The following is a 55,928-nucleotide window of genomic DNA, read 5'->3' as shown; positions in this document are numbered from 1 at the left end:
CGAAACCGTGCTGGCCACGCTCAAGCTCGAAGGCAGCAGCGGCAAGGCGTTGCGTCAGTGCATCGCAGCGGTGCGCCGTGGTGGCACGGTCAGTGTGCCGGGGGTGTATACCGGGTTTATCCACGGCTTCCTGTTTGGTGATGCTTTCGACAAGGGGCTGATTTTCAAGATGGGCCAGACCCATGTGCAGCGCTATCTGCCCGAACTGCTGGGGTATATCGAAACCGGGCGCCTGCAACCGGACGCGATCATCAGCCATCGGCTGTCACTCGAGCAGGCGGCCGAGGGCTACAAGATCTTTGATAAAAAACAGGAAGACTGCCGCAAGGTCATCCTGACCCCGGGCCGCAGCGATGTGCCGCTGGCCCAGGCGGATGGCACGGCGCCGCTGGTGCCGGCCGTGTAAGCAAGCAGACCTGTGGCGAGATCCCCTCGCCACAGGATCATCGAGCGGGAGAAGATCATGAAAACCATCTGTGTCTGTCTGGGGCTTTGTTCAGTGCTGCTGTTGCAGGGCTGTTTCGAAGGTTCCAATGATGCGCCGAACAAGGACGGCGACAAAAGCAAGGCGTCGCTGCAAATCCAGAAAGACAAGGCGGCCGAGTCGGACAAGTGATCACGCTTGCGGATAAGCGAGCGAAACTCAAATACGCTCGCCACGGTCAACCGGACAGTTCTGTCTTTGGAAGTCTGTCATGTCCATTGCTGAAGCGACTGTTGATTATCTGCGCGAACATTCACTGCTCCTGACCACCGCCGAGTCCTGTACGGCGGGGATGATTGTGACGTTATTGTCCGAGGTGCCAGGCAGTGGTGAATTCATTGAGTGTGGGTACGTGGTGTACTCGCCGCAGGCCAAACAGCGCCTGTTGCGCGTCAACCCGCAGACCATCGAGCGCTTCAACCTGACCAGCGTCGAGGTCGCCCGCGAGATGGTGGTGGGAGCGTTGCATGACAGCACGACGAATGTGGCGGTGGCGACCACCGGCATTCTCGGCCCGGAGGACGTCGACGGTATCCCTGCCGGAACGGTGTGCTTCGCCTGGGCCTTTCAATGCGCAGCCGGGCAGTTTGTCTACTCTCGGCAAATGCGTTTTTCCGGCAGTCGCTGTGAGGTGCAAAACCAGGCCACGGAGTACGCGCTGCAGGGTATACAGCAATTTCACCGTGCGGCACTGCAGGAGGCGAGGAGTCCGGTTGATGACTGACGATGGCGACCACCCTGATCTGCGCAGCCGGGACGTGCCGTTTCGCGAAGACATGCCCTATCAACTCAAGGTCTGGCGCTTCGAGCGCTGCGGCTGGTATGCCTTGGTGTTGCTGATAGTGCTGGCCATGGCGGGACTGTTTTCCAGAGGCCTGATCAGCAGCCGCGACGTACGCTCCGAGGATGGCCACGTCCGGGTGCAGTATGAAATGTTCCACCGTAACGGTTCGACCAACTCAATGCGCATCAGCCTCACAGCGGCGCCGGAAGCGACGGTGGAGCTTGAGCTGGCCGGTGATCTGCTGCAGGGCTTCAACATCGACACTCTGCAACCGGAACCGCTGCGCAGTCGCAGTGCGGCCGATGGCGTGCGCTTCTGGCTGCAGGCCGACAAGCAAGGCCAGGTGAGTCTTTACCTGAGCTTGCGCGGCGACGGCCTGGGCTTGTATCGCAGCCACATCAGTACGCCAGGCTCCGCCGGCGTCACGCTTTCTCAATTCATTTTTCCGTAGGTGACCCATGGACTCGGTACTGCGTGCGGCGGTGATGTACGGGGCTTTGATGGTGCTGTTCAAGATCGCCGGCCGGCGTTCGCTGGCGGACCTGACCACCTTCGATTTCGTCCTGCTGATGATCATCGGCGAGGCCACGCAGCAGGCTTTGCTGGGCGATGATTTCTCCCTGACCAACGCGATGCTGGTGATCGTGACGCTGATCGCCATCGACGTCGGTTTCTCTCTACTCAAACAGCGGTCGGGCTGGGTGTCGCGGCTGATCGACGGCGAACCGACGATCATCGTCGAGAATGGCAAACTGCTGCACCGGCGTTTGCGGCATGCGCGGATGATCGAGGCGGATGTCATGGAAGCCGCGCGTTCCAGTCAGGGTATCGAACGAATTGAGCAGATCAAGTTTGCGATCATTGAGCGCAATGGGAAGATTTCGGTGATTCCCAACGAGACTTGACTAATCACCTGGCAGGCTTAATTGCGGGTGACTTGTTTATAGCCTTCATAAGTCGGAAGGCACTTTTATCCGAGTGCAATTTAAACGTCTCGGTTTCGACTTGTCTTTGCGTGCTTATCAATTGTCTCTGCTATACGCCAGCACACGATCAGTGAAGTGCTGTGCCTTGTCGTGAGGCAGCGCATTAATCCTTTCCAGCTTCAGCAATAGTTCTACAAAATGGTCGGGCGCGTCAGATTTTTTTGCAGCGAGTCGGGTGCTGACTTCGATGATTGTCGCAACCAGTTCGTCCGGGTTGGCAATCGCCTCGGGCTCAATGGAATCGAGCATATTCAGATTGATTTGGCCCACGGGCGGCGCCATGAGAATGAGGCGCTGGAGAAGATCGTTGAAGCGCGGATCGAAAGAAAGCGGCATGTCTGCACCCTGATTTTTTCGAAATATTAAACTTCGGAATCAAGGCAAAGGGCCATAGTTATTGGCTTTTTCTTGTACAGTAGATTTGCTTTTGTACAACTCGAGGTGAATATTATCGATAGAAATAATTTTGGAACGTTAAGAGCAGTGCCCACTTGTTCATTGATTCAGCAAGTTAGAAATAAATAGAACTTTTCCAGTTTTCCACTCGTCGCCCTTGATCAAAAAAATGAAATTTTAGTTCGCGGTATCGATTCAGAACTGTGTGACGCAATTTATAACGAATCTCATCTCACACAACCTGAGGTAATTGTCATGTTCTTACATAACAAGCGACTTCAATACACCGTGCGTGTTGCCGAACCCAATCCGGGACTGGCGAACTTGCTACTCGAACAATTCGGCGGCGCCCAGGGCGAACTGGCGGCAGCCTCGCGCTACTTCACTCAAGCGCTGGCCGAGGATGATCCGGGTCGCAAGGATCTGTTGATGGACATCGCCACCGAGGAGCTGAGTCACCTCGAAATCGTCGGCTCCATCATCGTCATGCTCAACAAGGGCGCCAAAGGCCGAGTTGCCGAAGGCGTGGAAGAAGAGGGCGAGTTGTACCGGGCCATCAACGGGGCCGGCAACGATTCGCACATCACCAGTCTGCTGTACGGTGCCGGCGCGCCGCTGACCAACTCGGCCGGTGTGCCATGGACGGCTGCGTATGTCGATACGATCGGTGAACCCACAGCGGATTTCCGCTCGAACATCGCCGCCGAAGCCCGGGCAAAAATCGTCTACGAACGGCTGATGAACGTCACTGACGATCCCGGCGTCAAGGAAGCGCTGGGCTTCCTGATGACCCGCGAAATTGCGCACCAGTTGTCCTTCGAAAAAGCCCTTCATGCGATCCAGCCAAACTTCCCGCAGGGCAAACAACCCGGCATGCCGGAGTTCACCAACGTGTACTTCAACATGTCCCAAGGAGAGGGCAGCACGCGCGGTCCTTGGAACCAGGGCGATGACTGGGAGTTCGTGGAAAGTCCAGAGCCTGCGGTGGATGGCGGCGACGGCAGCGCCAGCGTTCAGCTCAGTGCCGAGGAAGAGGCGCTGCTGCTGGATATGAAAGCGCGAACCATGTCCGACCCGGACAGCAACCCGATCACTGGCGCCGATCTGGGCGCGGGTGTTCAGGGGCAACCCGACGCGTGATGACCGGGACCGCATGCCGCAACGGCGTGCGGTTTTTCAATCGATAAGATCCGAGGTACCGCACATGAATCAGAACTCCGGGGTTTCCAGCAGCGACCTGGCGCAGTCGCTGTCCAGTCGGTTTACCGCAAGCGTCACGTCGTTTGATCGAACCGCGCAGCAGATCACCGAAACGTTGCGCCAATCCGTGCTCGACTCCAGCGGCAAACGCTCTAACGGACGCTAGGAGGCGACATGTCACTCAGCTCATCGTCGACGCCAACGCCGCAGCGCAACGGGTGGAGCATGGCGTCCAGCGGCGGTTGGCCGGGCGTGTTGTTCTGGGCAACGCTGCTGCTGGTCAGCGGCCTGCTGTTGTTTAGCGGTTACTCCGCGCTGGTCGGCGCAGACAAGGGAAACCTGCGCCTGGCCACCTTGGGTGGCCTGTCAGGATTCGGTGCGACCGCGTTGGGTGCGGTAGTGGCGATTATCCTGCGCGATATCAGCTCACGCACTCAGGACATCATGCTCGGCTTCGCCGCCGGCATGATGCTGGCCGCCAGTTCCTTCTCGCTGATCCTGCCGGGTATCGAGGCCGCGCAAGCGCTGTGTGGCAATCCGTTGCTGGCAGCCTGCGTGGTCGTATGCGGCCTGGCCCTGGGCGTTGGCTTGATGGTCGGTCTTGATCGCTTCGTGCCTCACGAACATCAGCAGATCGGCAGACGCGGGCCCGATGCACAACGCATCAATCGCGTCTGGCTGTTTGTCCTGGCGATCACCCTGCACAACTTGCCGGAGGGCATGGCCATCGGCGTCAGTTTTGCCAATGGCGACATGAAAGTCGGCCTGCCACTGACCACCGCGATTGCCATACAGGACATCCCCGAAGGTCTCGCGGTTGCGCTTGCCTTACGCGTCACCGGGATCTCGGCCTGGCGCGCTGCACTGATCGCGATCGGCTCCGGCTTGATGGAGCCGCTGGGGGCGGTGGTCGGGCTGGGCGTGTCGAGTGGCTTTGCCTTGGGCTATCCGATTGCGCTGGGGCTTGCGGCGGGGGCGATGATTTTTGTGGTGTCGCACGAAGTCATCCCCGAGACCCACCGCAATGGTCACGAGACGCCGGCGACGCTCGGTTTGATGCTGGGCTTCGGCGTGATGATGTTCCTCGATACCGCTTTGGGCTGAACCAATAACACTTCATCCATGAATCGAAAAATGCTTTGAACACCTGCCCGGCAGGGTGAGTCACCTGTAATGAAAGCCACATTGGCGGACACGCTGAACGTCTCGCCCAGAACATTATCCACCCATCAGAAGGAAGTTAGAAATGGCTAGAAAAACTGTTGAAGACCTGTTCATCCATGAGCTGTCCGACGTTTACAGCGCTGAGAAGCAAATCACCAAAGCCTTGCCGCGCCTGGCGCGCGCCGCGACCAATCCGCTGCTTGCCGAAGCCTTCACTTCGCACCTTGAGGAAACCCAGGGCCAGATCGAACGCATCGACCAACTGGTGGAACTGGCCGGGCTGAAACTCAAACGCATGAAGTGTGTAGCCATGGAAGGACTGGTCGAAGAGTCCAAGGAGCTGCTCGACGAAATCGAAAAAGGCGCGGTGCTGGACGCGGCGCTTATCGGTGCGGCGCAGAAAGTCGAGCACTACGAAATCGCCAGCTACGGCACGCTGATCGCGATGGCCAAACACCTGAAACTCGAGGATGCCGTCACCTTGCTGCAAGCCACGCTAGCAGAAGAAAAGGGCGCCGATGAAAAGCTGACGAAGATTGCCGAACAGGGCGGTAATCAGGCAGCGACCCTCGAAAAAAAATGAGGGGTTGAAGCGCTCCATATAAAACGCCACGGCGATTAAGCATGCCGTGGCGTTTCAGAGCAACATGGAGGAAAACATCATGCAAACCGAATATCTGTGGATCGCCGCTGCGGTCCTGCTCCTGCTGTTGGACCTTTGGGCACTCAACAGCGTGATGCGCAGCGACAAGCCGTCCGCGACCAAGGCCGGTTGGGCCGCGCTGATCTTCCTCGTGCCGTTGCTGGGCGTGGTCATCTGGGGCGTGTCGGGGCCGCGCGGCATTACCAAAGGGCCTTCGTCGCCGGAGCACAGCAAGGGCTGATCAGGCCCAGACGATCTGCAAAGGTTGAACAGACTTGATGCCTGTAGGAAGCGAAAAGTCCTGAATGATCAGGGCTTTTGCTTACCTTCGCTGACAGAGCCGTTGGGCCTGCGCATTCCCCGCCCGCCGCACACCGACAAGCTGGCATTGCCGAATACAGTTCGTCGATTGCGGTTTCGGTGATGAAACTTGCCGCGTATCGGCTGTATAAAAGAATCATGCATGAACAGGTTTTTGCGGGAAACTCCGGCAAGAATCCATCTTCCCACCGGCTCCAGGACAGCCCCCGTTATAGAGCACAGCCATCATTACGTCAGACGACTTCAGATTCCGCGCCCACGTCCTTCTGGTCGAACTCGATGCTGCGACCACGCAATTAATGATGTTGGTCGTTGCGGGTGAGATTTCCGGTACGCAGTGGGATGAAGCGCTCTCGCGTCAAAGTCCTGTTTATCTTATAAGGAATGGATTAGCGCTGTAGCGGGCATTTCAATTGATCCCATGCCTGCGCTGGATGGTCGTGCACCGGGGGATCCGCGCGGATCCTGAACCAGCAGAAAAGCGGCGCGGCGGGAAAAGGCGCCGGCGCTGGAATCTTCGTCCAGAACGCCGACAGCGAGCATGGTCACTCGACGATGCAGATCCAGCGATGGTTGTAGCGGTACGGCGCCCGCGTGAAGTGAACATCTGAAACCAGTGTCATTCCACGCTCCTGCAGCGCTTCGGTCAGTTGTACGAGTGTCTCTGCCTGGATAGTCATTGCTGTTACCTCGTCAGATTACTGCGTTCATCTTTCTTGACCGGGTGATCAGGCTGCTAATTTAATTTTTCTACTAGGTTGTTGATGTTGAGAAGGTCTCAGGCCGACAGCTCGGAAAGACGAGCGTTCCTATCAGGACCTTTTGAATAAAGCCGCTCGGATCAGCCATTCGTCCAATGACCGGCACTTGTCGCGATCTGACTCCTCACACGTTTAAGCACGGATTCCCGTGCACCGATCGGAGAGGCATCATGGAAATCGACGAGAATGCACCAGGCAATCAATCGCAACAGGCAGTGACCCGCTCGACTGACAATGAAACAGGTCATGATCCTCGGCCTGAAGATTCGGCGGTACCGCTACCGCCGGATGACGAAGCACCCGTTGATGAAGATATGACGGACGTAGCCGCGACAAACTCTGTATCTGCAGAACACCCGGAAGCCGGGAGTGGCGCAAGTGCCCCGGTGTCTGTGACGACTGGCACAACAGATGTCCAGGACGGCGACGTGAAGGAGCCTCGCGGCATACCCGCCAGCGACCCTGAATCTGGGGCCTGAACGAGTGGATTCCTTTTTGCCCGCCCAGCGCGGGCTTTTTCACTGACGCCGGTTAAGTCTCCCTCTCGCCTCGTCCCAAGCTTTTTTGCCTTCCAGCGTTTTGGCATCCGCGGCATCTCTGGCGTCTTTGTAGCGTTCCATTGCCTCGGGGGAGTCGGCCGCATGGGTTAGCAGTTCGTAAGCGATGACATTGAGTCGATCAGCCTCTTTAAACAGTTCATTACTGCGCCCGGTCGCTGCGTACCAATCGGATATGGTTATGGATCTGGATCTGGATCTGGATTTCATGTGTCCTCCCATTCGTTTGAGCTGCGCTCTATCGACATGTAGAGCGCTTCCTGCGTTGCACTATTTCTCCATTTGCGTCGCTCCGATGTCCTCCCAGGTGACGACAGTAGTGGCCCGCCACCTTACGTCGGTGATTCCAAATCGTTCTGCCATGGGTTTTGTGAACCGCTTGAGAGGAGGGCGTCCGGGTTTGGGTATCGGAGCAATACCCGCGTCGCAGCTCGCCCACTGCCAAGCCTCTGCGTTGTTCATCAGTTTGGTGCGGATGACAAAAGACTTCGGTCTTCCATGGAGCTTGTACTCAATCACAAAAATATCTACCGAACTCACGAGTTACCGCTCCTTTTTGGCTCATGAGATAGTGATTTTTGCTGTTAGAGAAAATTCAAAGAATCGTGTGACAATTCCTAAATTGATGATTTTGCTCACATTCAATGTAATTTTATCTATACGTGAACTATTCGTTTGTAGAGGTTTTAATTTCCATTATGCAAACGGAGTCGAGCGCATGGAGTTATTGCCGCGCCTGCTCGACAAGTTCGACAGGCTGGAATTACTGATCGCAGGACTGATCGGCGCCGTCGTTGCGAGCTGGTGGGGGATCAGATGGTCGATTGAGCGACTAGCAAGGGCGCCTGGCGGCAGATCAGGGGGCTAATGCCTCTGCCTTGCCATTGCTGCTCAAGCGCAGCGGGTTTGCCGCAGGCAGCAGCACGCCCATCCTGCAGTTCGTGACCTGCGCTACACCGGGCTACTTGGAGGCCCATGGCACCCCTCGGCACCCCAACGATCTGGAAAGCGGCCACCAGATGGTGCGTTACTTCTTCGCCGGCACCAACCGCCGCTTGGCCGCGGAGTTCGTCAGGGATGGGGAAAGGCTGAACGTCGACGCCGATTACTTTGTTGCCGTCAACGACTCCAATGCATTGCTGGCTGCGGCATTGGCAGGCCTGGGAGTGCTGCAGACCCTGCGTTTCATGGCACAGCCACATTTCCAGTCCGGCGCATTAGTGCCTCTGCTCGAAGAATGGTCACTGGGGCCCAACCCCATTTACATCGTCTATTCCCCAAACCGTCACCTCAGCGCGCGCGTGCGGGTCTTCGTCGATTGGCTAATCGAATTGTTCGAGTCGAAGGGATTGGGATAAATACCGAATACCGACGTAACACATTCAACGTGGGCGTCAGTTTCTGGCCGAAATCTGTCCATTGAAGACGTCCACATTTTTAGATATGTCGAGGTCGAACCAGTAATGTCAGAAGGGAAGGGGTGCGGAAATGGTCGAATAGATGCGGAAACGATTCATAGAGAGCGGAGCTGATTTCCTGAGTCCCAGAAACGACAAAGCCCTGAATAAACAGAGCTTTTTCGGTAAAAAATATGGCGGAGGCGATGGGATTCCAACTCATGGACCTGTTACAGTCGACGGTTTTCAAGTCCATGTCTAAAACAAGTAATTTCAATGGGTTATGGCCCTAAGTATTCCGCTTTGCTTGTGTGCAAACGTCACTCGGTACGGCCGCTAACGGCAAAAAGCAGACGGTCGTTAACCGTTGCCTCTAACGGTCGGCAGAGTTCGACCAATATCTACCTATGAACAGCGCATACGTTCACATTAATAATGGAGTCATTCCCGAAGTGCAGACGCAGGACCTGCCGAGCAGAATTCGTAGAGATTCGATCGGTCTATCCTTCAAGACTTGACTTCAATTTATCAGGGCGCTGATGTATGAATTCTCTCTGGATCGCACTGGCCATTTTTGGGTGCCTCTTGGCTGCGTCGCTTCTTATGATGCAGTGGTATCCAAAGCTGGCATCCCACCACCGGGATGACGAAACCAACTCCGTAATTCGTTTAGTAGCCAATATTTTTGTGGTTATGACATCGCTGGTCTTTGGCTTGATGATCAACTCTGCCAAAAACACTTTCGAGTCGATTGACGCAAACTTCCATGGTATGCAACCAGCATGATCATTTTTGATCGGACACTGCGGGGCTATGGTGATGTGGCGCAAGACACGCGAAATCGTCTTATCACCTACCTTGAGCGCGCTATCGAGACCCCGTATCGGGGAGACTAGGCTCTGCAGCATCGTAACAGCGAGGCGGCTAAATATCTGGATGATATAGGCAAGTCTTTGGCTCTTATAAAGCCTCCGGACCGATACCATGAAACGATGCTTCAGGATATTCGTCAGCAATATCATTCGCTCATCGAGCAACGTTGGAGGATCGTCGAGCAGTCAGAGGGCGCGATTCCTGGCCCTCTTATTGGGATGCTTGCTGCCTGGTTCACGCTCATTTTCGCCAGTTTCGGATACCGCGCTCCCCGCAATTCGATGGTGATAGGAATGTTCATCATCTCGTCATTCCTCATTGCGGCTTCCGTTTACCTTGTTTTGGACATGGACGTGCCATTTCATGGTCCCATCCAGATATCCGACGAGCCCCTGCGCAGGGCGCTCGCAGTCATGCAGCTCTAGTGGCAACAAACGCGTTGGCGTTCTGAGTCGTGGCCTCGAGGCGGACCAAGCCGAAGTCCGCTTCCGGCCATTAGCGGACACTATATTTGGGGCTACTCGATAGCCTGAAGTGATGCAATGCACTCTTCCCATCTGAGTCGACACGGTGGCACTATGCTTTTACAAAAAAGCGGTCTCACTACTCACAGGTTAGGAGAGCACGGATGCCGAGAAAAACGCTAATTTTTGGTAATGGATTGGGGATGGCTCTAGACCCGCGGCATTTCTCCTTAACAAATGCGATGGCTGATGTTTGGAATGACCCTGTCGCAGTATCTGATGTGCATAAAGATTTAATAAGCCAGTGCATCGGTGGAAATGGCGCTATTCCTCAGCGTGAGGACCAATTAGATCCACTGCACTTAGTGATCTCAGCGTGCAAAACGCTAAATAGTATTAATATGTCACAAAGAATGAATGTGCATTGGCTTTCACAAGAAGGTCAACAATTTCCTGTTGCGGTTGGAAACTACATTCACAAAGTTGCCACCAGGTTACATCTATACAATGGCGAACTACCTCGCTCCTTCTTGGACCCATTGATCGATTTCGTCCGCACAACAAAATCACACATTGCGACCTTGAATTATGACAAGCTGCTCTACGGCGCATTCTTGGATGGGGGCTTAATGGGGAGCTATTTCAACACCTCGTTAGTTGATGGAATGATAAGCGCTGGGTTCAGTTCTGAAGCGCTAGTTCGCCTGTACAATAATAATTTTGGTTACTATTTACATCTGCATGGATCGCCGCTGTTTTTTGATCATCACGGTGTAGCACGAAAAAGAGATAGACACGAACTTAATCCATTGTCTCCAGAAGGATCGGATCACATAGTATTGACGCATGTTAGGCATAAGCGCTCTGCGATTGGAGCCTCTATAGTGCTGTCAACTTACTGGAACTATCTGAATATTAGTCTTGGCGAATCCCAAGAGATAATTATCATCGGATACTCCGGCGATGACAATCATCTCAACGACGTCATTGCAGCACATTCGCAGTCTAAACATCTTGTAATTGTTGAATGGAACGGAATAGGTCAAACCCAGTCGCAACGTCTAGAATATTGGTCGAGCAAGTTTAAGACTAGGAATTTTCATCATTTTTACATGGATAATATTCTTGGGTTTAGCGATTGGAATCGTGCATATTGATCTTCAGAAAAATAGACTGCCCTGACGGGCCTTTGTGAAGCTTTACCAATATCGGTTCCTAAGGCAGTCTAGGGAACTTTAAGTTTACGAACATTTTAAAGGTCGATCATGGGTAAAATCAATCCATTCAAACCTAACAGTCCGGTTAGTAGCGGAATGTTCGCCGGGCGTACTAAAGAGATTCGAGCGCTCGAAAAAGGCCTATACCAAACTAAGAATGGCCACCCATCTAATATATTAATAACTGGCGAACGAGGGATCGGAAAATCATCCCTAATGAACCTGCTCAAACACCTCGCTGTCGGCGATATTCCATCGGAGTTTGGTGGCTTTAACTTTTTGGCTGTGAATGTGGTAATTTCAGAGCGTACGAGCCTGTTAACATTGATCCGATTAATTGAGAGATGCATTAGCCGAGAGTTAGGCAAAATTGAGACCGTCCGCAGTTTTTTGTCGGAGACTTGGTCGTTTGTACAGAGAATCAAAGTAATGGACTCTGGAATAGATAAAGGTGAAATTATCGATGATGCGGATGTCGTCATCGATGACTTTGCATATTCTTTATCTCAGACATGCAACAGAATTTCCAATCCTCAAAAGGGGGAGTTAGCGAAAGACGGGATTGTTTTCATTATCGACGAGGCTGATAACTCTTGCCCCAGCCTGCATATCGGATATTTTTTTAAAGCTGTTACCGAAATGCTCCATCAGCACGGATGTGAACGCGTAATGTTCGTAGTCGCTGGTCTACCAGATGTTGTTGAGAAACTTGCTAGATCACACGAATCTTCCATCAGAATATTTACCCACCTGAATGTAAAAGAGCTAAGTTTCTCTGATACGAAATATGTACTGGATAGAGGTCTAGCTGAGGGAAATCGAATTAACTCAGAGCAGACAGCGATGGGCGATTTCGCAAAAGATCATGTCGCTTCCCTATCTGAAGGTTATCCTCACTTTATTCAGCAGTTCGGATACTCTGCTTATGAACATAACACAGATGGCGAAATCTCAGCCGATGATGTTTTGGAGGGAGCATTCAAAGAGGGTGGCGCTCTTGACTCTATAGGCTCGCGCTATTATGCAGCCGATTATCACTCAAAGATAAAATCAGATGAATATCGCCAGGTTCTCGCGATTATGGCGGAGAACATGAGCGACTGGATTAAAAAAAGTGAGATCAGGGAAAAATTCACTGGGGATGATCAAACGCTCACTGACGCTTTGAAAGCGCTTACTACACGGAAAATAATTTTGAAAAATCCTTCAAAAATGGGTGAGTACCGGCTTCAGCAGCGCGGATTTGCATTGTGGATAAAACTATTTGGCTCTCGTCCAAAAAAGTAGACGGAAGTTTATATCCCGCTAATACTAGGTTTCTTAGTGACGCATGACATTTTCATGCGAGCTGGCCTGCGTGCTTGCATTTTGGAGTTTCATTTTGGATCTGCCTCTTCCGTTAAACATTATCGTGAAAGCCGCTTCCTGGGTTTGGCAGCGTATAACCAGGGTGCTGTTGTACAACACCTATGTTGGATCACATCGAAAATGGAGTTCTCGTCATCAACTCGGATCGCGGTGGAAGCCGTTAGGGGATTACCTGGAGTATTCCTTAAGATTGGCGCAGCCGACAGATCACAAACCCCAGATATCTAAGCTTGCCTTGAGATCAACTGGTCAGAGACTGTCAAATGTGGATCTTTATTTCGAGGCCCGTGGCGCTGGCATCCGTTATCAGGACAAAATTTCCGTCTGTGATGTTGACCGAACACCAATGATCTGGAACTTGATAAATATTCCGGTTTTGGATTTCATTGGAGGAATCCGAGAGGAAATATCATTCTCTGTCGAAGAGATCGAATTGCGTCAATGTGTTGTAAGGCTTTCGAGCGGAGAAGTTCTCCCACCTTGTAATACTATGCGTTCATACCTATCCCAAAGTTGGATCTTAAATGATGAGTGGATGTATCAGTGGGGGCACTGGTGGAATTGTAATGCGATAAAATTCGCTAAGGGAGAAATCGCCTTGTATTGGCGTTTATGCTTTGGGTTTACCAGAAAGCGAGTGTATTCGCCTTACGCTACGGGTCAACGCCGCACACCAGTCACACAGATACTTCTTCGAGGTATTGGGCGAGTCATGGCACTATCCCCGCTTGTGACAGCTCAGTTCTGGTTGGCTATTTGGTCAGGGCTATTTGTGATAGATCGCGATGATAGGCTCAGCTTCAGGTGGGGAGCAGGCAAGAAAGATGAAGTCGACGCTGCTTGACTGTCTTGGCGAACTCCTTTTGAGGGAAGCCGCTTAAAGCGGTTTGCTTGTTGCCGCTGACCCCAGCACAGACAGTAATCGGCCAAAAGTGGACGCCCATAACAGGTCAACTGTCGGCCAAAAGCGGTCATTCGCGCCCGAATAGGGTGCTTATAGCATGCCTTCGATCCTCGACATGATTCTCTCATAAACCCGTAATTTAATCTCAGAAGTCGCTACACTATTTTCTGTATGAAAAGCCAAATTTGGGTAGGAATATAAAGTGGTTTATTGCCAACTGAGGGGGACGACACAATGGCCGACGGTTTTTCGCTAATAGACTTGAAAGGTATTTCAGAGCCACTAACAAAACTGATAGAGTCAGTTTCCAAAGGAATAGGTGTATTATACGAACCAACAGGGAAAGTCAGAAACGCTAAGGCGGAAGCGAAAGCCATGCTAATACTAGCAAAGGCTGGAGAAAAAGTTGACACAGTGACTCTCAGAGCACTAGAGCGTGTAAACCATCAAGAGATAAGACGACAGAACAACATTGATGCCATCGTTAAGGGAGCTGTCGAATACTTACCCGGCGAAGTTTCATCGGAAGAAGTTGATGAAGACTGGGTTGTTAACTTTTTCAATCTCGGGCAGGACATTGGAAATGCCCAAATGCAAAAAATCTGGTCTAGACTATTAGCAGGAGAAGTTGCTCAGCCCGGTAGTTTTAAATCCCGCACAGTTCAGGCTGTTAAATCTTTAAGTGTAGATGATGCCAATTTATTTACATTGCTATGCGAGTATTCATTTGTCACTGATGGAGAAGAACGAGTTTTTCCAGTATTTTCTCACGAGTTTTTTAATTATGTTCGAGCTAATGGATTAAGCACCAAAGCTGAGACTCATCTACAAAGTATTGGGCTTTTAAATAGCGGCGTGATTTGGTATGGCGCTACAAGGTCTGAGGATAAAATATATCTTCAGTACTTTTCAGAGGATTACTATACTTCCCCTAAGCCATCGAAAAAAACCGTAAATAAGGTTTTCATGCAGGCATTCCCCTTCACTGAAATAGGAAGAGAACTCGCAAATATTGCAGGAGGCCGGCCAAATAAAGAATATATTAATCTACTGCGCAGGGATGGATGTATCTATCCTGTAGAGGAAAACTAAACTTAGTCTGTATGTGTGGTTGACTCGCACAATTGCCCAGACATGTCTTGGGCTCACCTAAACACGGTTAGTCCGATTCGACAGGCGGCTAAATCAACCCTTGATGTAGCCGCCACAATTTGCAGGCAGCAGCCAATACTTGCTAAATTTTTCCAATCAGCGACCGGTAATGTCTACAGGCGACTGAACGAACTTAATCATTAAACTATATTTAAGGATGAACTCTAATTACTGAGCACGTTCCAAAGGATGGATAGTATAGGAGTCGACATTTGACTCCAATCGAAACAGCTTTTCCCCGTGAGATTGATATAACATAAGATATTTGTCGCCAACTTTAGAGATTAGCCTCAACGATTGTGGCTTTCCGTAATCAGGACCTTTAGTCATCAGCGGGAAACTTTTTTCCGGATTTTCCAGAGAGCGACTAGCGTCAACGCTCCCTAGAGTAGCGGCTGATCCATAGACTACAACCAGAGAACCTACCAGCCAGGCAATACCCGAAGTAAGATGTGGCGCGTTATTGCGCTTTACTGCTACAAAAACGTGCGAGACATATATGCCGAACGAAATCAAGAACGCGTAATAAATAACTTTCGACAAGGCATTTAGTAAATTAAAACTCCAAAAAAAGCTCGCCACCGTAACAACTACCAACAACACGATAGATAAATAGAGCAATCCTTTCTTCACTGAATGATATGAGGTGTCATTAAGAAACAACTCTAGAGAAGACAAGGTCGCTGCAAGTATCGGAAGAGTAACAGGAAGGGAATAGGAAATGGTTTCCTGAATGGTTAGATGAGAGTGTACCCAACCACAACCCAGCCCGTCGAAATATGCGGAAGAGTACTTTCGCCCTAAGAGATAAAGTAATGGCGCAGCAATGGTTGCAAGCTGGGCTATTGCTGAAATCGATTCGACTTTATCATCTTGTTTAATTTTTATATTATCCATTTTTTTCTCGTGAATTTAGCCTGCAGACACTATCTTATAGCCGCTATTCTGCATACCCACTCTACACCTACCGTATTTCATCAAGCGTCCGCTTTTGGCCGGTAGCGGTCGCTTGCCGATGTCCGCTTCTGGCCGGTAGCGGTCGTTAGCCAACGTCCGTTTCTGACCGATTGCTGCCCGCAAAGACGATGTTAGGACTGCCGTATCCGCATAATTGCATCTGTGATCGCTTTTGCATTTGTATCTAAGGTCTCCATAGCCATCACAGCGTTATCTGCAACCACTGCCACTCCATTGGCTGCAAGCCAAACGGCGATCTCCTCGATTGCCGCCGCCAGTGCATGCTGGTTGTGCAGGAGCAATGTCAGGGCGTCCGCAGTGGCGATATTGGAAGCCGAGCTACTTGGCATGCTGTCCATCCTGGAAATTTGAGGTTTGCAAAGCCTAGCTCATGCGGCGGCTGGAAAATGGTTTAGATACGCATCATCGGAGCCTGCAGCGGCTTTCGCCCCAAAGCGGACGTCGAGGGCGAGCTTCTGAGAATGGTCGCTAGACGATTTACGCGGCAAAAGTAAGCACTCTTGCCTCTTGAGTCTCTGCTATGAACGCATTGACCTGCTCTTGCGGATGCGGGGAAAGTTTTGGGTATTCATCTGCAAGATATTCGATGACAGTATCTTCTTCCCAAGGGCCGAGCGAAGTCATGTAGTCAGGGTACTGATTTTGAATTTCTTCCCATGATTGGTATGGATGCTTGGAGAGCAACACGACTGTTCGGGTGTAAATAATATGAATCTGCACGAATCTATTTCCGTATGTTGACGTCTGGGACACCGCCAGACGAGTGTAAATCCTTTTCAAGATTGCCTTCCTGTTGGCAGCTTCTGCCTGAAGAAAAGTGTTGGGGCTGGACGTCCGCTTCTGGCCGAACGCCGACGTTGCCAAGGTGTCCCGATGAATTTCGATAGTCGCTAGGGGGCTGGAGTTCTAATCTCTCCTTTACCGCCATATTCAGTAAACACAACCCCCCTGATTTTCCTGAAGAAAATCGGTGGTTTGTGGTTTTTGGCGCCCGGCCATATGGAACTCAGATGGGACTGGGGCGCTATTTTGGTGCGGAAGATGGGACTATGAGTGTGTATCTCGGGCCCTCACTGCGGGCGCATGAGCTAGGCTTTGCGAATACCTCATTTCCAGGATGGATCGCATGCCTGATAACTCTGCCTCCAACATTGCCACTGCTGATGCGCTGACGTTGCTACTGCATAACCAGCATGCTCTCTGTGCAGCGATCGAAGAGATCACTCAGTGGATCTCGGGGAATGGCGCAGACGATGTTGCCGACAACGCCGTCGTGGCCCTGGAAACACTGGATAGAAATACACAAGCATTAACAGATGCGATCCTGCGAATACGGCAGTCTTAGGGGGCGCCCCGCTAGGCAGCAATTGGCCAAAAACAGTCAGTGGACGCCCTGGTGGCGGAACAGTAGCTTGTCACTGGAAATGCTCGACGAGAGATCTCGTTGCTATATTGCGTTTTTCTTCGATCCACCCCGCGTTTTTCGCGAGCACTTAATAATTCACAAGAGCTTACTTAACGACAGTGTATTCAATGCGACAGCCTGTCGCCAAAAAATAGTTCGGCACAATAGAGGAGTTAGCGAAGATGACACGGAAAATCCCGGCCGAACCATCAGAAGAGCAGTTCCACCGGATAGTGTTCTCGATATGGGACTTTCAACAGGCTCTCTCCGCGATAACCTTCCTCGAAGAGGAGTGCGATTTAACGCAAAAGTATTCGAGAGTGGAGCTTCGCCGGTTCAAATGCTACGAGACGCAGTCTATCATTTCGTTTGCTCGGCCTTTCGTCGCATCTAGGTCGGGCATACAGCTGAGTGCCAAAAGGGTCGGTGTCAACCTCACCACGGAAGAAAGGAGGCACAGTAATGAAATTCTTCTCCTGAGGAATAAGATAGTTGCTCATTCAGACACAGAAGAGATGCACTACAAGGTCCAGACACTTGAATTTGGTGGGCCAAATTCTATTAAAGCACCTGTGTTCATCTTTGACGAAGGTCTACTGCTCAACGAAAAGCAAAGGAGGGATTTTGAATCTCTTCTTCGCAAGCTGATTCACGGACTCCATGAGTTTGCCTTCCAGTTGTGCGAATCTAACCCTGATCGCTTTGAGTTTTATAAGGTTCCCATTTCGGGGCTGAACCAAGATGTCTAGTTCACGCCGGTCCAAGAAACGCGCTGCAGGCGATAGCGCCGCGTAGTTAAGTTTTGTCGTCACATTTCAATGAGTTTATGAAATGAGCAGCAATTTCGCGTGGGCGGCAGCGGCGTCCGCTGGGTGCCGGTGCGCTCACGACGTGAGTCGCGACGCACCTGGGTAGCCTGACCGCCGTAGGGCGTTTCGCTGAAGGGGTGGGCTTGAGTGGATTCAGTGTCGAGCTGCAACCGGTCACAGCTTCAAGGCCATATCTACAGACCTGCGTCCTATCCGGCAGCCGGCATATCGCAAGCTTGCAGGACTAAAGCTGATACCAATTTTGATACCATCAACTGCTAGAAGGCGTATTCTAATGCGATCTCGTGCGCGCTAACTGATTGATTTAATTGCGCTTTTTGCCGCATCGCGATGCATCTAAGATCGCATCGTGATGTTAGCTGTGGAGATCAATTGCTTTACCTATCAATGGGTTGCGAGCCGCACATTTGGCGCTTGGGCCATTTCTGGGGCATTTTGGAGCGTTTTCTTCCCTACCCGGTCAGTGTTGGCGGTAGCCAGCAGGCGAGGGGTGAGAGCAGCAACCGGACACGGCGTCCAGGCTGTTGGGCATTAAAGGCGGGATTCATGCCAGACATTGCGCGCATTGTCGCATAAGTCATGCGGCAGTTGTATGGCGGACGCTGACGAACCGGCAGACTGCCTGCATCGGGAAGCGTCAAATGCGCGTTCATGCAGCGGTCTATCGAATTCATGAGTGTCGATGCGGGCTTCCAACAATCATGGGAGGAACTAAAACGCCTGATATCGTCTACATTTCATCAAGGAATTTCTGATGAGAGGACGGTCATGTTTAAAAAACGCTTACTGGTTGCGTCTGTTACTTGTCTGGCCTTGGCGGTGAGCTCTGTAACGGCACTGGCCGATCCGGGAAATGGCAATGGTAACGGCAAAGGGAACGGCAAGGGCGGCCCGCAGAACAGTCAGGGACATGGCAACCAAGGGGGCAAAAACAAAGGATCCAGTTCGGGCAACTGGGACCATGCACCCGTGGTCGATCGAAGCGGTGTGCTGAGCGTACTCAACGGTTACCGGGACTACTGGAGCCCGGGTCCGGCGTTGCCTCCCGGTATTCAAAAGAATCTGGCGCGCGGCAAACCGCTGCCGCCGGGCATCGCCAAAAAACTGGATGGACGTCTGGCGGGGCGACTGCCTCATTACGACGGATATGAGTGGCAGCAGGCGGGCACCGATTTGATCCTGGTGGCGATTGCGAGCGGGCTCATCTACGAAGTGCTGAATGGCGCTTTCGATTAGTTTGATGGCAGGTCAATGAAACTGACTTTTGAATCCGTTCGCCTAAAGTAAAAGCAATACATTCTCACCCACTTTATATATGAGGCGATTGGCTTCCGCTGATCGCTTGTGGGTGAACCAGATCTAAATGAATGCATCTCAGATGACAGTAAAACCAACCCCAGTGGATGCCGTCATGCGTTTTAAAAAGAAAAATCTGGTTGCCGTTATGTCCTGCGTAATGATGTTTGCGGCTGCGCCATTACTGCCTGCTCAACTGTCCATCATGGCCTCTGCCCACGCCAAGGATGGTGGTGGTGGTGGTGGTGGTGGTGGTGGTGGTGGTGGTGGTGGTGGTGGTGGTGGTGGTGGTGGTGGTGGCGCCGGTGGCGCTGGCGGGGGAGGCAGTCACGGCGGCGGTGCCGGCAGCGCTGGCCATAGCGGCGACAGTGCCGGGCACTCAGGCAGCGTCTCCAGCAAAGGCCGCGCTGAAGGCCAGGAAACGGATCATGACGGCAGGGCCGTACGGGATCATGGCGTCAGTGGTCAACATATTGGACGCGACCACAATACCAACCGTGGGCACGGCGTGGCCACTTCAGGTGTAGCGCATTCGAAGGACACCAAGGGGTTGTCGAAAGCCACGGCGATCTCCGCGACGACGCCAGGCGATCACAATACCAAGGGATTGAGCAAGGCGAGCCTTTCCACCGATAAATAAGCCCTTACTCGTAACCCGTCAGGTCTCATGCTCGGTTGAGCTCCAAACCTGGCGGGTTTCGCTTCACCCTTTCAAACTCATTTCTCATGGCCCGCGGACCATTTTCAAGTCAGGTGCGAATTGCATCGTGCTTGGTACGCAGCGGCTGAAGCGTACACGTCAAAGCTCAGCGCAACCGCTGCGGCGCTTCCCGGAAAAACCTCTGTTTTGCTCTGCGTCAGCACTCATGCGCCTGCACGAGCGTACTGTCGCGCCTGCCGTTTGCCAGATTCAGCCGACAGTTTTTCACAGATCAGGTTCACCCTTGGTTACAAAGTATGGCTAAAATGCCATCCGATTACCCAATAGCCGCTCACGGCACGGGCTCAAGGAAGTGCCACCGGGACAGTATTTGTATTCATGCCACTGCATCAGACCCTGGGCCTTTGGCCGGCAGGCGCGCAGTTTGTTCACTTTAGACGTGTGACGATTTCCGTGAAACTCATCATTGCCGCTATTTATGTCATTTCCATTGCATACGTTCACCTTCGTGGTCGTGTGCGTCACAAACTGGGCCGTCAGTTGAGCGACCACTCGACGTTTCTGGCGCCGATCAACTGCTTTCTGTACCTGTTTTCAAAGAAACCAAACAAGCCCTATCTCGATCCTTCCGAGTTTCCCGACCTGAGCCCGTTGCAGGCGCATTGGGAAGAAATTCGCCAGGAAGGGCAGGACCTGCTGCGTGCCGGTGAGATCAAGCGCTCGAATCAGTACGACGATGTGGGTTTCAACTCATTCTTCAAAAGTGGCTGGAAGCGTTTCTACCTCAAGTGGTACGGCGAGAGTCATCCGTCGGCGATGAAACTGTGCCCGCGCACTACCGAACTGGTGCAGAGCATCGGTTCGATCAAGGCCGCGATGTTTGCCGAACTGCCACCGGGTTCGAAACTGGTTCGTCACCGTGACCCGTATGCGGGCTCCTATCGCTACCACTTGGGCCTGGATACGCCGAACGATGCGGGTTGCTACATCAACGTCGACGGTGAAAGCTACCACTGGCGCGACGGTGAAGCGGTGATGTTCGATGAGACTTACATCCACTACGCCGAAAACACCACCGACAAAAACCGCATCATCCTGTTCTGCGACATCGAGCGTCCGATGAAATATCGCTGGGCGGCCGCGTTCAACAGATGGTTCAGTCGCACCGTGATGTCCGCTGCTGGTGCGCCGAACGATGCCGGCGACCGCACTGGCGGGATCAACCGTCTGTTTACCAAGATCTACAAAGTGCGACTGCGTGGCAAAGAGCTGAAAAAGCGCAATCGCGCGCGTTACTACCTGGAAAAATGGGCGATCTTTGGCGGTTTGCTGGCGATCTTCATTCTGATCTGACTGGTGTGTCGCACCTGTTTGTCATTGCCGAAGACTGGTGTCCACAGGGGCATTGCAAACCGTGGGCGCCAGCCTGCTGGCGATGACTGTCTCAAAAGCAACCTGTCAGTTACCTGACAGGCGTTGAATATTCATTCCCCAGAGGCTTTTTTGGTTTTCCTTGCCGGCGTGGACTTCGTGGGTTTCTCCGGTTTAGCCTTGGACTTGGCCGGCGCTTTCCCACCCAGACTGCGTTTAAGCAGCTCGGTCAAGTCGATCACATCCGCAGACTTGCGCTCCTCTTCGCCACCCACGGTTTCGACATCTTCGATCTTGCCTTCGTGGGCCTTTTTCTCGACCAGGGCCATGATCTTGTCCTCAAACTCGTCCTTGTAGTCCTCCGGGCTCCAGTCGCCGCTCATGTCCTGTACCAGACGTTTAGCCATGTCCAACTCGCCCTTGGCCAGTTGCGGCTTGGTCACCTCGCTGCCCAGTTCCAGTTCGTCGAGGCCGCGCACCTCCTGCGGCCAGCGCAGTTTCACCAGCACCAGCGCCGATTCCAGCGGCATCAGCGCCGCCAGATATTGGCGAGTGTGCAGGACGACGCGGGCGAGGGCGACCTTGTTGGTTTTGCTCAATGTTTCGCGCAGCAGGGCATAGACCTTGCCGCCGCGTTTGTCCGGGGCCAGGTAATAAGGCGTGTCGATGTTCTGCAGTGGAATCTGCTCGGCATCGACGAAGGAGAAAATGTCGATGGTCTGCGTGGACACCGGGTGCGCCGAGCGGATTTCTTCCTCGCTGAGCACCACATAGCGGCCCTTCTCATAGGCCACACCTTTGACGATGTGCTCTTTGGTGACTTCCTTGCCAGTGACCTTGTTTACCCGTTTATAACCCACCGGATCCATGCTGCGGCTGTCGAGCCAGTCAAAGTCGACGCCGTGCGAAGACGTTGCCGACACCAGCGCAACGGGGATATGCACCAGTCCGAAACTGATTGCGCCTTTCCAGATTGCCCGAGCCATGGTGAGTCCTCCGCGAATGATGTTCAGGTGACCTGCAGCCGGCGGCGAAAGTTTCCAGCGTTTGCCGGAGACAGCAGTGCTGTCGGTCAAGCCGTGTTACATCTTGTTTAAGGGCGATGGGTTAACAAATCCGAACCCGGGGCGTAGCGTGGACTCGAAGGCTCTATCACCTGTGCATCGAGAGGCCATCCCATGAACCGAATATTGCCCGGCATCATCGTTCTGCTCCTTGGGGCAGGTCTTGCGCATGCCGAGGTCACGGCACCGTCCGCGCCGTTGTTGCTGGCACAAAGTCCCACCGGCAACAGCAACAATCCCTACAACAGCCCGATTCGCCGCGCCAATCCCAACAGCATGCAGGGCACCCAGCCCAGTACGCCGGTGATTCGCGGGCCGAATACAGTGCCGGTGCCCAGCACGCCCACCGTTGGCAATGGCGGCATCGGCAATGGTCAGCAGCAACGCTCGGTACCGAGTACACCACCCAGATTCATTCCCAACCCACCGCCGCGTGATGGAGACAGCAACCGTTGAACATCAGGCCTGAGCGCCTGTCAGCCTTCGAAACGAACAAAAGGAATCGTGCATGTTGCGTAAAACCTTTCTAGCCACGCTGTGCGCCGGCACGTTGCTCAGCGCGCCCGCCTTCGCCGCGCCCCCCAAAGCGCTGCAGAGCGAGCAGGGCGCCCTTGAAGTCACCACGATTACTCAAGGCCTGGAGCATCCGTGGGCGCTGGCGTTTCTGCCGGATCGTCAGGGCATGCTGGTAACCGAGCGGCCGGGCAACCTGCGGGTGATTACCGCTGATGGCAAGCGTTCCGAGCCCATCAGCGGCGTGCCCAAGGTCTGGGCCAAGGGCCAGGGTGGCTTGCTCGATGTAGTGCTGTCGCCGGACTTCCGGCAGGACCGATTGGTCTACCTGTCCTACGCCGAGGGCGGTGGCGCCGGAGACAAGGCCGGGACGGTGGTGGGGCGAGGCCGGCTGTCGGACGATTTGAAGACGATCAGCGATTTCAAGGTGGTTTTCCGTCAGGAGCCGAAGCTCTCGACCGGTAACCATTTCGGTTCACGTCTGGTGTTCGACCGCGATGGCTATCTGTTCATCACCCTCGGCGAAAACAATGATCGGCCGACCGCGCAGGATCTCGACAAACTGCAGGGCAAGGTCGTGCGGATTTTCCCCGATGGCAAGGTGCCGGACGACAATCCGTTCGTGGGCCAGTCCGGCGTACGTCCGGAAATCTGGTCCTACGGCCACCGCAACCCGCAGGGCGCGGCGCTCAATCCGTGGAACGGCACACTCTGGGAGAACGAACACGGACCCCGAGGCGGCGATGAGGTGAACATCATCGAGCGCGGCAAAAACTACGGCTGGCCGCTGGCGACCCACGGTATCAACTATTCTCTGCAACCGATTCCCGAAGCCAAGGGCAAAAGTGTCGAAGGTGCGGTTGACCCGCACCACGTCTGGGAGAAGTCGCCGGGTGTTTCCGGCATGGCGTTCTATGACGCTGATCGTTTCAAGCCGTGGCAGCAGAATTTGTTCATCGGCGCGCTGGTCAGTCAGGAGCTGATCCGCTTGCAGTTCGATGGGGACAAAGTGGTGCACGAGGAACGGCTATTGGGCGAGCTTAAACAGCGGATTCGTGATGTGCGGCAGGGGCCGGATGGCTATCTGTACGTGCTGACGGATGAGCAGGACGGTGCGCTGTACAAGATTGGCCTGAAGTGACCTCACTTCAATTTTTCACGGATGTCCTGTGGCGAGGGCGCTTGCTCCCGCTGGGTTGCGCAGCAGCCCCAAGACCTTGTGAGCGCTACGCACTCATGCGGTAGCAAGCTCCCTCGCCACAAAAAAAACCTCTAGGGCCTGACAATAGTTGGCACAGCGCGGGCATACACAACCACCGCCGCCCGTAATTTCCCACGCCCAAAGCGACTCATCTTCTCAAACTCGCCATGGCTGACCGGCACATGCTGGCAGTCCATCGGTTGACGATGCTGGCTGTGGTCGACATCCGGATCGTGCAGATACACAAAGTCTTCATCGCAATCGGTGACCACCACCCAATGCGGTGACTTGGAACGGGTCAGGCGATAGCTGCTGATCAGCACCAGAGGCTGTCCGCCAGCCTGCAGCAGGCGCGGTAAATCCAGATGGTTGCCAATTTTGCGCTCGATATCGGTCTCGTGCATTTGTGCGCTGAACTCCTCATGCACCAGGCGCATGACGTCTTTTTTATGCTCATCGCGCACACCATCGAGAAACAATGGCCCGGCCATGCTGAGCTGTAAACGCACTTGGAAACCTCGACGCCAAGCGGCCAGTGCCAGGCCTTGAGGACTGCAGCCACCATGGCCGGAGGTCATGAACACCGTGGTCGCCTCACGCCAGATCTGCAATTCTTCGCGCCGCTCCAGTGAGCGCGCCGACTGCAATGCGCCCATGGCCATCAATAGACAGGCCGGGCCACAAGTGAAATCGGTGGTTTGCGGGTAATAGGGCACCTTGATGTTGCGCGAATCACGGTGCTGAACAATGCGCTTTTCCAGGCGCAGCGCATCGGCATGGTCTTCGTAGTAATCGTGAATCAGCGCAAAGCGCCGATAGCCGTTGCGCTCGTAAAGCGCGATGGCGCCGGGGTTGTCGATTCGCACCTCAAGACGCAGGTACGCGCAGTCATGCTCGACGGCACAGGCCTCGATACGTTGCAGCAATTGTTTTCCCAGCCCAGTACCGCGCGCTTCGCCGGCAATGGCGATGGAATACAGGCGCGCCAGTGATGTGCCGCGATGAAACAGCACCAGGGCGTAGCCGAGCAATTGACCGTCAAGTTCGGCGACCAGCAGTTGCGCATGGGCGCGGGTGATCATCCATTGAAAGCTGCGGCTGGTGAGCCGGTCGCTGGTGAAACATTGCATTTCCAAGGCCAGCAGCGCTGGCAGATCTTCAACTACCGCCAAACGGAAAACAGCATTCATATGACCACCGTAAAAGTTGCGTAACGAAACGGGACTTTCGAAAAACTTCGTGCTTAATAGAAATGGTCTTGTTCTCCAACGGATCAATCTCTATGTCAGCGGTACAGGGTCATTGGCGCGAAGTATCCGAGCAAAGTTTGTCGGCGGCAACTTTTTTAAATCCAGCCATCAGAACTTCCAGTCAAGTGTTGATCATCGTCGAACGCAAGGAAGATTGGGCCTCGTACTTCCCCAGCGAGGACATCGTCACCGCTCAGGAATACCTCGAGCAAACCCGTGACAACGAGCCGGGCAAGCGGGTGCAGGTGATCAATCTGTGCCGCAGCTACAAGTATCTGGGGCACGGTTACTACTGCTCGCTGCTGGCAGAAGCCCGCGGCCACAAGGTGATTCCATCGGTGCGCACCATCAGCGAACTGACGAAAAAATCGCTTTACGGTCTGGCACTGGACGATCTCGATAAAAATCTGGAAAAAGCCCTCACGCATCATCTGTACAGCGATACCGAAGGTTTCACCCTGACGCTTTACTTCGGCAAAACGCATATCGAGCCGCTGCAGGATCTGGCTCGACAATTGTTTGAAGTGTTTCCGTGCCCGATTCTGTTAGTTGAGTTTCGGCGAACTAACGGTTGGCACATCGAAGGCATTAAGTCCGGTGCCCTGCACAAGTTGCGCGACGATCAGGAAGATCAGTTCGCCAATGCGCTGGACGGTTTCAGTCGTAAAGTCTGGCGGGCGCCACGCTCGCCGCAAGTGGCGCGTTACGACCTGGCGATCCTCCACGATCCGCAGGAGGCCTTGCCGCCATCCAACGCCAAGGCACTGGAGAATTTCGTCCGGGTCGGCAAGCGCATGGGCATCGACGTCGAGCTGATCGAGCGCAAGGACTATGCGCGGATCGCTGAGTACGACGGCTTGTTGATTCGCGAGACCACCAGCGTCGACAACCACACCTATCGCTTTGCCAAGAAGGCTGAAAGCGAAGGCCTGGTGGTGATGGACGACCCCACGTCGATCCTGCGCTGTACCAACAAGGTCTACCTGACCGACCTGCTCAACAGTCATCAATTGGGCATGCCCGCCACGGAAATTCTCTACAAGGAACGACCGGAAGATTTCGAACGGGTCGGTGAACGCCTCGGTTTTCCGCTGGTGTTGAAGATCCCCGACGGCTGTTTTTCTCGCGGAGTGATCAAAGTCGAAAGCCAGCAGGCGCTGCTGGAGGCCACCGCCGAACTGTTCGAACACTCGGTGTTGCTGCTGGCTCAGGAGTTTTTCTACACCGAGTACGACTGGCGCATCGGCGTGCTCAACCGCAAACCGATCTTCGCCTGCCAGTACTTCATGTCCAAGGGCCACTGGCAAATCTACAACCACAAAGCCAAGGGCCAGGACGTCAACGGCGAGTGTCGCACCCTGGCCGTTCACGAGGCGCCGCGAGCGGTGGTGGAACTGGCGGTGAAGACCGCCAACCTGATCGGCGATGGCCTCTACGGCGTGGACCTGAAACAGGCCGGCGACAAAGTGGTGGTGATCGAGGTCAACGACAACCCGAACCTCGACGCCGGTATCGAAGACGCCTGCTTGCAGGACGATCTGTATTCACTGGTGCTGGAGGAGTTCGTGCGACGGCTGGAACTCAAACGTCGCGGCCAGGCCTGGTGACGCGCCGATGATCAGCAGCTTCGCACTGACTCATGGCGCGTTGCAGCGGGTCGAGCGGCTGGACGCCGAGGTGATGCTGTTCAGCAATCCCGATGCGGCCGAGCGTGACTTGCTCCACAGCCACTACAAGGTCGACGAACACGCGTTGGCCTCGGCGCTGGACCCGGACGAAGTTTCGCGAATCGAGTTTCACCCCGACCACTTGTTCCTGATCTGGAAACGCCCGGAAAACTATTCCGGCGGTGGCAGCCTGGCGTTTGAGGTGTCGTCCTGCGGCCTGCTTTTTGCGCCCGGTCAATTGCTGGTGATCGCCACCGACGACACGCCGCTGCACGGCATCGGCACGCGCCAGCCGCTCAATGCGCCGCTGGATGTGTTGCTTGATTTGCTGTTCAACAACATCCATCACTACCTCGGCCATCTGAAGGTGATCAAACTGGTGGCCCGCGAGCTTCAACAGAAATTCAACGCCTCGATGCAGAACCAGCATCTGGTGCAGATGTTCAACCTCAGCGAAAGCCTGATCTATTACATCAATGCCTTGCACAGCAACGGCGCAGTGCTGACGCGGCTGCGTAATCACGCGGAAAAACAGCATTTCGGCAGTGAAGCGATCGGGCTGATCGACGACCTGATCATCGAGAATAACCAGTGTTACAAGCAGGCGGAGATCTACTCCACGGTGTTCTCGGGGCTGATCGATGCGCGCGGCAACTTGATGAATAACAGCATGAACAACTTGCTGCGCAAGTTGACGTTGATCAACGTGGTGTTTCTGCCGTTGAACCTGATTGCGAGCATTGGCGGGATGTCGGAATTCAGCATGATGACGGCGGGTACGCCGTGGTGGATTTCCTACCCGGTGTTTCTGCTGGTGATGTTGTTGGGGGCTGGGGGGATGTTGTTCGGGTTGCGGCGGTTGGCCAAGTGATCTGTGGTGACTTGGCCGACGCCATCGCTGGCGAGCCAGCTCCCACAGGTTTTTTTGGGGGGGGGGCGCGAACCTTGCAGGCAACTTCAATCTCCGTGGGAGCTGGCTTGCCAGCGATAGCTATTTCAGCAGCAAAAATCCGGCTTAGCTCGCTTGAGCCGTCTCAGCGGACTTCCTCTGCTCCTGAACGCGACGCACCACCAGATACAGCAGCGGCCCGATCGACACAAACACCGCCGTCAGCAACAGATACGGCACCACCGACCAGACCGACATCCCCCGCGCCCGGGCATCCTTGACCATCCATACCCCGGCCAGCGTCGCCAGCAGATACAGATCAATCACCACCTGCGCCGTATCCGGACGCGACATCAGGCTGATGCCGAAGTCGATCAACGACTGTTCGGCCTGGAGCATCACCGATACGGTGTAGCCGGTGAACGCAATCAACGCAGTGAGGGGCAGGGCGACAGACATCATGCATTCCTTCCTTGGGTGATGAGCAGAATCGCCAGCCTACCTTGGCATCCGCAAATAAGCCATTGACTCGCCGGTCGCCGCCGGGCTAATTTCAGGCCCATGACTTCCACCGTATTGCGCTGCCAGCCAAGCATTATTACCGCCATTCCTCATTTGGCGGGCTAGCTCACGACTGCAGCACCCAACCCGCCCTAGAGGCGGGTTTTCATTTTCTGTCTCCTGGGTTTTAACAACGATGGCTCCCTGTAGGGGCTGCCGAAGGCTGCGATCTTTTGATCTTGCTTTTGATTTGAGAAAGACAAAGTCAAAAGATCGCAGCCTCCGGCAGCTCCTACACAGAGCGCCCGGAGATGACGATGAAATACAGCCCCGACCAGCAAACCCTGCTTGAACAGTACGTGAAAAAGATCCTCGCCGCGCCGGTCTACGACATCGCCGTGCGTACGCCGTTGCAAGCGGCACCGGCGCTGTCCGAGGCGCTGGGCAACCGGATCCTGCTCAAGCGCGAGGACCTGCAACCGACGTTCTCCTTCAAGATCCGTGGCGCTTACAACAAGCTGGTGCATTTGAGCGATGCGCAGAAAGCACGCGGGGTGATCACCGCTTCGGCGGGCAACCATGCGCAGGGCGTAGCGCTGGCGGCGCGGGAACTGGGAATCGCGGCGACCATCGTAATGCCCTCGACCACGCCTGAACTCAAGGTGCTCGGCGTGCGAAGTCGTGGCGCCGAGGCGCTGCTGCATGGCGAGAGTTTTCCGTTTGCCCTGGCCCATGCGCTGCAACTGGCCGAGCAGACCGGGCGCACCTTCGTCTCGCCGTTTGACGACCCGGAGGTGATCGCCGGCCAGGGCACGGTGGCCATGGAAATCCTCCGTCAGCATCAGGGGCCGCTGGATGCGATCTTCGTCCCTGTGGGCGGTGGCGGCCTGATCGCCGGCATCGCGGCGTACGTCAAATACCTGCGGCCGGAGGTACGGATCATCGGTGTCGAATCGGAGCACTCGGCCTGCCTTAAGGCGGCGTTGCAAGCGGATGCGCGGGTGGTGCTGCCCAGTGTCGGAACGTTCGCCGATGGCGTGGCGGTGGCGCAGATCGGCGCTTATGGTTTTGAGGTGTGCCGGTTTTGCGTGGACGAGGTGGTCACCGTCAGCAATGACGAGCTGTGCGCAGCGATCAAGAATATCTACGACGATACCCGCTCGATCACCGAGCCTTCCGGAGCATTGGCGGTGGCCGGCATCAAGCAATACGTGGCGCGCAGCGGTGTTCGCGAGCAGACCTTCGTCGCGGTCGACTCCGGCGCCAACATCAACTTCGACAGCCTGCGCCACGTCGCCGAGCGCGCCGCGATGTGCGGCGTCCCGGCGTGATTACACTCAGGGCAGCAACGGGCGCAGGAAACTGCGCTCGTAGCTGACGATGAATTTCTTCTGCACCAGCGATTCCACCAGCGCTGTGCTTTCCGGGTCGGTCAGCGCGATGTGCCGGTAGCTTTCGTAATCGGCCAGCGAAGGAAAGCTGAACAGGCAATAAGCGATATTGCTCGCGCCCTCGGAGGGCAGGAAATAACCGTGATGAGTGCCGCCCAAGCGCTCGACGATGCCCAGCCAGGCCTTGGCATAGGCTTCGAATTCGGTCAGTTGGTACGGATCGATCACGTATCGCACATGGCAAGTAATCAAGGTTGGTGCTCCCTGTTCAGGTCATTCCGCAATGGCGGTGCCGACCTTGTCCGAAGCCGACCAGATGCGATAGCGCACCTCGACATCTTTCGGGGCGTAGATCACCAGTGGCAGCTTGCTGTTGTAGCGCAGCATGAAGCCGTCACCGACAACCGGGACAAACGCGCGTTTCTTCGCGGTGCCGGGTGGGCAGGCCATCATGGTACTCATCGGGCCGATGACTTTTTCCAGCCGGTAGAACGGGTAGCCCCAACCTTCGAGGTTTTTCTCGTCCAGTACACCACCCAGACGTTGACGATTGCAGTCGACTTCCAGGGTTTTGCCGGCGAGCACTTCAACCTGGAAATTCTCTTCCTGATCCTGTTTGGGCAGGTAGATGACTTGGCGGGTGAAGCCGTTTTCCGCCTTGGGATAGGGTGCAACGTCTTCGAGCTTGGCCGCGTGGGCGAGGGTGGACAGGCCGGCAACGAGCAGACCGATTGTCGCGCGAGCGCGTAAAGAACCCATGAAAGCCTCCTGGCGGGTGTAGGGTGGATGTCGGGCATTCTCACTGTCATCAGCGATGAATGCAAACCGGCGGCGACTTGCAAATTGCAGTGCCCAGGAGGATCGATCTTGCATTTTGCAACTGGCCAACTGCTGGCCACCGCGCCAAGTGCTTGATTTCATGAAGGTCGAAATGAACCGATGAAAGGCACGATTTATGCGTCGCTTTGGTGCAGCGCACCGGCTTCGGGCGCCTACACTCCAATGGGCATTTCGCCGTACAACCGTTTGCCGCACCAGGGAATCAGCGGGGACACACCCGTGCAGGGGCAGCAAAAGCGGTCAACGTGAAGAGTTGATTGGCAGTTTCATCAATAAGGAGAGGTTCACCATGTTTCTGTCTGCCTTGGAACTACGCAATATCATTGAAAGCAGTTTTTTGCCGAAACGCTGCCAATGCACGCTGTCGCCCGACCTGTCGATGACCGTCAAGGTCTTCGGCGACCACCAGACTGATCAGGTTGATCTGCACGTCACGGGTATTGACGCCAGTCATCTGAATGGCTGCCGCGAGATCAACGACCTGATCGCCGGCCTGCGTTCGGATCTGGCGCAACAAACCACGCAGTCGCATTACAGCCCACGATCAAGAGCCGTTTAACTCACCGTTTCACCCAGTTCGACCGTCACGCGCCGGGCCTGCACAAAGCCGAGGCCCAGCGCGAACTCGACCAGCACCGCGAGCAGAATCCCGGGGCCGGCATGGCCGTTCAGCCATTCGCCAAACCCCAGCACCGCCAGACCAAAACAACCGACGATAAACCCGTTGCTCAGGGCATTGCGACCCAGCGACGGCGGCGCGCTGCGCACCAGATAAAACATCACCCCCAACGCCGCAAACAGCACCGCACTGCGCCGCGCGACAAACCCGACAGCGCTCGAATACTCAATGCTCCAGATCGCCAGCAACACCTGCGGGAAAAAGCCCCAGGCCAGCGCCAGTACAAAACACAACGAAGCGGTGATGATCGACAATGTGCGAAACGACAACTGCATGGCGAGTCCTTGCGGCAGTAAGAAGGGACCCCGAGCATAACCCGCGAAGCCTTCATCGCCTACCGCAAAGCCGCAAATCAGAGCCTTCTGTCAGTTCTGGAAGTTGCAGGCGTCAGACATTTTCCGGTAGGTGATTTCCGCAGGCTTGCCGGCATTGTCGATGTACTTCATATCAGCGCTCACGACCTTGCATTGGCGCGTGGGCTGCTCGGTCATGGAAATCACTTTGTTCACATGCAACGGCATGCCGTACTGATAGGGAACGGCCTTTGACGTGGCTGAGGTGTCATTGGCCTGAGCCAGTCCGGCGAATGCGGTGCAGGCGAGGGCGGAGGTGAGCAATAGCGTGCGAATGTTCATGAATCGTACTCCCGTGCGACGGAATAAGCGTTCGGCGCCATACGGCCGAACCTGCCGCACTCGGCGCCAGCCAGGGGCTGAGGTGTGCGGTTCAGTACAGTCTTGGACTGCGGCGTTAAGCGATGGTTAACCTGGCTGAACGCCGGCTGTCTGGCGGAGGGAGGGTTTCTCGGGGATGCGGTGCCGATTCCTACAAGGGGTGATGCCTTGTCTGCTTTCGGCGGCGGGAGCGGGGCGGGTATGGTTTGGCGTCGCTGCAAAATCAGCGGCTCGGGTTTGGTCACCTGAAAATACTCACACATGTGTGCCATCATTCGCACCGCGGACATCTATGTCTTCGTAGTGCATCGCTGTGGCGGCTGTGTGCAGGACGCCTTCGGGCGAGCTGATTGGGTATTCAGTTGACCAAACTTGCATACAGTCCGCCTCCCATCGTTTGGTCACGGTGTCGGCGGGTTACCTTACCCAGCAAGAGATAACTCTGATGCCGATATTAAATCCGTTACCCAATCGTTATCACCCTCTAAACAGCGGCTGTACCGACAGCGCGCCAATGGTCATCGACACCCAAGCCAACCCCCAAGACATCCTCGAGTCCGCCGTCCAGCGCATCCGCGCCTGCAGCGACCTGCTCGAAACCCTGCACTGCATGTGCTTCCGCCATGGCGATGTTCAGGACATTCCACACATTACCCATGCGCTGTATCTGCTGGCGCAGGACGGCAATGATTTGCTGCAGGTGGCACAGCAGCAGATGCTGGATTGGAAGGCGCCGGTTTGATGCCTTGAATGAGAACGGGAGTAGGATTGCGAGTGGGCGGCCCCCACGCCATCTACTCCTCCCGTTTGAACGTTAAGCTAGGTTTTCAACGACTTAGTTTGTCCGGGTAGAACGAAAGTGGTGCGTGAGTCGCCTTCCATTCTTTTGCAAATTTTTTACCTTCTGCAATTTGCTCAGCTGTCATCTTTGCTTCAATTTTCGGTAGCTTACTCTCCACTCTTTCTTGTAAGCCTCCACCGCCGTCTAGCTCCTTCAAGGTGTAAACGAGGGCATAACCTTTAACGACATCGAATGGGAATCCATACGTGTCTGGCTCATGAGCAAGATCAGAACCGTAACCATAAACTGTTGTGGCGTAGCTTGCTAAAGCTGCTTGCTCATTCCAATGACGGAAGCCTTCAATGTCACCTTTTTCATAAAGAAGGGCTCCGTATTCCATCATGGAGGGCGGGTACCCACTCTCAGCTGAAGCTTTGAATAATTTTTCAACCGCTTCCGAGCGTTTCCATGGAAGGAAAAAACCGTCTCCCTGATTGTAGCTTTTAGCTAATAAATACTGTGAGATTTGGTGATTTTTTGCGGCTGCTTTTTCTAGCCAAGTTGTATCGAGCGTTAATTCATACATTATGTACATGGCTTCAGCATTTCCATCTTCAGCCTTAGGCTGAGCGATGCTAGATGCTTGATTCAACCAGTCCGACGGTATTTTGTCTGTGGCAGGGCAGTCTTCTGATAATTTACATAGATCATTTTTTACTCGCCCAAGCTGGATCATTGCGTAAAGATCCCCTTGGTCAGCTGCCATTTCATACCACTTTTTAGCTTCAGGATTCATGTAGCTATTTTTTTGCCGTAATGACTCAGCAAGATAATATTGTGCCTCATGGTCTCCAGCCTCTGCTGCTATTCTCAGTAGAGGAGTTGCAGAGATAGTTTTAAGCTGATTGTAAAGAATTATACCGCTGGACTTAATTGCAAGTTCGGAGTCAGTGAGTGCCAATGTAGCAGGGGCAAAAGTGACTAGCAAAAATCCTGCGATAGAAAGTTTCATCATGCTCAGCGGCTAAGTTTGTCAGGAAAGAAAGAAAGGGGAGGATGCGACGCAGCCCACTCTTTAGAAAACTTTTTGGCTGCTTCAATTTGTTCAGCGGTCATTTTTGCGGCGATTCGAGGTAGCGTGTATTCAACGTTTTCCTTCATGCCACCACCCCCGTCTAGCTCGGACAGCCAGTATATAAGTGCATAGCCTTTGATTAGGTCGAGGGGATATCCGAATGTATCAGGCTCATGTGCTAAATCTGCACCATATCCGAAAACAGTAGTTGCGTACCCTGTAAGTGCTGTCTTTTCAACCCAGCTACGATATCCTTCTACATCGCCTCGTTCATACAAAAGAGCAGCATAATTCATCATCGCCTTAGGGTAGCCACCTTCAGCCGAAAGCTTAAACCACTTTTCAACTGCTTCGCTTCGCTTCCAGGGCAGAAAAAAGCCGTCACCTTGCTTGATGGAGACTGCCATCCAGTACTGTGCAAGTGCATTTCCCGCAGATGCGGATTTTTCCAACCAAGCATCCTCTAGCGTAATCTCATACATTATGTACATCGCTTCCGCGTCGCCAGTATCTGCTTTTTCTTTCGCTATTTTTTTTGCCTGATTTAACCACTCTATTGCCGGCTTCTGCGAAGGAGAGCAGTCGTTAGAGATTTCGCACATGTCATGCTCAATGCGGCCCAATTGGATCATGGCATAGAGATCATCCTGGCCTGCTGACGCTTCATACCATTTCTTGGCGTCCTCGTTCATATAATGATTTTTCTTACGAAGAGCTTCTGCTAAATAATATTGAGCTTCGTGGTCGCCGGCTTCTGCTGCTGTTGTTAAAAATGGGATTGCAGAAGTGGCTTTGTATTGGTTGTATAAAATAATCCCAGTTCTTTTTGCCGAAATTTGTTCTGTCGTTAGTTTAGTGTTGGCATGGCAGTTGAGCGTTAAAAGCATCAGTAGCGTAAAGGCCGTTTTGATTAACATGAGAATTCCGGGTCGGATGATTATTTTGAAGGTCCAATATAGGTAGCTTTGCAAGACGGGACGTAGGTGCGCCCATAATATTGACTCCGCTGGCAGAAGCTGTCTCGCTTTTCTCCCAATAATTTGACGTGGGATGAATAGCGATTACGCATCCGGTCACCATCAATCTCTACGAGACGCAATACTGCTTCATTCATAAAGTTATCAAGATCCAAGCGGCTTTCACAATATTTTAGTTCTGCGTTAGCCGGTTTTATGCCGAACTTGTTCATGCTCATGCAGATCTCTTCGAATTGGCTCTGTGCCTTGTCAAGAGAGTTTTGTTTTTGAGCGTTGTTCACGATCCAGCCCAGTATTTTTTCAACTGCTCTTTGTTGAATTAGATGAGCTTCGTCAGTGCTGTATTTTCGTTCTATCTTATCGGATGTATTTGATGCGGACGATGCATTGACAGTGAATTCGTCTGGCGGACTGATTAACGTCATGAGAAGAGGCCCAAGCGCACCTGGGATCGCGTTAACACACCACTCTTCGATTTCTGCTTGCTGTTCATAAAACATAATGGTGTCTGCGATCGGTCCACCTTTTCCGGTGGCAGTCAAGCTTTCATAAAGCGTCATCACGGCATCAGCACCCATGAGATAAATCATGCGGATATCAAAACCACCAATGGCCAGAGTATTTAATTTCGAAAGGTACGCGTAGGTTTCATCTTCAATAACAAAGTACGGATTCTGTTTGTTTTTATAAAGTTCTCTACGGAACATGTTAAGCAGTTCAGTGACGGCGTCGTAGCCCACCTCGAATTTGAAGGAGCCTCCAACGCCCGGGCCGGCTATCAATGCGGCCTTGAGTACCAGAATCAGACGGCCCTCGTGCAGGGAAATACTCGCTTCAGCCCTCGCACCGAGACCGGCTGCTGCATTGAGTTCCACGGTCAAGCGCGCAAGGCTAAACCATTCGCTGGCTTTCATTCCTGCGGCCTTACCAGCAACGGGGGCTTTGGTTAGCAAGGCTACTTCGGAGGGTGGAGCCCAATTCAGCGCTCCGGTGACCATGATCCCGGTTTGCAGACCAGCGAACAGATTGAATGCGGCTTTTGCGCCATCCTGTATCTGTAGAGTTTCTGGAGCTTTTTTAATTTGGCCACTTTTCTCAGTTCTTGCGTAGCTGCGCTTATCGGGGTTGCGCACAACCGGTTCGGGAGGCGCTAAATGGAAGCCAGCGTTGCTGACATCCAATGCAATTTCAGAAGAAAGCAGCAACGATGCTCCGGCGTAGCCCCAAGCCTTCGCGCCTAGATAGAGCGAGAACCGTCCGAGGTTCATCTTCTGCTGTATGTCTTCGGCGTTTCGGTAGGTGATGACAATATCTTTAGCGTTGGCACGGTCTGGCAAGTCGACTTTAAAGAGTTCGACTTCACCCCTTGCAAGGTCAACGGCAAAAGTCGCCTTGGCCGAGGCCTGGAACCCTTCGGCCAGTGTCCAATCTGGCCCCTCCACTTTTGTCGACGAGTGGATGGTCTTCGTGGTGGAAGGCATCAGGCAACGAACCAGCTGTGCCTGCGGAGTGATGTCGAAAATGCGGAAGGTCTTGCGTACGTTGTCCTTGAACAACACTTGCTGCAATCGGTTTCCCCATTCTTTACGTGTACCAGCGTTCTCCAGCGCCGTGACCTTGTACTTCTTGCTTTCAAGGTAGGCGTTGAATTTTTCGATCTCGAACCAGCCTTCTGAGGAGAACCAGTCGCTTTCCTGATCCTTGATCCTCAACGCACCTTCGTCTTTCAGCCACTGTCCGAACAAGCTCAGCTCAGTGTCGGTCGCTGCTTTTCCATCGCTATTGCCCGGACGCTTCGCCAGATCTTTGACCTTGGCGCCTACTTTCTTCCAGTCATCCTTTACGGTCTGTTTGAGTCGTGGCAGTGAATACATGCTGAGATAGGTGAGCGGCTTGTTGAGGCTGTCCGCCATGCTCATCTCGGCCAGCGGGAAGCCATTCTTGATCAAACGCTCTTCAGGTCTCGCCTGAAATTGTTCTGGCTCCCACAACAGATGACGGCGAACAGTCGCCGTTTCCACGTTGTTCTCAGCCTGGAACCGTAGCTTTTCTTTTGACGCCTGCAGCCGGTCCCAGGCGGCACGTTCATTGGTCACTAGGTTGGTGGGCGCCTTGGCTTGTCGTCCACTGGCTTCAATCCAGCCTTTGTACTTGGCACTGAGGCGATCATTGACCTCTTTTTGCTCTTTCTCTAGCGCCAGATACTGCTTGAACAAGTCAACGCCACCCTCGACTGCTCCGCCCTCGGGGATCAATGCAAACTCGGGCAATGCGATTCCGTATTGGGCAACATCGGTGATGGCGTCCAGATAAGCGCTATAGGTCGCTTTCCTTTCCTTGCGTTTGATTTCCTGGTCCCGCACATATGTACACAGCATCAATTGATTATTGGTGCCGCACATCGCGATCTCATCTATTCGCTTTTTGTCCTGAGCGAGCATCGGGGCGAGTTCTGCCGACGTTAACGTGGTGAGATCCTTGTCTTCTAACAACGCCTCTCGTGCTTTCAGATATTTTTGAACGGCTTCACGTGCGGCGATGGCTTTCGGCGCATAAAGGCTGCCGCTTTCGTACGCGTAGCCTTTTTCTTTGGCTGCGGCAATGGCGGTGCGCTTGAGCTTTTGCCAATCACTGTACATGCCGTGCACGCGAGTAGCATCGTCACGGGCGGTCATCATTTCGGTTCTTTTAATCTGATCCTGTTCGAGGCGTGTGAGGGGCGTTGCAGGTGGTGCTGCTTCTGGTGCTGCGGCTTTCCTGCTCTGTTGAGCTTCAAGCAGCGCCGCGTCCAAATTGCTTATGTTGGGATGTTGAGCTTCGATCTCCAACATCCGGGACTTCTCTTCGCCCTCAAGAAAGTTTGCCAGCTTGGGCTCAAGGAAGTACTCCAGGAGACCCGATTCGTAGAGCCCTTTTTTGCGCTCTTCGGGTGATTTGGTTGAGCTGACTTTTTGTTCCAGATCGCTGGAAGCTTCTTTTAGTGCCGAGTTAGTCCGTTCCGGCAGCAGCCAGAATGATTCATTCTCAGTGTCGTAAATTGCGCTGCCATAAACGGTGGAGCAGGGCGTTTTCACTTTGTCGTGATCGCCTGGTGTATCTTCCGGCGCTTCGGGCTGTTCACCGATGTCTCGAGGTGGTTTAGCACAAGCTTCATCAGCGACTACTGCTGTTGTAGGTGCTGACTCGGTGTTAGTTGCTGCGCTTGTGTTCTGTTCCATTTCGCTTCCATTCATTCTTTACGGACGGGCTCATCAAGCTGCGCTGTTAGCGAGTTGCTGCAACTGCTGCACTTTGATGAACGACTCTTCCCTGGATTGCAGGATGGCCATTGCCTGTGGCTGCGTTTCGAGCAGCGGGCCGTTGGTGATTTGGCCCAGTTTCAGTAAATGACGACCTTCGTAAATGTTGTGGGCAACCAGCACATTAAGGTTTTCCACGAGGTTGGGCAGTTGTTCGTCGGTAGGTTCACCGTAGGCAGCGTATTGCTCGTCTGCCCAGTAAACCCATCCAAGATGCTCCTGAACCTTTGGCGCTGCCGGTGGCAGGTTGAACGCTGAGACGTCGCCCAGCCATTCAAGTTCCGAAAGGACTCGCCAACTCAGCCAGCGACCGCGATTGCGCCCGAAGTGAACCGGTGCCGGGCTGTATACGTGTTGCCAAGGGCCGAAGAGCTGATGCGAACTTTCACCGGCGGTGTAGGCCAACGCGGCCCACAGACTTGGCTTGTGATAACTCAACAGGCTTTGTCCGCCGGAGCCATCGTTGGCACGCAGGAGCCAGCGGGCGTGTGCCAGTGCCTTGGCTGGATCTGCTGTGGTGAGGGCGATGCCGGCGAAGTTCTCTTCACAGAGACTTGCCGCTTCTGCAGCGAGGCGGCTGCCCCACGGTGCGACTAGCCAGAGAGGGCCGTCAGCGGCGATTTCGGCGAAGTCGGTGTTGAGGAACAGGCCTTGAGTGTCGACGGGTTCGCCGACCCGGTAGAGGCAGCTCATGGCTTCTGGCTGACGGATGCGATCAATGATGAAACATAGGCTCAGGTCGGAGCTCTCTTTCGGCAAACCCTCGAAGGCGTAGCGTGGCGCTTCGAGGAGGGCACTCAGTGCTTTTACATGCATGTGCAATCCTTACGGCTGCAAGCGCCGTTGCTTTGTTTGCCGCACAACGGCGTGATACCGGACTCGTTGAGGCGTTTGGGCAGCGGGATGAGCACTTTGCCCGCCTTATCCGCATCCGCCACCTTCATCGGCCCTGGCAGCAGCGGCGCGGCCGGCGTACCTACACCCGGTGCACCGCCGGTATTGACCTTCACCTCGGCGCCGCTGATGGTCACGCCACCGGCGTCGACCTTGACAAAGCTGCCGCCGGCTTTGGCGGTCAGTTCCATTGCGCCTTCGACGACGACTTTCTGGCCGGCGTAGTAATGGATTTCGCTGCCGGCTTCGACGAATTGCGCTGTGCCTACCTTGAGGTGCTGGGTGACTGCGACGGTCAAGTGATCGTCCGCGCGCATTTCACTGATGCGATTCAAATGGGTGATGCGGTGCTCTTCGACTTTGAATTCGCTGTAGGTGTTGGCCTCAACCGTGTCATGCCGCTCATTCCCCACGCGGATCTTCTGGTCGTGCTCGATGTTCTCGTCCCAATCGCGCTGGGCATGGATGTAGATCTGCTCCACACCCTTTTTGTCTTCAATCCGAAACTCGTTGTAGCCCTTGCCGCCCGGGGAGCTGAGGGTTTTGAAGGTGCTGCGGGTCTTGTTTGCCGGCAGGTCGTAGGGGACGACGTTTTCCTTGTGGTACAGGCAGCCGGTGACGAGTGGTTGGTCGGGGTCGCCTTCGAGGAAGGTGACGAGCACTTCCATGCCGATGCGCGGGATGGCGATGCCGCCGTAGGCGGCGCCGGCCCAGCCGCTGGCGACGCGCAGCCAGCAGGTGGTTTTGTCGTCGGACTGGCCGTCGCGGTCCCAGTGGAACTGGACTTTGATGCGGCCGTACGGGTCGCAGTGGATTTCTTCGCCGGCCGGGCCGGTGACGACCGCGGTCTGGCTGCCGAGGACTTTGGGTTTCGGGTGTTCGAGGGCAGGGCGGTAGTGCGCGTCCCACGGGGTGGCGAGGAAGCTGTTGCGGTAGCCCTGGTGGAAATCGCTTTTGTTGTCGGTGACGTCGCTGGTGACGTTTTCACCGAGCACTTGCGGTTGTTTGCCTTCGTGGAAGACTTCCAGCAGCAGCCACAAGTCGTTCCATTCGCCGCGCGGGTGTTCGGCCAAGGTCAGGAAGTGGCCGCTGGTCAGGGTCGGTTCGTCACCTTTGCCTTCGGCGAGTTTGTAGTCGCTGCGATGACGTTCCAGGGCGCGGGTCGAGAGGAATTTGCCGCGCTCGCGGGTGGTGAAGCGGCCGGGGTAATCGTAGTCCTCAAGATCCGGGGCAAACTCGGATTTGACCGCGCCTTCGGGCAGGATCTTCGGTTTTTCGAAGTCGTAGTCGCGGCGGCTGACGCGGGTGGTGCGGGTTTCCAGGCGCAGGTTGAAGCGCTTGATCACCGGTTTGTCGGCGCTCATGCCGGAGTCTTGCTGGTAGCTCACGGCCTTGAGTTTGCGGAACACCGTCTGATCGTCGCCGAACACCAGTTTGTGGCCGCTGCTGCTGTGCTGGAAGTGGAAGTGAATGCCTTCCTCTTCGCACAGGCGCTGGATGAAATGCAGGTCGGACTCGTCGTACTGCACGCAGTAATCGCGCGGCGGGTACTCGGCGTTGAGCTGGAAGCTGTAGGCGTCGGCCAGGATGCCGCGATCTTCGAGGACCTGGGCGATGATTTTCGGCACCGTGAGGTTCTGGAAAATCTGCTGGTCATGGTTGTGCCGCAGATAGGCCAGTTGCGGCACCAGGCTGATGCTGTAGCGGGTCAGGGTCTTGCCGGAATCGCCTTGTTCGATGCGATACACCAGGCCGTGGATCTTGCCTTCGCCGGTGGCGCCGAAGGTCAGGACGCCGGGCTTGTGCAGCAGCTCTTCGAGTTTCAGGTCGGGGCGGGCGCTGACCAGTTCGAGGTCGAAACGGAAAGGCTCGTTGAGGGCTTCGCGACCGGTGAAGCTGAGCACTTGCAGGTCGGCGGAGGCGCCTTCGAGGGTAAGGGTAATGTGGGTAGCGTTGGCGTCCAGCATGCCTTGAATTCCGTCCATTGAATAAGCAGGTGACGGATGATGGAGGATTAGACCGCCTCGTTCAAGGCGCAAATGCCGTAGGCGCCGGAGCTGCGATGCATAGGGAAAACCCTTAGATCGGCGTTTCGAACCAATGAAAACGCGGGTTGCGCCGTTCTGAAGGAGCCGGCAATGCGTGGTTCAGAGCGGTCCAGTGCTTGAGAATCGCCAGTCAGTTTCAGACTAAAGTCGCCTTCAGGCCGTCAAAGCCATCTGCCATCATTGTCGCTCACCCCTGCGTGTCCACTTCTTCCCGGCGGTTTCTGACCCGGGACGGGAGCTATTTTTCTGGCTGACTGCGCCCTGGCGCAAACGCTGTACTGTTGGAGTTTTTCATGCGTCCCCCATTCCCTCTCATCACCCCGCGCCAGTCGTTTGGCTTCGGCGCCGTTGTGCTGTGCGCCGGTTTTGCCGCGCCGGTTCAGGCCAGCGGTTTTCTTGAAGACACCACGGCGAAAATCGAATCGCGCACGGTGTACTTCAACCGCGATTTCCGTGATGGGCACACCTCCAGCGACCAGGGCGCTTCCAAGCGGGAAGAGTCGGCGCAAGGCTTTATTCTCAATCTGCAATCGGGTTACACCGAGGGCACGGTCGGCTTCGGTATCGATGCGTTGGGCATGCTCGGTTTTCAGCTCGATTCCAGCCCTGATCGCAGCAACAGCGGCTTGCTGCCGTCCAGCGGCGAGAACCCGCGCGGCTCGAAGGGCCAGTACGCAAAAATGGGCCTGACCGCCAAGGTCAAGGTCTCGGACACGGTGTTGAAGTACGGCGCACTGCTGCCTGATCTGCCGCTGCTCAAGTACAACGACGGCCGCCTGCTGCCGACCATGTTCAACGGCGCCATGCTGACCTCCAGGGAAGTGAAGGATCTGACCTTCATGGCCGCGCGTCTGGACAAATACACGGCGCGCGATTCCACTGATTCGCAAGACATCCGCGTGCACTGCAAGAACAAGCGCTACGCCTGCAACACCACCGCCGACCATTTCGACATGTACGGCATCGATTACAAGATCAACGATCGCCTGACCGCGCAGTATCACTACGCGGAACTGGAAGATATCTATCGCCAGCACTTTGTGGGTCTGTTGGCTAACCAGCCGCTGGGTGACGGCGTGCTGAAGGCCGATCTGCGTTTGCTGAAAAGCGCCGACAGCGGTGATGCCAAGGCCGGTTCCATCGACAACCGCGCCTTGAGCGGCATGCTCTCGTACGGCATCAGCGGCCACACCTTCAGCGCCGGCTGGCAGCGCATGAACGGCGACAACTCGATGCCGTACCTCGATGGCAGCAATCCGTATCTGGTCAACTACGTGCAGGTCAACGACTTCGCCGCCGCGCAGGAGCGTTCCTGGCAGCTGCGTTATGACTATGACTTCAAGGCCATCGGCATCAACGGTTTGAGCTTCCTGACCCGCTATGTCAACGGTGATCACATCAAGGTGCCGGGCAGTGATCAGGAGGGCAAAGAGTGGGAACGCGACAGCGAGTTGAAGTACGTGATCCAGACAGGCACGTTCAAGGATGTCAGCCTGCGTCTGCGCAATGCGACTTACCGCACCAACTATGAGAAATTTGCGCGGGATGTGGATGAGACCCGGTTGATTGTGAGTTACAACTTCTCCGTCCTGTAAACCCCACCCCCTGTAGGAGCTGCCGAAGGCTGCGATCTTTTGATCTTGATTGTAAAAAACAAAATCAAAAGATCGCAGCCTGCGGCAGCTCCTACAGGGATCTTCGGCGGCCTACAACCAATGCCAGAACCGGCTCCAGAAGCCGCGATTCAGATCCTCTTTGCACCCGGCATACTGCCGCGCATACACGTCGGAACGCGCCTGCACCTTGCGCGCAGTCGGCATCAGCCAGGCCTTGCTGGCGTAGGTCTTGTTGCGGAAGCCGCCCCAGCCTTCGTGGTAATTCAGGTACTGGTTGTAGGCGTCGTATTTGTACACGCCGTTGATTGAGGTGGTCTTGTCCATGTACCAGCCCACGAAGTCGATGGCGTCGTCGAAGTCTTCCCGGTCGGCCCAGTTGCGTCCGGTACTCTTCTGGTAATCGGCCCAGACTTCATCCTTGGCCTGGGCATAGCCGGCGGCCGTCGACACCCGGCCCCACGGAATCACCCACAACAGATATTTGCGCGGCGTCTTGGCGTCGTAGCGGTAGCCGGACTCCTGATACATGATCGCGAAGGGCACCTGGATCGGCACGCCCCAGCGCTTTTGCGTGACTTGCGCCGCGTCGTACCAGTCGCTTTTTTCACGGAAGATTTCGCAGATGTCTTCCGGCGAACGCGGCGGCGAGGTGCCGCAGCCGCTGAGTAATCCCGCCAGTATCAAAAGTCCCGCCGTCCGCCCCGACATCAAACTGTCATCCCCATGCGCGCAAAAAGGCCGACAGTCTACGCGCTCAGTTCAACTGGTGACGATAGGGCAAATCCGGACCGGTCTTGCTGCACGTAAGGGCGGCCGCCTGTACGGCAAACCTGAGCATCGCGTCGATCTGCTCGCGGCTGAGCTGTTGCACGCCCTCAACCGAGTCCAGACCTTGTTCGGTCAGCCAGGTGATCAGCGCCGCCTGAAAGGTATCGCCGGCGCCGACGGTATCGGCGATTTTCACTGAAACCGCTGGTACCGACCATGAACCATGGGCGCGACTGAACACCGTTGCGCCTTCGCCACCACGGGTCAGAAACACCAACTGGCAGCGATGCTGCAGCCAGCCTTCGATCACGCGTTGTGGGTCCTGTTCGGGATACAACAGGCTCAGGTCTTCGTCGCTGACCTTGATCATGTCGGCCAGTTGCACCAGGGTCGCCACGCGTTCGCGCCAGAGGTCGATGTTCGGCTCGGGGTTGAGGCGCACGTTGGGGTCGAGGGTGATCAGGCGCTTGCCGCTTTCACGCTGCACCAGGGTCAGCAGGGTGGCGGCGATCGGTTGTACCACCAGCGAGAACGAGCCGATGTGCAGACCACGGACGTCATCTCCGAGCTGCGGCAGATGGGCGAGGCTTAATTGGCGATCAGCACAGCCCTCGCCGCGAAAACTGTAATGCGGCGACCCGTTGGCACCGACCGCGACCATCGCCAGCGTGGTTGGCGCGGCGAAGTCGATTAGGTAGTCCGCACGCACGCCTTCATCCTGCAGCACCTGCTGCAGACGTCGCCCGAGGTAATCGGTGGACAGCCCGGCAAACAACGCCGAGTCCACCCCCAAACGGCGCAAGCCGACCGCGACGTTGAACGGCGAGCCGCCGGTAATCGCCTTGAAATTCACCTTCGAAGCCAGACCGCTGGCATCGTCTTCGCTGAAAAAATCGAACAGGGCTTCGCCACACACCAAATACATGATTGTTTGCTCTTTATAGGGTTGCGACATGCTGTTGATAGCGTTCATAGGCCTGCTGGAACGCCGCGACATGGGCGGCAACCGGCAGGGTTTCACTGTGCAGATCGAGCTTCACGCAGCGCTGGCACAGGTCGGCCAGCGTGTTTTCGTGGCCGTTCGACCAGGACTTGCACCACGCCGCCTGAATCGCCGCGCCGAGGGCTGCAGCTTCGCTGTGTTCGGTGCAGATCACCGGGGTGTTCATGATGTCGGCGACGATCTGCCGCCACACCGCACTTTTCGAGCCGCCGCCGATCAGGCAAATGCTGCGGCTTTGTAAACCATTGCGGCGCAACAGATCCAGTCCATAACGCAAACCGAAGGTCGTACCCTCGACCACGGCGCGACACAGATTGGCCTGGGTCAGGTTGCTCAGGGTCAGGCCGTGCAGGCTGCCGGTGGCGTGGGGCAGGGCGGGGACGCGTTCGCCGTTGAGGAATGGCAGCATGCTCACGCCTTCCGCGCCTATGGGCGCTTGGGCCACGAGTTGATTGAACTGCTGCAGATCGAGGTCGAACAGCTCGCGGATCGCACCGGTGGCGTTGGTCAGGTTCATGGTGCAGATCAGCGGCAACCAGCCGCCGCTGGATGAGCAGAACGTCGCGACCGAAGCATCCGCGCTGACCTGCGGCGCCTCGGCGTAGGCGTACACCGTGCCGGAGGAACCGAGGCTCATGGTGATCGCCCCGGGCTGAATGTTGCCGGTACCGATGGCGCCCATCATGTTGTCGCCACCGCCGCTGGCGACCAGTGCATTCGGGTTGAGGCCCAACTGCTCGGCAATCGCTGGCAGCAGCGTGCCCACCGCCTGATGCGCGTCGATCAGCTCCGGCAATGCCGCTTGCAGGCGACCGGTGGGGTCAATGTCACGCAGCAACTGCAAGTCCCACTGGCGGCTGCGCACGTTGAAATAGCCGGTGCCGGAAGCGTCGCCGTACTCGCTGCAGGCGCGCCCGGTGAGCCAGAAATTCAGGTAATCGTGGGGCAGCAGAATCCGCGCAATACGTGAGAACACCTCCGGGTGTTGTTCTTTGGTCCACAGCAGTTTCGACACGGTGTAGCCCGGCGCGATGACCACGCCGAGGCGCTCCAGCGCGCCTTGTTCACCGCCGAGGTGTTTGAGCAGGCGCTCGTTTTCTTCCGTGGTTTCGGTGTCGCACCACAGCTTGGCCGGGCGCAGCACCTGGCCCTGATCGTCGAGCAGCACCAGGCCGTGTTGCTGGCCGGAGACACCAATGCCGAGGATCGCCTGACCGTCGACATTGGCTGCGAGCAGGGCGCGGCGGGAGGCGAGCGCGAACGCGTCGAGCCACTGTCGGGTGTCCTGCTCGCGGCGACCATTGGCGCCGCTGATCATCGTGTGCGTGGCGGCGCCTTCGCCGAGCACCTGACCGCTGGCCGCATCGAGGATGATCGCCTTGGTGCCCTGGGTGCCGCAGTCGATGCCGAGGAAGAGTTGTCGGGTGGTCACAGTGAGGTCCTCAGGGTGTCAGGTGAGTCAAGGTGAAGCCAATCGCTGGCAAGCCAGCTCCCACAGGTTCTCGTTTGTACGCAAAATTCATCAACGATTGAAAACCCTGTGGGAGCTGGCTTGCCAGCGATGGCGTCGGTGGTTTCACCGCATCACTCAGCCAGCACCCGCTCCAGCGTGCGCGTCACACCCACCTCACGCAAGCTGTTGCAGCACCACTCAAACGCCGCCACAAATGCCGCCGAACGTGGAATCGCCGTGCCGAAAATCTCCTCGACCGCCAACAACCGCTGAGTGATCAACGCATCATCCGCTACCAGCCCCTGACAAAATTCCGCCCGTGGATCCGGAATCGTATAGGTGTCGCCATTTTCATCGACGCCCTTCAGATACAACGCCCAGGCTGCCACCACCAACGCTGCGCGCCTGGTTTCCTGGCCATCGGCAATCAAGCGATTGATCGTCGGAATGGTGAATTTCGGAAACTTCGATGAACCGTCCGAACACACCCGCTCCAGTTGATCGGCAATCGCCTGATTGGAAAAGCGCGCCACCAGCGTGTCCTTGTAGTCGGTCAGGTCGATGCCCGGCACCGGCGCCAGTTGCGGGGTGACGTCAAGGTCCATGTAGGCGCGCATGTAGCGTACGAACAGTGGGTCATTCATGGTCTCGTGGACGAAGCGATAGCCCTTCAAAAAACCCAGGTAAGTCAGGGCCAGGTGGCTGCCGTTAAGCAGTTTGATCTTCATCTCTTCGTAGGGCGAAACGTCATCGGTGAACTGCACGCCAACCTGTTCCCAGGCCGGGCGACCGTTGACGAACTTGTCTTCCAGCACCCACTGCACAAACGGCTCGCAGACCACCGGCCAGGCATCGTCGACGCCGTGTTTGTCGGCCAGTTGCAGGCGGTGCGCGGTGCTGGTCATCGGTGTGATGCGATCGACCATGGCGTTGGGAAAACTGACGTTCTGCGCGATCCAGTTACGCAGCCCCGGGTCACGCAGGGTGGCGAAGGCCAGCAACGCCTTGCGGGTGACCGCGCCGTTGTGCGGCAGGTTATCGCAGGACATGATCGTGAACGCTGGTGTGCCCGTGTCACGGCGTTTTTCCAGCGCCGCACAGAGGAAGCCGAACACGGTTTTTGGCGCCAGCGGATGGGCCAGATCGTGCTGAATCTGCGGCAGGTGCGCCATGAACTCGCCGTTGCTGTCGTCGATGCAGTAACCGCCCTCGGTGATGGTCAGCGAGACAATGCGGATCTGCGGATCGGCGAGTTTGTCGATCAGCACCTGCGCGCCGTCTTCGGCCAGAAGCATGTCGCGAATCGCACCGATCACCCGCACTTCGGTGTCGTCGCTGTCGCCGAGTTCGAACAGGGTGAACAGGTAATCCTGCTCTTTGAGATCGTCGCGGGCACGGCGGTCCTCAGTGCGCAGGCCAACGCCGCAGATTGCCCAGTCCAGCGCCTGACCGGTATTCATCAGTGCATCGGTGTAATACGCCTGATGCGCGCGATGGAAGCCGCCGACGCCAATGTGCGCGATGCCCTGGCGGGTGTCGCTGAGGCTGTAGGCCGGCAGTTGCACCTCGGGGGCGAGGCGCTGCAGATTTTGCTTATTGAGTTTCATCGGACAAGTCTCGAAATTCAGGCCGCGGCGCGCAGCGGGCGGGTCAGCGCCACGCCATTGGCGTCGAACAGGTGGCAATGGCTGGCGTCCAGGTGCAGGTTCAGTTGCTCGCCGTAGCGGCTCGCCAAGTCACCGCGCACGCGCATGGTCAGGGCTTCGCCGGCGTTGCTGGTGACGTGGCAGAAGGTGTCGCTGCCCAGGCGTTCGCTGACGTCGGCGGTGACTTGCAGGGTGCAGTCGCCCGGTTGCGCCAGCTCCAGATGCTCCGGGCGAATGCCCAGGGTCACCGCGCTGCCGACGCTTAGATTGGCGGCATTGAACGGCAGGGTGATGCGTGTACCGGCGTCCAGCGAGACTTCGCAGCTCTGGCTGTCAATGCGGGCGATCTTGCCCTTGAGGAAGCCCATTTTCGGCGTGCCGAGGAACCCGGCGACGAACAGGTTGGCCGGGTTGTGATAGAGGTCCAGCGGCGAGCCGACCTGCTCGATCTTGCCGCCATTGAGCACCACCACCTTGTCAGCCATGGTCATCGCTTCGACCTGGTCGTGGGTCACGTAGATCATCGTGGCTTGCAGGTCCTTGTGCAGGCGCAGCAGTTCCAGACGCATTTGCACGCGAAGGGCGGCGTCGAGGTTGGACAGCGGCTCGTCAAACAGGAAGATTTTCGGATTGCGCACGATGGCGCGGCCGATGGCAACCCGTTGCCGTTGACCGCCGGAGAGCTGTTTCGGCTTGCGTTCGAGCATCGGCCCCAGTTCGAGAATCCGCGCCGCTTCGCCGACCTTTTTCTCGACTTCGGCTTTTGGCACGCCGGCCAGATCAAGGGCGAACGACATGTTCTTTTTCACGGTCATGTGCGGGTACAGCGCGTAGGTCTGGAACACCATCGCCAGATCGCGCTTGGCCGGACTGACTTCGGTGATGTCGCGGCCATCGAGTTCGATGGTGCCGCCGCTGACTTCTTCCAGACCGGCGATCAGCCGCAGCAAGGTGGATTTGCCGCAGCCGGACGGGCCGACGAAGACCACGAACTCCTTGTCGTTCACCTCAAGGTCGATGCCCTTGATGATGGAGAAGCCTTCGAAGCCTTTTTGCAGATTTTTGATTTTCAGGTTGGCCATGGTGATGGGCCTCCGCATTGTTGTTTTTTTAAGATCAAAAGATCGCAGCCTGCGGCAGCTCCTACAGCGGGATGGCTCATACTGTGTAGGAGCTGCCGCAGGCTGCGATCTTTTGCTTTTGATTCATTTCACGGCGCCAAATGAGAGGCCGCGCACCAGTTGTTTCTGGCTGATCCAGCCAAAGATCAGGATCGGCGCACAGGCCAGGGTCGAGACCGCTGACAACTTGGCCCAGAACAAGCCTTCGGGGCTGGAGTACGAGGCGATCAACGCGGTCAGTGGCGCGGCTTTCGACGACGTCAGGTTCAGCGACCAGAACGCCTCGTTCCAGCACAGGATCAGCGACAGCAGCACGGTCGAGGCCAGGCCGCCCTTGGCGATCGGCAGCAGCACGCGGAGCATTTCCTGGGCGAGGGTGGCGCCGTCGAGGCGGGCAGCTTCGAGGATGTCCTTGGGGATGTCCTTGAAGTAGGTGTAAACCATCCAGACCACGATCGGCAGGTTGATCAGCGTGTAGATCACGATCAGCGCGATGCGCGTATCAAGCAGGCCGAAACTCTTGGCCAGCAGGTAGATCGGCATCAGCACACCTACCGGCGGCAGCATCTTGGTCGAGAGCATCCACAGCAGCGTGCCCTTGGTGCGCTGGGTTTCGTAGAACGCCATCGAGTAGGCGGCGGGCACCGCGATCAGCAGGCACAGCGCCGTGGCACTGAACGAGATCACCACCGAGTTCCAGGCAAAACTGAAGTAGTCGCTGCGCTCGTTGATGTGCAGGTAGTTCTCCAGCGTCGGCGTGAAGATGAACTGCGGCGGCGTGGCGAACGCATCGATTTCGGTTTTGAAACTGGTCATCACCATCCAGAAGATCGGGAAGAAAATGATGATCGCGATGGCCCAGGCCAAAGTGCCGAGCAGCAGACTTTGCAGCCGGCGGGATTGTTGAAGGGTCATGGCAGGCCTCAGGCTTTGTCAGTCAGGTTTTTGCCGATCATCCGCACCAGAATGATCGCGGCGATGTTGGCGATGACCACGGCAATCAAGCCGCCGGCCGAGGCCATGCCGACGTCGAACTGCACCAGCGCCTGGTTGTAGATCAGGTAGGCGAGGTTGGTCGAGGCGTAGCCGGGGCCACCGTTGGTGGTGGTGAAAATCTCGGCGAACACCGACAGCAGGAAGATCGTTTCGATCATCACCACCACGGCAATCGGCCGCGCCAGGTGCGGCAGGGTCAGGTGCCAGAAGATCGCGACGGGGCCGGCGCCATCCAGGCGCGCGGCCTCCTTCTGTTCCTGGTCGAGGGACTGCATGGCCGTCATCAGGATCAGGATCGCGAAGGGCAGCCATTGCCACGAAACAATGATGATGATCGACAGCAGCGGATAGTGCGCCAGCCAGTCCACCGGCTCGGCGCCGAACAGCCGCCAGACGTAGGCGAGAATCCCCGAGACTGGATGGAAAATCAGGTTCTTCCAGATCAGCGCGCCGACCGTGGGCATGATGAAGAACGGCGAGATCAGCATCACCCGCACGATGCCGCGACCGAGAAACTCGCTGGCCTCGAGCAACGCGCTGATCAACACACCGAACACCACGCTGATCAGCAGCACGCTGCCCACCAGCAACAGGGTGTTGGTGGCGCCGGGCAAGAAGCCTGAGTCGGTGAGGAAATAGCTGAAGTTCTCCAGCCCGACGAACTCGTTCACCCCCGGATCGAGCAGGTTGTAGCGAATCATCGAGAAGTAAATAGTCATGCCCAGCGGCACGATCATCCACAGCAGCAACAGGGCCACCGAAGGGCTGACCAGAAACCAGCCGGGATTGCGTACGCGGACTTTGCGCTGGGGTTGCGCCAGGTCGAGGTGGGCTTTGGCAGTTGAAGTATTCATGGTGATCACAACCGGTTGGGTGCAGATACATGTTCAGGAAAGACAACCGTCCTGACATCGACGCGAACCCTGTGGGAGCTGGCTTGCCAGCGATGAGGCAGGCACATCCGACATTGATGTTGGCTGCTCAATCGCCATCGCTGGCAAGCCAGCTCCCACAGGTCAAGTAGTGGTTACTTGGGATAACCCGCGCGCTTCATCTCGCGTTCGGTGGTTTGCTGCGCGGCGGCCAAGGCCTGATCCACCGTGGTCTGGCCGATCAGCGCTGCCGAGAACAGCTTGCCGACCTGGGTGCCCACGCCCTGGAATTCAGGAATGGTCACCAGTTGAATGCCGATGTACGGCACCGGTTTCAGCGTCGGTTTGCTCGGGTCAGCGGCCTTGAGCGATTCCAGCGTGACTTTGGCGAACGGCGCCGCGCTCATGTAAGCATCGCTGTAGGTCGAGGCGCGGGTGCCTGGCGGCACGTTGGCGATGCCGTCGGTCTTGGCCACCAGCTCGCCGTATTCCCTGGAGGTCGCCCAGGCACTGAAGGCCTTGGCGGCGTCCTTGGCCTTGGAGCTGGTCGGAATCGCCAGTGCCCACGAGTACAACCATGCCGAGCCCTTGTCGGTGATCTGATGCGGGGCGAAGGTGAAGCCGACGTGATCGGCGACCTTGCTCTGGGTCTTGTCGGTGACGAACGAACCGGCGACAGACGCATCCACCCACATCGCGCACTTGCCACTGTTGAACAGCGCGAGGTTCTCGTTGAAACCGTTGCTGGAAGCGCCCGGCGGGCCGGATTTCTTCATGGTGTCGACGTAGAAGTTCAGCGCGTTTTTCCACTCCGGGCCATTGAATTCCGGCTGCCATTTCTCATCGAACCAGCGCGCGCCGTAGGCATTGGCGACGGTGGTGATCAGCGCCATGTTCTCGCCCCAGCCGGCCTTGCCGCGCAAGCAGATGCCGTATTGCTCTTTGTCCTTGTTGGTGAGTTTTTCGGCGAAGCCGGCGATCTGTTCCCAGGTCGGACGCTCGGGCATGGTCAGGCCGGCGTCCTTGAACAGGTCGGTGCGGTAATAGGTGATGGAGCTTTCGGCGTAGAACGGCAAAGCGTACAGCGAGCCCTTGACCGAGAGCCCTTCGCGCACTGACGGGAACACATCGTCGAGGCCGTAACTGGCCGGCAAGTCCTTCATCGGTTCCAGCCAGCCTTTGGCGCCCCAGAGTGCGGCTTCGTACATGCCAATGGTCAACACATCGAACTGCCCGCCCTGGGTGGCGATGTCGGTGGTCAGGCGTTGGCGCAACACGTTTTCTTCCAGCACCACCCAATTGAGCTTGATCTCCGGATGCTCGGCCTCGAAGGTTTTCGAGAGTTTTTGCATGCGGATCATGTCGCTGTTGTTGACGGTAGCGATGGTCAGGGTCTGGGCGCCAAGGCTGACGCTGCTGAGGGTCATGCAAGTGAGGGCAAGCAGAGCTTTTGCAGTGGGTTGCATCGTGCACTCCTTTTCTGCGTCCGTTGGGAAGCAGAAGGACAGTTATTGTTTTTGTGTCTTCCTGTGCAGGAAGAATGTGTGCTGATTACAGCCCTCAATCGACAGGCTGACAAATCATCCATCGCACTTGAACCGATACTTTTTTGCACTGGCAAAAAAGATCGCAGCCTGCGGCAGCTCCTACAGGGATCGGTGTAGGAGCTGCCGCAGGCTGCGATCTTTTGATGTGGCTATCAAGCGTGATTCTGTTCGGTCAGGCGCTGCACCGCGAGGCGTCGATAGTGTGAAGGCGTCATGCCCTTGAGTTGCTGGAAGCGCCGATTGAAGTTGGAAATATTGTTGAACCCCGACTCGAAACACACCTCGGTCACTGGCTTGTCGCCGTCGGCCAGCAGTTCGCAGGATTTGCTGATGCGCAGGCGATTGACGAACTCGATGAAGTTGCGCCCGGTGGCCTGTTTGAATACGCGACTGAAGTAGGTCGGCTTCATCCCCAGATGCTCGGCGACTTCTTCCAGGGTCAGCTCCCGGGCGTAATGGTCGAAGATGAAATCGACGGCGCGGTTGGTGCGGTCGATATTGTGCTCGTCGGCCAGTTGCGTGTTGGTGGCGCCGGACAGCAACTGATAGTCGTCTGTCGCCGCCAGCAACTCCATCAGAATGAAAAAATGCCCCAGACGAGTGATACCGCGTGTATCGGCAATTCGCTGCATCAGCGTCATGGCCTGGCGGATCGTGTCTTTGTCGCGAAACTCGATGCCGTATTGCGCGCGCTCCAGCAGCGGCGCCAGAGTCTTGAGTTCGGCAAACACCTGGTGCCCGCTGTCGAACAACTCATCGGTGAAGTTCACCAGCATGTCGCGCTTTTCCACCACTTCGTCTTCGGCTACCTGGCTGATCCAGTTGTGCGGCAGATTGGGCCCGGTAAGGAACAGCGTTTGCGGATAAAAGTTGCCGATGTAGTCGCCGATGAAGACCTTGCCGGAACTGGCGACGATCAGGTGCAGTTCGTATTCCTTGTGAAAGTGCCAGCGCACTAATGGGCAGGGAAAACCATGCTGACGGTAGATGATGGACAACCCGTTATGATCGTCCATCAGCTCGTAGGAGGGATCAGTGATTCTGGTAGCCCGAGTCATGTCCGATACGTTCTGTTGTTATGTCCGGATGCTCATCATGCACGCGCGTCACGGACAGTTCCAGCACCTCAACCCCGGGCCTTGACCAGACCTTTGGCGTGGTTGATCTGCTGGCAATATTCCGCCAGCTGCGTGGCACCGACGAAATCGGCATTGATAATGCTGCACTTTGGCGCCCAGCCCGAGTCCGGGCCAAACCATTGATTGAGTTCGTGGGTGATCCGCTTTACGCCGGCCAGTTCGCCATAGCTGGTGGCCGATAACGACCAGAGGCTGCCGGACGGCGGCGGATTGGCCAGTGTTCGTGTGATGTGTTGCTTGAGTTGCTCGGCAGAGGTGATATCTGAACCGCTCCACTCATGACGGATTTGCGGCCAGTACAGGGGCGACCTGAAGTCGGGGTGCGAGTCGCTTGCCAGCACCACTCGTTGTACCGGACTGATCCTTTTAAGTTGTTCAATGGTCAGCTGGCTGTTGTTTCTGGGAATAAGCCGCGAAGCCAGTTCCGTGCTGATCACTTCATGCAAGCCCTTGTAATCGAATGGTTGATTATTGATGCCCTTGAGTTCATGTATGTCCAATACGATGAACTCGTTCGGGTTATCACTGAGGAAAACGTTGAGACTTTTGACAAGTTCGCTCAAGGCACGTCCACGGAACAGTTTCAAGCCATGAAACGTATGGAACTTCTTGATGCCCAGCCAGTGTTCATCGGCATGCAGGCGCACGTCGAAAGCGCGAACGCCTTCGTTAAGTTGCTGAATGAACGGGCCATCCTGGCAGACAAACCAGTTTTTTGCCGGCTGCAGATACGCCGGATACGAAAAATCGTAATCCAGCCCGGCGTTATGGGCTCCGGGCCAGACCACTTCGCCCAGGGTCAGTTGGTCGATACCGGGTGCGGACGCCATCCAGTTTTTTAAAGGGTAGTTGCTCATGGTGCATTCCGTTGCAGATAAAGTTTTATTCCGACCAGTCGCATTGTTTGGTCAGTTCGGAAGTTATTCTTTGATGCAAGCGGAAAAAAGTACAAGTCAGCACTCTTTGCAAAGTGTTGGTGCTGCGCTTTCTCAGTTTTGGTTTTATCAACTTTTCTGGTTTTTGGCTTCGATCCACTGCGCCATGTATTGGGTACTTTTGTGCAAGTGGTGACGCAACATGCTGCCAGTAAAGTTGGCGCGCCGTAATGCTGACAAGTTATCGCGACAATCTTGCAGGCGAGCGATCAGCGCCGGGCCGTGATCAGCCTGCCGATAGCGCGCGTTCAACAACGCGACGCCGGCCTGCTGTGCGTCAGTCCAGCGCTGTTGGTCTTCGTGCAGAGCGACCGCGGCATCGGCCAGGGCCTGGGCCGACAGCGCCACTTCACCCGGCCATGACAGCGCACCGCCCATGCCTTCGGCGCCGATTGGCGTGGTGACATTGGGTGTACCGCAGAGCATCGCATCGACGAGCTTGCCCTTGATTCCCGCACCAAAACGCAAAGGCGCCAGGCAAACCCGGGCTTGCGCCATCACTTGCAGCGCATCTTCTGCCCAGTTCATCACATGAAACCCCTGCGCCGCGTTGTGCAGGGCTGTGGCTTTGGGCGGCGTATAGGCACCGTAGATATGCAGTTGAGCGCCGGGCAATTGCTGGCGGATCAGCGGCCAGACAGCAGTCTTCATCCACAGCACGGCGTCCCAGTTGGGCGCGTGACGGAAGTTGCCAATACTCAGAAAGTGCGCGCGCTCTTCAAAGGGAATGAACGAACCGCGCGGGGGGTCGAGCATCAGCGGGCACCAGTGCAGCAGTTCGCCAGGGACTTGAAACTGTTCGACCAGCAACTGGATTTCCACTTCGGAAATCATCAGATTCAGATCGCAGCGGTACAACGCGGCGATTTCCCGCTTGGCCAGATCGGTATCGGCCATCAACTCGAACTCTTCGCGCAGCGCCGGCGCGAACAGTGCGCTGAAGTCCTGATTGTCCGGATCGTCTTTCAAGCGTTCCTTGAGCCGTTGGTGGCGGGCGTGGCGCAGGCTCTGCAGGTCGGAAGTCTCCAGCACCCGCAAGGCATCCGGGCATTGCTTCTCGACGCGCCAGCCGAATTGCTCTTCCATCATGAACTGGTCGAACAGCACGATATCCGGCGCCAGTTCACGGATGAAAACATCGAAGCTGCTGTTGTTGAGTTCGATCGGCACCTCACGGATGCCCAGTGCCGTCAGATCAGCCTTGTGCTCGCCCGGGCCCGCCGGGCTGCTGAAGGTGATGTCCCAGCCTTGCTGCAGGAACGTCTCGAGGATCTGCATCACATGCCCGCTGGCTGCCGAAGAGCGCGGTTCGGGCCAGACGTAACCGATGACCAGAACTTTGGTGGCGGGGGATGCAGTCATTGACAGGTGTTCCTTGCAGGCAGGCGGCTAAAAATGGCGCGCAATTAGAGCACATCTGCAGCCGCTGCCGGATCAAGGCCAATCACTGGCCCAGGATGCCCTTGACCTTGTCACGCAATTGATCGATGGAGAACGGTTTGCCGATCACGTGCATGCCGGCAGGTACGTCGATGTTTTCGGCGTAACCGCTGGCAAACAGGACGGGCAGGGTGGCGCGGAGTTCACGTGCCTTGCCGGCCAGTTCACTGCCTGTCATGCCCGGCAGGCCGTAATCGGTCATCATCAAGTCGATACCCTTGCTCTGATCCCCGAGAATATTCAGCGCAGACTCACCGTCGTCCGCCTCCAGCACACTGAACTCCAGTTCCTCCAGCACATCGACGATGAGCATGCGTACGATGTCGTCGTCTTCTACTACAAGGATGGTGGGCGCTGGGGTGGACATATGGGTGCTCTCAAAAAAAGGAAATCGGAATGGCGACCGGTCGAAAATGCCGGGCTCTTGCATGAGTAAG

At 55.8% G+C, this 55,928-nt stretch carries 59 protein-coding genes and 2 pseudogenes (1 of these 61 only partly in view); 30 read left to right on the top strand and 31 right to left on the bottom strand.

The features are described from left to right. The 5 genes from AC193Q_RS07040 to AC193Q_RS07020 all read left to right on the top strand — a co-directional run. Positions 1–406 carry the final stretch of a zinc-dependent alcohol dehydrogenase gene (locus tag AC193Q_RS07040; protein WP_121185679.1) on the top strand. It extends 821 nt beyond the left edge of the window, so 406 of the gene's 1,227 nt are visible here — the last part of the coding sequence; the start codon falls outside the window, past its left edge; its stop codon occupies positions 404–406. A gap of 57 nt (positions 407–463) precedes the next feature. Then, positions 464–616: a hypothetical protein gene (locus AC193Q_RS07035; RefSeq protein WP_183082847.1), complete on the top strand. Its 153-nt coding sequence runs from the start codon at positions 464–466 to the stop codon at positions 614–616. Between the two features lie 79 nt (positions 617–695). Next, on the top strand, positions 696–1,208 hold the full coding sequence (locus AC193Q_RS07030; RefSeq protein ID WP_266200187.1) for a CinA family protein: 513 nt from the start codon (positions 696–698) through the stop codon (positions 1,206–1,208). Next, complete coding sequence (locus AC193Q_RS07025; protein ID WP_483879342.1) at positions 1,201–1,719, top strand: hypothetical protein; 519 nt, start codon at positions 1,201–1,203, stop codon at positions 1,717–1,719. The genes AC193Q_RS07030 and AC193Q_RS07025 overlap by 8 nt, the downstream gene beginning before the upstream one ends. 7 nt (positions 1,720–1,726) lie before the next feature. Then, on the top strand, positions 1,727–2,173 hold the full coding sequence (locus tag AC193Q_RS07020; RefSeq protein ID WP_085654114.1) for a DUF421 domain-containing protein: 447 nt from the start codon (positions 1,727–1,729) through the stop codon (positions 2,171–2,173). 117 nt (positions 2,174–2,290) lie between these two features. Here the strand turns inward: AC193Q_RS07020 and AC193Q_RS07015 are convergent, their stop codons facing one another. Then, positions 2,291–2,590: a hypothetical protein gene (locus AC193Q_RS07015; protein WP_266200190.1), complete on the bottom strand. Its 300-nt coding sequence runs from the start codon at positions 2,588–2,590 to the stop codon at positions 2,291–2,293. Positions 2,591–2,905: 315 nt separating this feature from the next. Here AC193Q_RS07015 and AC193Q_RS07010 point away from each other — a divergent pair, with 315 nt between their 5' ends. The 5 genes from AC193Q_RS07010 to AC193Q_RS06990 all read left to right on the top strand — a co-directional run bounded on the left by AC193Q_RS07010 (position 2,906) and on the right by AC193Q_RS06990 (position 5,898). Beyond that, a complete protein-coding gene (locus AC193Q_RS07010; protein ID WP_440781074.1) occupies positions 2,906–3,790 on the top strand; it encodes a manganese catalase family protein in 885 nt (294 codons plus the stop codon). A 64-nt stretch (positions 3,791–3,854) separates the two neighbouring features. Continuing rightward, positions 3,855–4,016: a hypothetical protein gene (locus AC193Q_RS07005; RefSeq protein WP_483879341.1), complete on the top strand. Its 162-nt coding sequence runs from the start codon at positions 3,855–3,857 to the stop codon at positions 4,014–4,016. An 8-nt stretch (positions 4,017–4,024) separates the two neighbouring features. After that, positions 4,025–4,954 carry a ZIP family metal transporter gene (locus AC193Q_RS07000; protein ID WP_416383536.1) on the top strand — a complete coding sequence of 310 codons (930 nt, stop codon included), beginning with the start codon at positions 4,025–4,027 and terminating at the stop codon, positions 4,952–4,954. A 142-nt stretch (positions 4,955–5,096) separates the two neighbouring features. Then, a complete protein-coding gene (locus AC193Q_RS06995) occupies positions 5,097–5,597 on the top strand; it encodes a YciE/YciF ferroxidase family protein (protein ID WP_085654118.1) in 501 nt (166 codons plus the stop codon). Between the two features lie 79 nt (positions 5,598–5,676). Next, positions 5,677–5,898, top strand: coding sequence for a PLDc N-terminal domain-containing protein (locus AC193Q_RS06990; protein ID WP_085654119.1), 222 nt, complete (start codon positions 5,677–5,679; stop codon positions 5,896–5,898). Positions 5,899–6,523: 625 nt separating this feature from the next. Here AC193Q_RS06990 and AC193Q_RS06985 read toward each other — a convergent pair. Further along, positions 6,524–6,658: a hypothetical protein gene (locus AC193Q_RS06985; RefSeq protein ID WP_264373523.1), complete on the bottom strand. Its 135-nt coding sequence runs from the start codon at positions 6,656–6,658 to the stop codon at positions 6,524–6,526. 251 nt (positions 6,659–6,909) lie between these two features. Here AC193Q_RS06985 and AC193Q_RS06980 point away from each other — a divergent pair. Then, positions 6,910–7,101 (top strand): annotated as a pseudogene (locus AC193Q_RS06980) (hypothetical protein); the annotation flags it as partial. 156 nt (positions 7,102–7,257) lie between these two features. On the opposite strand, the gene AC193Q_RS06975 reads toward AC193Q_RS06980, so the two are convergent. Then, positions 7,258–7,506: a hypothetical protein gene (locus AC193Q_RS06975; protein WP_483879340.1), complete on the bottom strand. Its 249-nt coding sequence runs from the start codon at positions 7,504–7,506 to the stop codon at positions 7,258–7,260. Positions 7,507–7,566: 60 nt separating this feature from the next. Further along, a complete protein-coding gene (locus AC193Q_RS06970; RefSeq protein WP_483879339.1) occupies positions 7,567–7,836 on the bottom strand; it encodes a DUF6555 family protein in 270 nt (89 codons plus the stop codon). Positions 7,837–8,174: 338 nt separating this feature from the next. Between AC193Q_RS06970 and AC193Q_RS06965 the strand changes: the two genes are divergently transcribed. The 6 genes from AC193Q_RS06965 to AC193Q_RS06940 all read left to right on the top strand — a co-directional run bounded on the left by AC193Q_RS06965 (position 8,175) and on the right by AC193Q_RS06940 (position 14,611). Continuing rightward, entirely contained in the window at positions 8,175–8,654 is a 480-nt protein-coding gene (locus AC193Q_RS06965; protein ID WP_483879338.1) for a LysR substrate-binding domain-containing protein, read from the top strand. Between the two features lie 582 nt (positions 8,655–9,236). Beyond that, positions 9,237–9,479 (top strand): bestrophin-like domain, encoded by a 243-nt coding sequence (locus tag AC193Q_RS06960; protein WP_483879337.1) that lies wholly within the window; start codon positions 9,237–9,239, stop codon positions 9,477–9,479. Positions 9,480–9,646: 167 nt separating this feature from the next. Then, positions 9,647–9,991 (top strand): bestrophin-like domain, encoded by a 345-nt coding sequence (locus tag AC193Q_RS06955; RefSeq protein WP_483879336.1) that lies wholly within the window; start codon positions 9,647–9,649, stop codon positions 9,989–9,991. A gap of 203 nt (positions 9,992–10,194) precedes the next feature. Beyond that, positions 10,195–11,187, top strand: a complete 993-nt coding sequence (locus tag AC193Q_RS06950) for an SIR2 family protein (RefSeq protein WP_483879335.1) — start codon at positions 10,195–10,197, stop codon at positions 11,185–11,187. Positions 11,188–11,295: 108 nt separating this feature from the next. Beyond that, the gene (locus AC193Q_RS06945; protein ID WP_483879334.1) at positions 11,296–12,534 is read left to right on the top strand and encodes an AAA family ATPase; all 1,239 of its coding nucleotides are present in this window, start codon (positions 11,296–11,298) and stop codon (positions 12,532–12,534) included. Positions 12,535–13,753: 1,219 nt separating this feature from the next. Beyond that, positions 13,754–14,611 (top strand): DUF2806 domain-containing protein, encoded by an 858-nt coding sequence (locus tag AC193Q_RS06940; RefSeq protein ID WP_483879333.1) that lies wholly within the window; start codon positions 13,754–13,756, stop codon positions 14,609–14,611. Between the two features lie 228 nt (positions 14,612–14,839). Here AC193Q_RS06940 and AC193Q_RS06935 read toward each other — a convergent pair whose 3' ends face one another. The 3 genes from AC193Q_RS06935 to AC193Q_RS06925 form a co-directional block, all read right to left on the bottom strand. Then, positions 14,840–15,568, bottom strand: coding sequence for a hypothetical protein (locus tag AC193Q_RS06935; RefSeq protein ID WP_483879332.1), 729 nt, complete (start codon positions 15,566–15,568; stop codon positions 14,840–14,842). 191 nt (positions 15,569–15,759) lie between these two features. After that, positions 15,760–15,978: a hypothetical protein gene (locus AC193Q_RS06930; protein WP_483879331.1), complete on the bottom strand. Its 219-nt coding sequence runs from the start codon at positions 15,976–15,978 to the stop codon at positions 15,760–15,762. A 148-nt stretch (positions 15,979–16,126) separates the two neighbouring features. After that, the gene (locus tag AC193Q_RS06925) at positions 16,127–16,369 is read right to left on the bottom strand and encodes a hypothetical protein (RefSeq protein WP_483879330.1); all 243 of its coding nucleotides are present in this window, start codon (positions 16,367–16,369) and stop codon (positions 16,127–16,129) included. A gap of 406 nt (positions 16,370–16,775) precedes the next feature. Between AC193Q_RS06925 and AC193Q_RS06920 the strand changes: the two genes are divergently transcribed. From AC193Q_RS06920 to lpxO, 5 genes are all read left to right on the top strand, one after another. After that, positions 16,776–16,994: a hypothetical protein gene (locus AC193Q_RS06920; protein WP_121185650.1), complete on the top strand. Its 219-nt coding sequence runs from the start codon at positions 16,776–16,778 to the stop codon at positions 16,992–16,994. Between the two features lie 242 nt (positions 16,995–17,236). Beyond that, positions 17,237–17,803 (top strand): hypothetical protein, encoded by a 567-nt coding sequence (locus AC193Q_RS06915; RefSeq protein WP_483879329.1) that lies wholly within the window; start codon positions 17,237–17,239, stop codon positions 17,801–17,803. Between the two features lie 849 nt (positions 17,804–18,652). Then, complete coding sequence (locus AC193Q_RS06910; protein ID WP_121185646.1) at positions 18,653–19,120, top strand: anti-virulence regulator CigR family protein; 468 nt, start codon at positions 18,653–18,655, stop codon at positions 19,118–19,120. Positions 19,121–19,295: 175 nt separating this feature from the next. Continuing rightward, positions 19,296–19,820 (top strand): hypothetical protein, encoded by a 525-nt coding sequence (locus AC193Q_RS06905; protein WP_483879328.1) that lies wholly within the window; start codon positions 19,296–19,298, stop codon positions 19,818–19,820. Between the two features lie 474 nt (positions 19,821–20,294). Next, positions 20,295–21,194, top strand: coding sequence for a lipid A hydroxylase LpxO (lpxO, locus tag AC193Q_RS06900; protein ID WP_121187770.1), 900 nt, complete (start codon positions 20,295–20,297; stop codon positions 21,192–21,194). A 131-nt stretch (positions 21,195–21,325) separates the two neighbouring features. Here the strand turns inward: lpxO and ku are convergent, their stop codons facing one another. Next, positions 21,326–22,198 carry a non-homologous end joining protein Ku gene (gene ku / locus AC193Q_RS06895; protein WP_047294709.1) on the bottom strand — a complete coding sequence of 291 codons (873 nt, stop codon included), beginning with the start codon at positions 22,196–22,198 and terminating at the stop codon, positions 21,326–21,328. A 192-nt stretch (positions 22,199–22,390) separates the two neighbouring features. Here ku and AC193Q_RS06890 point away from each other — a divergent pair, with 192 nt between their 5' ends. Together AC193Q_RS06890 and AC193Q_RS06885 are read left to right on the top strand one after the other, a co-directional pair. Beyond that, on the top strand, positions 22,391–22,732 hold the full coding sequence (locus AC193Q_RS06890) for a hypothetical protein (protein ID WP_121185644.1): 342 nt from the start codon (positions 22,391–22,393) through the stop codon (positions 22,730–22,732). Positions 22,733–22,784: 52 nt separating this feature from the next. Then, positions 22,785–23,930, top strand: a complete 1,146-nt coding sequence (locus AC193Q_RS06885) for a PQQ-dependent sugar dehydrogenase (protein WP_121185642.1) — start codon at positions 22,785–22,787, stop codon at positions 23,928–23,930. Positions 23,931–24,061: 131 nt separating this feature from the next. Here the strand turns inward: AC193Q_RS06885 and AC193Q_RS06880 are convergent, their stop codons facing one another. Beyond that, positions 24,062–25,180, bottom strand: a complete 1,119-nt coding sequence (locus tag AC193Q_RS06880; protein ID WP_121185640.1) for a bifunctional GNAT family N-acetyltransferase/peptidase C39 family protein — start codon at positions 25,178–25,180, stop codon at positions 24,062–24,064. Positions 25,181–25,272: 92 nt separating this feature from the next. Here AC193Q_RS06880 and AC193Q_RS06875 point away from each other — a divergent pair, with 92 nt between their 5' ends. Continuing rightward, positions 25,273–26,847 carry a RimK family protein gene (locus AC193Q_RS06875; protein ID WP_121185638.1) on the top strand — a complete coding sequence of 525 codons (1,575 nt, stop codon included), beginning with the start codon at positions 25,273–25,275 and terminating at the stop codon, positions 26,845–26,847. A 7-nt stretch (positions 26,848–26,854) separates the two neighbouring features. Continuing rightward, on the top strand, positions 26,855–27,778 hold the full coding sequence (locus AC193Q_RS06870) for a magnesium transporter CorA family protein (RefSeq protein WP_041064381.1): 924 nt from the start codon (positions 26,855–26,857) through the stop codon (positions 27,776–27,778). Between the two features lie 144 nt (positions 27,779–27,922). Here AC193Q_RS06870 and AC193Q_RS06865 read toward each other — a convergent pair whose 3' ends face one another. Next, positions 27,923–28,258, bottom strand: coding sequence for a DUF2834 domain-containing protein (locus tag AC193Q_RS06865; protein ID WP_121185636.1), 336 nt, complete (start codon positions 28,256–28,258; stop codon positions 27,923–27,925). Positions 28,259–28,608: 350 nt separating this feature from the next. Between AC193Q_RS06865 and ilvA the strand changes: the two are divergent. Beyond that, positions 28,609–29,610: pseudogene (gene ilvA / locus AC193Q_RS06860) on the top strand (threonine ammonia-lyase, biosynthetic); the annotation flags it as partial. Between the two features lie 24 nt (positions 29,611–29,634). On the opposite strand, the gene AC193Q_RS06855 reads toward ilvA, so the two are convergent. After that, positions 29,635–29,940 (bottom strand): NIPSNAP family protein, encoded by a 306-nt coding sequence (locus tag AC193Q_RS06855; protein ID WP_003225174.1) that lies wholly within the window; start codon positions 29,938–29,940, stop codon positions 29,635–29,637. A 21-nt stretch (positions 29,941–29,961) separates the two neighbouring features. After that, positions 29,962–30,447, bottom strand: a complete 486-nt coding sequence (gene eco, locus AC193Q_RS06850; RefSeq protein ID WP_047294643.1) for a serine protease inhibitor ecotin — start codon at positions 30,445–30,447, stop codon at positions 29,962–29,964. A 370-nt stretch (positions 30,448–30,817) separates the two neighbouring features. Between eco and AC193Q_RS06845 the strand changes: the two genes are divergently transcribed. Then, positions 30,818–31,087, top strand: a complete 270-nt coding sequence (locus tag AC193Q_RS06845; RefSeq protein ID WP_047294641.1) for a DUF1652 domain-containing protein — start codon at positions 30,818–30,820, stop codon at positions 31,085–31,087. Here AC193Q_RS06845 and AC193Q_RS06840 read toward each other — a convergent pair. Further along, the gene (locus AC193Q_RS06840; protein ID WP_095669088.1) at positions 31,084–31,482 is read right to left on the bottom strand and encodes a hypothetical protein; all 399 of its coding nucleotides are present in this window, start codon (positions 31,480–31,482) and stop codon (positions 31,084–31,086) included. The genes AC193Q_RS06845 and AC193Q_RS06840 overlap by 4 nt on opposite strands. Before the next feature lie 90 nt (positions 31,483–31,572). Further along, positions 31,573–31,842 (bottom strand): DUF2790 domain-containing protein, encoded by a 270-nt coding sequence (locus AC193Q_RS06835; RefSeq protein ID WP_121185632.1) that lies wholly within the window; start codon positions 31,840–31,842, stop codon positions 31,573–31,575. Positions 31,843–32,326: 484 nt separating this feature from the next. Here AC193Q_RS06835 and AC193Q_RS06830 point away from each other — a divergent pair, with 484 nt between their 5' ends. Then, positions 32,327–32,623, top strand: coding sequence for a hypothetical protein (locus AC193Q_RS06830; protein ID WP_041064366.1), 297 nt, complete (start codon positions 32,327–32,329; stop codon positions 32,621–32,623). A gap of 85 nt (positions 32,624–32,708) precedes the next feature. On the opposite strand, the gene AC193Q_RS06825 is transcribed toward AC193Q_RS06830, so the two are convergent. The 5 genes from AC193Q_RS06825 to AC193Q_RS06805 are packed head-to-tail and all read right to left on the bottom strand — an operon-like array spanning position 32,709 to position 40,874. Then, entirely contained in the window at positions 32,709–33,674 is a 966-nt protein-coding gene (locus AC193Q_RS06825; protein WP_443543538.1) for a tetratricopeptide repeat protein, read from the bottom strand. A gap of 5 nt (positions 33,675–33,679) precedes the next feature. Next, positions 33,680–34,654, bottom strand: coding sequence for a tetratricopeptide repeat protein (locus AC193Q_RS06820; protein ID WP_121185628.1), 975 nt, complete (start codon positions 34,652–34,654; stop codon positions 33,680–33,682). 20 nt (positions 34,655–34,674) lie between these two features. Then, on the bottom strand, positions 34,675–37,932 hold the full coding sequence (locus AC193Q_RS06815) for a hypothetical protein (protein ID WP_121185626.1): 3,258 nt from the start codon (positions 37,930–37,932) through the stop codon (positions 34,675–34,677). Positions 37,933–37,965: 33 nt separating this feature from the next. Further along, positions 37,966–38,829, bottom strand: coding sequence for a DUF4123 domain-containing protein (locus tag AC193Q_RS06810; RefSeq protein ID WP_121185624.1), 864 nt, complete (start codon positions 38,827–38,829; stop codon positions 37,966–37,968). Next, positions 38,820–40,874, bottom strand: a complete 2,055-nt coding sequence (locus AC193Q_RS06805) for a type VI secretion system Vgr family protein (RefSeq protein ID WP_121185622.1) — start codon at positions 40,872–40,874, stop codon at positions 38,820–38,822. The genes AC193Q_RS06810 and AC193Q_RS06805 overlap by 10 nt, the downstream gene beginning before the upstream one ends. 374 nt (positions 40,875–41,248) lie before the next feature. On the opposite strand from AC193Q_RS06805, the gene AC193Q_RS06800 reads away from it, so the two are divergent. Then, entirely contained in the window at positions 41,249–42,550 is a 1,302-nt protein-coding gene (locus AC193Q_RS06800; RefSeq protein WP_483879327.1) for an OprD family porin, read from the top strand. 111 nt (positions 42,551–42,661) lie between these two features. Here the strand turns inward: AC193Q_RS06800 and AC193Q_RS06795 are convergent, their stop codons facing one another. From AC193Q_RS06795 to AC193Q_RS06740, 12 genes are all read right to left on the bottom strand, one after another. Next, a complete protein-coding gene (locus AC193Q_RS06795) occupies positions 42,662–43,279 on the bottom strand; it encodes a transglycosylase SLT domain-containing protein (RefSeq protein WP_371260334.1) in 618 nt (205 codons plus the stop codon). A gap of 46 nt (positions 43,280–43,325) precedes the next feature. Next, entirely contained in the window at positions 43,326–44,264 is a 939-nt protein-coding gene (locus tag AC193Q_RS06790; protein ID WP_121185618.1) for a carbohydrate kinase family protein, read from the bottom strand. Between the two features lie 13 nt (positions 44,265–44,277). Then, positions 44,278–45,774, bottom strand: a complete 1,497-nt coding sequence (xylB, locus tag AC193Q_RS06785) for a xylulokinase (RefSeq protein ID WP_483879326.1) — start codon at positions 45,772–45,774, stop codon at positions 44,278–44,280. A 152-nt stretch (positions 45,775–45,926) separates the two neighbouring features. Further along, positions 45,927–47,402, bottom strand: a complete 1,476-nt coding sequence (locus tag AC193Q_RS06780) for a mannitol dehydrogenase family protein (protein WP_121185614.1) — start codon at positions 47,400–47,402, stop codon at positions 45,927–45,929. 17 nt (positions 47,403–47,419) lie between these two features. Beyond that, positions 47,420–48,523 (bottom strand): ABC transporter ATP-binding protein, encoded by a 1,104-nt coding sequence (locus AC193Q_RS06775; RefSeq protein WP_108182783.1) that lies wholly within the window; start codon positions 48,521–48,523, stop codon positions 47,420–47,422. Positions 48,524–48,646: 123 nt separating this feature from the next. Continuing rightward, positions 48,647–49,477, bottom strand: a complete 831-nt coding sequence (locus tag AC193Q_RS06770; RefSeq protein ID WP_121185612.1) for a carbohydrate ABC transporter permease — start codon at positions 49,475–49,477, stop codon at positions 48,647–48,649. A gap of 8 nt (positions 49,478–49,485) precedes the next feature. Further along, positions 49,486–50,412 carry a carbohydrate ABC transporter permease gene (locus AC193Q_RS06765; protein ID WP_047294620.1) on the bottom strand — a complete coding sequence of 309 codons (927 nt, stop codon included), beginning with the start codon at positions 50,410–50,412 and terminating at the stop codon, positions 49,486–49,488. A 173-nt stretch (positions 50,413–50,585) separates the two neighbouring features. Further along, positions 50,586–51,896, bottom strand: coding sequence for an ABC transporter substrate-binding protein (locus tag AC193Q_RS06760; RefSeq protein ID WP_121185610.1), 1,311 nt, complete (start codon positions 51,894–51,896; stop codon positions 50,586–50,588). 233 nt (positions 51,897–52,129) lie between these two features. Then, a complete protein-coding gene (locus AC193Q_RS06755) occupies positions 52,130–53,035 on the bottom strand; it encodes an AraC family transcriptional regulator (protein WP_041064319.1) in 906 nt (301 codons plus the stop codon). Between the two features lie 68 nt (positions 53,036–53,103). Then, a complete protein-coding gene (locus AC193Q_RS06750) occupies positions 53,104–53,973 on the bottom strand; it encodes a phosphatidylinositol-specific phospholipase C domain-containing protein (protein WP_121185608.1) in 870 nt (289 codons plus the stop codon). A 147-nt stretch (positions 53,974–54,120) separates the two neighbouring features. After that, complete coding sequence (locus tag AC193Q_RS06745) at positions 54,121–55,413, bottom strand: glycosyltransferase family 4 protein (RefSeq protein WP_121185606.1); 1,293 nt, start codon at positions 55,411–55,413, stop codon at positions 54,121–54,123. Positions 55,414–55,495: 82 nt separating this feature from the next. Next, positions 55,496–55,858 carry a response regulator gene (locus tag AC193Q_RS06740; protein ID WP_041064307.1) on the bottom strand — a complete coding sequence of 121 codons (363 nt, stop codon included), beginning with the start codon at positions 55,856–55,858 and terminating at the stop codon, positions 55,496–55,498. Between the last annotated feature and the right edge of the window lie 70 nt (positions 55,859–55,928).

Source organism: Pseudomonas sp. F2 (assembly GCF_057174385.1).
Note: the sequence above shows the minus strand (reverse complement) of the source record. Positions and strands in the feature narration are given on the sequence as shown.

Coding starts and splice junctions, on each gene's coding strand:
- AC193Q_RS07035 (WP_183082847.1), top strand. CDS start 464: ATGAAAACCATCTGTGTCTGTCTGGGGCTTTGTTCAGTGCTGCTGTTG.
- AC193Q_RS07030 (WP_266200187.1), top strand. CDS start 696: ATGTCCATTGCTGAAGCGACTGTTGATTATCTGCGCGAACATTCACTG.
- AC193Q_RS07025 (WP_483879342.1), top strand. CDS start 1,201: ATGACTGACGATGGCGACCACCCTGATCTGCGCAGCCGGGACGTGCCG.
- AC193Q_RS07020 (WP_085654114.1), top strand. CDS start 1,727: ATGGACTCGGTACTGCGTGCGGCGGTGATGTACGGGGCTTTGATGGTG.
- AC193Q_RS07015 (WP_266200190.1), bottom strand. CDS start 2,590: ATGCCGCTTTCTTTCGATCCGCGCTTCAACGATCTTCTCCAGCGCCTC.
- AC193Q_RS07010 (WP_440781074.1), top strand. CDS start 2,906: ATGTTCTTACATAACAAGCGACTTCAATACACCGTGCGTGTTGCCGAA.
- AC193Q_RS07005 (WP_483879341.1), top strand. CDS start 3,855: ATGAATCAGAACTCCGGGGTTTCCAGCAGCGACCTGGCGCAGTCGCTG.
- AC193Q_RS07000 (WP_416383536.1), top strand. CDS start 4,025: ATGTCACTCAGCTCATCGTCGACGCCAACGCCGCAGCGCAACGGGTGG.
- AC193Q_RS06995 (WP_085654118.1), top strand. CDS start 5,097: ATGGCTAGAAAAACTGTTGAAGACCTGTTCATCCATGAGCTGTCCGAC.
- AC193Q_RS06990 (WP_085654119.1), top strand. CDS start 5,677: ATGCAAACCGAATATCTGTGGATCGCCGCTGCGGTCCTGCTCCTGCTG.
- AC193Q_RS06985 (WP_264373523.1), bottom strand. CDS start 6,658: ATGACTATCCAGGCAGAGACACTCGTACAACTGACCGAAGCGCTGCAG.
- AC193Q_RS06975 (WP_483879340.1), bottom strand. CDS start 7,506: ATGAAATCCAGATCCAGATCCAGATCCATAACCATATCCGATTGGTAC.
- AC193Q_RS06960 (WP_483879337.1), top strand. CDS start 9,237: ATGAATTCTCTCTGGATCGCACTGGCCATTTTTGGGTGCCTCTTGGCT.
- AC193Q_RS06950 (WP_483879335.1), top strand. CDS start 10,195: ATGCCGAGAAAAACGCTAATTTTTGGTAATGGATTGGGGATGGCTCTA.
- AC193Q_RS06945 (WP_483879334.1), top strand. CDS start 11,296: ATGGGTAAAATCAATCCATTCAAACCTAACAGTCCGGTTAGTAGCGGA.
- AC193Q_RS06940 (WP_483879333.1), top strand. CDS start 13,754: ATGGCCGACGGTTTTTCGCTAATAGACTTGAAAGGTATTTCAGAGCCA.
- AC193Q_RS06935 (WP_483879332.1), bottom strand. CDS start 15,568: ATGGATAATATAAAAATTAAACAAGATGATAAAGTCGAATCGATTTCA.
- AC193Q_RS06930 (WP_483879331.1), bottom strand. CDS start 15,978: ATGCCAAGTAGCTCGGCTTCCAATATCGCCACTGCGGACGCCCTGACA.
- AC193Q_RS06920 (WP_121185650.1), top strand. CDS start 16,776: ATGCCTGATAACTCTGCCTCCAACATTGCCACTGCTGATGCGCTGACG.
- AC193Q_RS06915 (WP_483879329.1), top strand. CDS start 17,237: ATGACACGGAAAATCCCGGCCGAACCATCAGAAGAGCAGTTCCACCGG.
- AC193Q_RS06910 (WP_121185646.1), top strand. CDS start 18,653: ATGTTTAAAAAACGCTTACTGGTTGCGTCTGTTACTTGTCTGGCCTTG.
- AC193Q_RS06905 (WP_483879328.1), top strand. CDS start 19,296: ATGCGTTTTAAAAAGAAAAATCTGGTTGCCGTTATGTCCTGCGTAATG.
- ku (WP_047294709.1), bottom strand. CDS start 22,198: ATGGCTCGGGCAATCTGGAAAGGCGCAATCAGTTTCGGACTGGTGCAT.
- AC193Q_RS06890 (WP_121185644.1), top strand. CDS start 22,391: ATGAACCGAATATTGCCCGGCATCATCGTTCTGCTCCTTGGGGCAGGT.
- AC193Q_RS06885 (WP_121185642.1), top strand. CDS start 22,785: ATGTTGCGTAAAACCTTTCTAGCCACGCTGTGCGCCGGCACGTTGCTC.
- AC193Q_RS06880 (WP_121185640.1), bottom strand. CDS start 25,180: ATGAATGCTGTTTTCCGTTTGGCGGTAGTTGAAGATCTGCCAGCGCTG.
- AC193Q_RS06875 (WP_121185638.1), top strand. CDS start 25,273: ATGTCAGCGGTACAGGGTCATTGGCGCGAAGTATCCGAGCAAAGTTTG.
- AC193Q_RS06870 (WP_041064381.1), top strand. CDS start 26,855: ATGATCAGCAGCTTCGCACTGACTCATGGCGCGTTGCAGCGGGTCGAG.
- AC193Q_RS06865 (WP_121185636.1), bottom strand. CDS start 28,258: ATGATGTCTGTCGCCCTGCCCCTCACTGCGTTGATTGCGTTCACCGGC.
- eco (WP_047294643.1), bottom strand. CDS start 30,447: ATGGGTTCTTTACGCGCTCGCGCGACAATCGGTCTGCTCGTTGCCGGC.
- AC193Q_RS06845 (WP_047294641.1), top strand. CDS start 30,818: ATGTTTCTGTCTGCCTTGGAACTACGCAATATCATTGAAAGCAGTTTT.
- AC193Q_RS06840 (WP_095669088.1), bottom strand. CDS start 31,482: ATGCAGTTGTCGTTTCGCACATTGTCGATCATCACCGCTTCGTTGTGT.
- AC193Q_RS06835 (WP_121185632.1), bottom strand. CDS start 31,842: ATGAACATTCGCACGCTATTGCTCACCTCCGCCCTCGCCTGCACCGCA.
- AC193Q_RS06830 (WP_041064366.1), top strand. CDS start 32,327: ATGCCGATATTAAATCCGTTACCCAATCGTTATCACCCTCTAAACAGC.
- AC193Q_RS06825 (WP_443543538.1), bottom strand. CDS start 33,674: ATGAAACTTTCTATCGCAGGATTTTTGCTAGTCACTTTTGCCCCTGCT.
- AC193Q_RS06820 (WP_121185628.1), bottom strand. CDS start 34,654: ATGTTAATCAAAACGGCCTTTACGCTACTGATGCTTTTAACGCTCAAC.
- AC193Q_RS06815 (WP_121185626.1), bottom strand. CDS start 37,932: ATGGAACAGAACACAAGCGCAGCAACTAACACCGAGTCAGCACCTACA.
- AC193Q_RS06810 (WP_121185624.1), bottom strand. CDS start 38,829: ATGCATGTAAAAGCACTGAGTGCCCTCCTCGAAGCGCCACGCTACGCC.
- AC193Q_RS06805 (WP_121185622.1), bottom strand. CDS start 40,874: ATGCTGGACGCCAACGCTACCCACATTACCCTTACCCTCGAAGGCGCC.
- AC193Q_RS06800 (WP_483879327.1), top strand. CDS start 41,249: ATGCGTCCCCCATTCCCTCTCATCACCCCGCGCCAGTCGTTTGGCTTC.
- AC193Q_RS06795 (WP_371260334.1), bottom strand. CDS start 43,279: ATGTCGGGGCGGACGGCGGGACTTTTGATACTGGCGGGATTACTCAGC.
- AC193Q_RS06790 (WP_121185618.1), bottom strand. CDS start 44,264: ATGTATTTGGTGTGTGGCGAAGCCCTGTTCGATTTTTTCAGCGAAGAC.
- AC193Q_RS06780 (WP_121185614.1), bottom strand. CDS start 47,402: ATGAAACTCAATAAGCAAAATCTGCAGCGCCTCGCCCCCGAGGTGCAA.
- AC193Q_RS06775 (WP_108182783.1), bottom strand. CDS start 48,523: ATGGCCAACCTGAAAATCAAAAATCTGCAAAAAGGCTTCGAAGGCTTC.
- AC193Q_RS06770 (WP_121185612.1), bottom strand. CDS start 49,477: ATGACCCTTCAACAATCCCGCCGGCTGCAAAGTCTGCTGCTCGGCACT.
- AC193Q_RS06765 (WP_047294620.1), bottom strand. CDS start 50,412: ATGAATACTTCAACTGCCAAAGCCCACCTCGACCTGGCGCAACCCCAG.
- AC193Q_RS06760 (WP_121185610.1), bottom strand. CDS start 51,896: ATGCAACCCACTGCAAAAGCTCTGCTTGCCCTCACTTGCATGACCCTC.
- AC193Q_RS06755 (WP_041064319.1), bottom strand. CDS start 53,035: ATGACTCGGGCTACCAGAATCACTGATCCCTCCTACGAGCTGATGGAC.
- AC193Q_RS06750 (WP_121185608.1), bottom strand. CDS start 53,973: ATGAGCAACTACCCTTTAAAAAACTGGATGGCGTCCGCACCCGGTATC.
- AC193Q_RS06745 (WP_121185606.1), bottom strand. CDS start 55,413: ATGACTGCATCCCCCGCCACCAAAGTTCTGGTCATCGGTTACGTCTGG.
- AC193Q_RS06740 (WP_041064307.1), bottom strand. CDS start 55,858: ATGTCCACCCCAGCGCCCACCATCCTTGTAGTAGAAGACGACGACATC.